The sequence below is a fragment of the Thiomonas sp. UBA7699 genome (assembly GCF_002482605.1).
Lineage (GTDB): Bacteria > Pseudomonadota > Gammaproteobacteria > Burkholderiales > Burkholderiaceae_C > Thiomonas > Thiomonas arsenitoxydans.
Genome location: NZ_DLGH01000029.1, coordinates 1 through 57,107 on the forward strand (window position 1 = coordinate 1; position 57,107 = coordinate 57,107).

The following is a 57,107-nucleotide window of genomic DNA, read 5'->3' on the forward strand; positions in this document are numbered from 1 at the left end:
GGCCTCGCCCGGCTCGGCGGAGGCTTCGCCCCGGCGGCGCGCTCCGCCGCCGCTCGCCGCCTTGCGCATGGCGCGGTAAGCCATCAAACCGAGAATCAGGGCGATGACGTAGGGCACGGCCTGCCGCACGCCGTCCCAGACCCAAGCCTGGCGCCACAAGGGCAACTGCTTCTCGGCCTCTTTCTGCGCGGCGGTAAAGGGCATGTTGACAATGCTCACCGTGTCGCCGCGCTTGGCATCGAAACCGATGGCGTTTTCCACCAGCTGCTTCATTTGCCCCAACTGCGCCGGGTTCAGCGGCACGGGCTTGCCGCCCTTGGCCTGATCGTTCACCAGTACGGAAACCGACAACCGCTTGACCGAGCCGACCGGCTGCTGGGTATGGCTGACCGTTTTGTCGAGGTCGTAATTGCTCGTGGCCGACGAGCTGGCCGCCGTGGGTGCCAGCGTCTTGAGGCTGGGCGTGATCTGAGTGAGTTGCTGAGGCGTGAGCGGCGCGGAAGCCGTGCCCATGACAAAAGGAGCGGTGACCCCGCCCGGCGGCTGGTTGCTCAGCGCGCCGGGCACACCGGCGGGCAGCGTGCCGCCGCCGCTGGAATTGGTGCTTTGCTGCTGCTGGCTGAGCAAATGGCCCTGGCCGTAAACCACCGAGCTGGATTCAGTCTTGGCGAAATCGATGTCGGCCGACACCGCCACGCGTACCCCCTCGTTGCCCACCAGAGGCGCGAGCAGCGCTTCGATCTGCTTGCGATATTGCTGCTCGATGGTGTTGCGATACATCAGCTGGTCGGGCTGTATGCCGCTGTCGGCCCGCTGCCCGGAGGTGAGCAGATTGCCGTCCTGATCGACCACGCTGACGTTTTTATCCCCCAGCCCCGCCACGGCGGACGACACCAGATGCACGATGCCCGCCACCTGCGCGCCGCTGAGCACCCGGCCCGGATAGAGCTTGAGCAGCACCGAGGCTGAGGGCTTCTCGGCCTCGCTCAGGAACACCGAGGGTTTGGGAATGGCCAGATGCACCGTGGCCGATTGCACCGCCGAAAGCGATTCGATGGTGCGCCCCAGAGAACCCTCCAGCGCCCGCTGGTAATTCACGCGCTCGACAAACTGGCTGGTGCCCATCGGCTCGTGGTCGAGCACCTCGAAGCCCACGCCCGCACCTTTGGGCAGACCGCTGGCCGCGAGTTTCATGCGGGTGGCGTACACCTGCGCCGAGGGCACTTCGATCACCGCGCCGCCGCCGGTGATGCGGTAGGGAATGTTGAGCTTCTGCAGCTCGCCAATGACCGCGCCGCCATCGCGCTCGGAAAGATTGGTGTAGAGCACCTGATAGTCGAGCCGGCTCGTCCACATCAGGGTGACGATAACCAGCGCGATCAGCGCCGCCAGACCCGCCAGCCAGGTGAAGCGCTGGTTCATATTCATCTGGCGGAAGGCGCCCAAAGGGTCTTGCAGCGCGGCGGCGGTGGTCGTGGCCATGAGGGGGCGTCAGGAGATGAGCGTCAAAAAAAAGTCATTCGGGGAAACGGCGTGGTGCGATGGGGCGATCAGGCCTGAATGTTCATGATGTCCTGATAGGCGGACACGAGTTTATTGCGCACCTGCAGCACCGCCTGAAACGACAGGCTGGCCTTTTGCGAGGCGAGCATCACATCACTCAGACTCACATCGCCCGTGCCCGAAACGAACTGCTGCTGCAGGGCGTTGGCGTGCTGCAACTCGCCGCTCACCCCATCGATGGCGCTCTTGAGCGTGGCGGCGAAGTCGGATTGTTGCGAGGCCGCGGTGGCGCCCAGCGCGGCTGCCGCGTTGCCGCCCACCGCGTCGGCGGGCCGCGCTTGCGCCTGCGCGGTGAGGCTGCGCATCTGGGCAAGCACGCTTTGCATGGGATCGATCTGCATGAGGCCTCCGGCAATTTTTCGTCGATTCAACCGGGATAAAACCGGTGTTTTGCCCTTTTCAAGCAAAACACGTTCCAGCTATGGCTGGTTCAAGGCGCGTCGGGCTGGTCCGGCAGTTCCAGCCCGGCTTCGCGCAGCTTTTGCAGTTTGTGGCGCAGGGTTCGCGGGCTGATGCCCAAACGCTCTGCGGCCCGCTGCTTCGAGCCCTGGCAGTGCTGCAGCGCGTCGGCGATGAGCTGGCGTTCATTCAACGCCAACTCGCTGCCGAGATCGCCCGCAAAGGGCTGCGGCGTAAGCGCTTGCGGCGTGAGCTGCGGCTGCGCAGGCGCCGAAGCGCGCTGAAGGCTTTCGGCGGCGGGAGGCGGAAACAGCAGATCGGCCGCTGAAATCACCCCGCTTTGGCTCAGAATGGTCGCGCGCTGCATCACGTTGTCGAGCTCGCGCACATTGCCGGGCCAGCGGTGCGCCAGCAAGGCCTGCTGCGCTGAAGGATCGAGCCGGGGCGATGGCGTCATGCCAAACTGCGCCGCGTGGCGTACCAGCATGGCCTTGGCCAGCGGCAAAATGTCGTCGCGGCGCTCGCGCAGCGGCGGAATCTGCACCGGAAACACATTCAGCCGGTAATACACGTCTTCGCGCAACACGCCTTGCTGCACCGCTTGCTGCAGATCGCGGTTGCTGGTAGCCACCAGTCGCACGTCGAGCGCGATGCGTTTGCGCCCGCCCAGGCGCTCGATTTCGCGCTCCTGCAGCACGCGCAGCAGCTTGGCTTGAAGCGCCGGGGCCATTTCCGTCACTTCGTCGAGCAGCAGCGTGCCGCCCTGCGCCTGCTCGAATTTGCCCGGCGCCGACTGCCCGGCCCCGGTAAAAGCACCTTTCTCGAAGCCGAACAGCGTGGCTTCGAGCAGGGTTTCAGGAATGGCGGCGCAGTTGATTGCGATGAACGGTCCCGCCGAGCGCGGCGATTGCGCGTGCACATAGCGCGCCATGACTTCCTTGCCCACGCCGCTTTCCCCCAGCAGCATGACGGTGACATCGGTCTGCGCGGCGCGACGGACAATGGTCAGAATCTGCTGCATCGCGGCAGACTCGGCGATCAGGCCGCTGGCGGGTCCGGGCGCCGATGTTGTCTTTGTCGAGGCCGCGGTCGGCGCCGGGCTTGCGACCGGGTTTGAAGCCGCGGCAGCCTTGGTTTTCGGCGGGGTCAGCGCCGTCGCCGAAGGCACGAACTGACGAATCTTGGACAGCGCCTGCGAAAGATCGAGGGGCGCGTTCAGATAGTCCGCCGCGCCGCTTTGCAGCGCCTGCACGGCCGCCTGCACCGAGGCATGCCGCGCCACCATCAGCACCGGCAACGTGGGATGCAGGCCGTGCAGCCGCGCCAGCACCCGTGCCGCATCGATGCCCACCCCTTCGCCATCGCAAAACACCAAATCGGGCGACCAGCCCTGCTCGACCGCTTTCAGGGCGGTGTCTTCCGCAGTATGCAGCGCGGCCACGCAACCCGCGCCCTGCAATTCGTCGCAAAGACGCTGGCCACGCGCGGCGTCGTGGTCGATCAGCAAAATTCGCGGGGAAGTCATCGGGAAGGGTCGAAATCAGGCAGAGAAGAAACAAGAGGGCATGCAGCCCGGCAGCAAGTTAGCAAAACCAAGGCCTGAGACGTGACGATTTTCCGTCACCCGCACTCGCAACAGCGGCAAGCTGCGAATTTACTCGCGCGACTCGGCGCCCAGGCCGTATTTGCGGATTTTCTCCACCAGCGTGGTGCGGCGCAGGCCGAGATGCTGCGCGGCATGCGCGATCACATGGCGGCTGCGCTGTAGCGCCTGTTCGATCAGGCTGCGTTCGATCTGCTCCAGATAGGCGCGCAGGTCCATGCCTTCTTCGGGCAGAACCGGCTGCAGGGCGGGCTCGGTCATGGCCTGCATCAGCGCTTGCAGCCCCTCTTGCTCGTCGTCTTCGGCGGCGGTGTTCGCTGCCAGTTGGGGCAAAGCCGCCTCGGTCACGCTTAAATCTCGTCCAAGATCGCGCGCCAGATCGCCGCCGGCGCGCAGCTTGGGCGGCAGGTCGGCCAGACGCACGATGGAACCGGAATGCAGGATGAGCAGCCGCTCCATCAGGTTCTGCAATTCGCGCACATTGCCGGGCCAGCGATAACTCAGCAGGGCCTGCTGCACGCCGTCGCCAAAACGCACCCGCCCCAGCCCCTGCGCCTCGAGGCGTTGCAAGGCGTGTTCGGCCAGCAGCAAAATGTCTTCGCCGCGCTGGCGCAGCGGCGGCACCTGCACCGGAAACACGTTGAGGCGGTAGTAAAGATCTTCGCGAAACCGGCCCAACCCGATCTGCTGCTCCAGATCGCGGTGCGTTGCCGCCACGATGCGCGACTGCGCGCTCAGCACTTCGTTGCCCCCGACACGCTCGAAGCACTTTTCCTGCAGCACCCGCAGAATCTTGACCTGCAGCGGCGGGCTCATCTCGGCGATTTCGTCGAGAAACAAGGTGCCGCGCCCGGCCAGTTCAAACCGGCCCTTACGCGCATTGAGCGCCCCGGTGAACGCGCCCCGTTCATGGCCGAACAGCTCGCTCTCCATGAGTTCACCAGGAATCGCGCCGCAATTCACCGCCACGAAAGGCCGGGCCGCGCGCGGCGACTGCAAATGCACGGTGCGCGCCACCAACTCTTTGCCCGTGCCCGATTCGCCGAGCACCAGCACCGTGCTGTCGGTCTGCGCCACACGGCGAACCTGCTCGCGCAAAGTGCGCATCGGCGGGCTCTCGCCCAGCAGCAGATCGGGGCTGTCGGCAGTCAGGAGATGGGGTGCGCGGTCGTCAAGCATGGCGACATTCTCGCAGCCCCGCGAATGAGGGGTGCATCAACCTAGCTTGCGCAAAATGCCTTCCACCCCGGTGAGCTTGTGCAAAGGGGCTTTTGCATCACGCGCCGATGCTGCATTTTTATAGGGGCCGACGTAGAACAGATGCAGCCCGCGCACTTGCTGTGCGGCCACGCAAACCTGGGTGTAGCCCGCGCGGTGCAGCTTGCTGGCAAGACGGTCAATGCTCTGCTGCTTGCCAAACGCGCCCACCTGCACATACCAGCCCGCAGTGCGGCAAACCCCCACCGCCCCAACGCGCTTCGGCTTCGCCGCGGCCGCAGCAGCACGCGCTGGCTCGGTACGGGCTTGAACCGCGGGCTTGTGTTGCGCGAGCTTATGTTGCGCAGATTTTGGCTTGGCGATGGGATTAGCGACGGGCTTGCTCGGGGCTGCGGCAGTGACCGCTGAACTCGCAGCCTCGACAACGGAGGTTGGCGCCGGGGTCGGTGCCGAAGCGGTTTGGGTTGGCGCTGCAGCGGATGCCACCCTTGCGGCCTGAGACGCCGTCTCCGCAGCCGTCTTTGGCGCGCTGGCCGCAGACAGCGCGTCCATCGCGGCGGCCGCGGCCCGTTCCTGCTGCGCCGTGCTCATCGCGGGCTTGGGCGCGGCTGCCGCCACCGCGGAAGCCGCCCGCGCCGCCCTATTGGAAGCGCTGGACGCGGGATGAATGACCGTGCTCTCGGTGCCTGGCCTGGGCTTGCGCAGGCCGACCACTGCCCAGACGATGAGGCCCAGCAAGATGAGAACGCCGAGTACCAGAATGCTGCGATTGAGCCAGCGCAGACGGTTTTTCAGGGGTTGGAGATCGTCGTTCAAGAGTGCTTTCCGGGGCTGGGCGGCGTGACGGACGGCGTGGCGGGCGGCATAACGGGCGACGCAACGGGCGACGCAACATCGGGCGTCGCGGCGCGCGCTTCGGCAGGGTTGAGGGGCGTATCGGTCACGGTCGCATTGCTGAGGGGAGACACGATCACCACGCTCACACGGCGGTTGGCCGCGCGACCTTTGGCGGTGTCGTTGGATTCGACCGGATGATATTGACCATACCCCGCAGCGACAAGCTGTTCGGGTTTCACCCCCTGCTCGATGAACATTTCCACCACCGACACCGCCCGCGCCGCAGACAGCGCCCAGTTCGACGGGAATTGCGCGGTATGGATCGGCGTGGTGTCGGTAAAACCGTTGACCTGAATCGGGTAGGCCACCCCCTGCAGCACCCCGGCGATCTGGTTGAGCAGGTCTTGCGCCTGCGGGGTGAGCGCCGCCTGACCCGAAGCGAACAACACGGTGTCATGGATGTCGATCACCACACCCAGCGGGGTCATGCGCACCCGCACATCGCCCTTGCGAATGGCGCTGGCCAGCAGCGTTTGAATCTTCTCGGCTACGCCCTGCAACGTCTTTTGCACTTCCTTGGCCCCCGGCCCGCCTCGGCCTGGCTCGATGATCTCGGGCTTTTGCGGTTTGGGAATGGGCGGCAGATCGATGGCCGAGGGCATACTGTTGAACGGCTGGCCTACCTGCACCGGGTTGGGCGTGGTGGGCTGGCCGGTGAAGGCGGCGATCATGGTCTGCGACAAGACCTTGTACTTGCCTTCGTTGAGCGAGGAGATCGAATACATCACCACGAAAAATGCAAACAGCAGGGTGATGAAGTCGGCATACGACACCAGCCAGCGCTCGTGGTTTTCGTGTTCTTCGTGGGCTTTTTTACGGGCCATGACTCAATTCGTTCGAGGTCTCTACGCCAGAAAGGCGGCTCAAGCGCCCTGCCGCTTCCGCGCCACCTGGCGGCGATGGTGACGGAAGATCAGCCGGTCGAGATCGTTTTGCACCTGCTGATCGAGCGGATCGAGCTCCAGGGTGTGCCAGAACTGGCCGCGATCGGGACGTTGTTCGGTCATCAGGCCGGAAAGCACCAACGGCAAAGCAATGCGATGCCGCAGGTAGATGCGCGCCCACAGACGCCGCCCGACTTCGAGCGGCTGCTCGCTGGCCCAGCGCAGTTTGCGCGAAGACAGCGCGCAGGGCCGCTCCGGCGGCAGATTGCCCAGCCCGCGCAGCGCCGCGCTGGCCATCAGCAGCAAAAGATCGACGCGGCGCTCCAGATTTTGGATGGGATCGGCGCGGCCATGTTCGCTGTCGTGCGACACGGTGGGTTCGTCGAGCATGAGCAGGGCGCGCAGCAGGGTGTTGTTGTCCGCCATGACCTCTGCGCGGGCCTGTGGCGGATTGAGTTCATCCACCCAGTCCAGCGGAAACACGCCATCGAGCTGCACCGCTGCCACAGCGCCGTGCAGCGCGTCGGGGTGGCTGGCGAAAAACCGGGAGTCGGGAAAATCTGCAGATTCGGTGGACTGGGACATGGCGCTCTCCTTCAAAATCAAAGGCATTGTCCCATTGCAGCAAAAGGCGGGCCAGCGCGTGCGCCCACGGCGCCGGTTCAGGCCGCGGCCTGCTCCATGCCCTGATGCCAGGAGTCGCGCAGCGACGTGACCACGATGCGGCAGTCTTCGATGGCCTGCAGGTCGTCGAAGATGTTGGCCTGTGCCAGACGGGCCAGCAGGTAGGTATAGATGCGCTCCAGGCGTTCGGCCACCGGCTGTTCGGCAAGCTGCGGGCCCTCTTGCGTACCATCAGGCAGCACGGCCAGCAGGTGCTCAACCAGTTGGTAAGCGCGCCCGAGCGATTGCCCCTTGAGCGGCAAATCCTTGCCGTCCGGGTTGCGCAGCGCGGCCTCTGCCCGCCGCAGGTATTCGAGAATGCCGTCCAGCCCGAGGGCGTAGAGCTTGTCTCCGGCGATGCCCTGATTTTCTACCTGGCGATAGGCGCGCATGGCAAAGGCGGCTGCACTCATGAAACTCTCCTAATGGGGCGACGATCAGCCGCCGGTCGAACTGGAACTGGAGCTGGAACTGCTGCTCGACGGATTAAAGAACGCGGTGAGGTATTGCCCCACCGATTGCAACTGCGCGACTTGCGTCTGCATGGCGTTGAACTGCTGCTGCAGCAATGCGGTCTGTGAGGCCGCGCTGTTTTGCAACTGGGTGATCTGCTGATTGATGCCCGTGATGGTGTTGTTCAGCCCGCTGGTCGCGGCCGAGACAAACCCGCTCTGGGTATTGAGCGCTTGGGTCAGAATGGCATTCATCTGCTGATAAATGCCCTGGCTGACCGTGACCGAGCCCAGGCTGCCTGTGGCCTGCCCGCTGATGTTGAGCTGCAGGCCCAAAGCCGCGCCCGGCCCCGTGACGGTGAGCTGCTGCCCTGCCCCGGTTCCGGTCTGACCGTTGATCGACCCGACCACATCCGTGCCCTTGGCCATCAGCAGCGTGGTGCCGATGCCGGTGCTCCCGGCGGAAGCGGGCTGCGTGGACACCACGGAAAAATTCTGCGCACTGCCATAGTCGGCCGACTGGAACTCCAGCGTGCCGTTGTTGTTGATCGCCGAAACGCCGCTCAAACCCTGCTGGCTCAGCGTGGCGTTGATGGTGGCGACGATAGTGTCGATAGTGGAACCCGAGGCCAGTTGCACCGACACACTGGTCGCGCCCGAGCCGATGACCAGCGTTTCCGCGCTGGTGATGCCGCCGCTGGCGATGGGGTTGGACGCCGTCTCGCTGGCCTGCGTGGCGCCAGAAGTGACATTGACCGCATAAGTACCCGGCTGGGTGTTGTTGCCCGCGCCGACATACTGCACATTGGCATTGGTGGCCGTGCCGACCTGTCCGAACAAACCGGCCACGGCGTTGTAGTTGCTCTGCAGCGCCGAGCTGAGTTTGCCGCTGTCGAGCGCCAGGGTGCCATCTTGCGCAAGGCTGATGCCCACCGCGCCGAGCGAGGTGTAGGCGCTGCCCGGCGTGGTACCGATGCCCTGTCCGCTGATGAGGTTAAGCAGTTGGGTGCGCAGGGTCTGAATTCCGGCGTTGCCGATGAGCGGGCCGCTCTGCCCCGACGATCCGCTGGACGTCGTGCCGCCATTGAACGCGGTGAGCTGGTTCAGCGTGCCCATGGTGGTATTGAAAGCCGTGACGAAACTCTGCACCGAGGTCACGAAGGCGCTGGTGTCGTTCGACACGGTGAGGGTGGTCGAGCCGCTGGCTTCGAGCAGGTTCAGGCTTACCCCCGGAATCGCCCCACTGACCGTGTTGGTCGCGCTGGTCACCGCCAGCCCGTTGATGCTCACCGAGGCGTTACGGGCCGTCTGGCTGTCCGTCATGCCGCCCGAGGCGCTGGCGCTGTAGCTCAAACTGCCCAGCGAACCCGTAGCGCCGCTGGTGCTCACGGTGAAGGCGTTGGCCGCGCCGGTGTTGTTGCCCGTCATCGTCAGCCGGTAGCCGGTGCCGTCGTAAATGACCGCCGCGTTCACCCCGCTGTTCGACTGGTTGATCGCCGCGGCAATGCCGTTGAGCGAATTGTTGGTGCCGTCGATATTGATATTGGTGACCGAGCCGCTGCCCACCTGAATCTGCAACGTGCCCGTACCGACCGCCGTGTTGGTCGCCGAGGCGAAATCGCCGGAGTAGATGCTTTGCGTCTGCGCCAGCACGATATTGCTCAACGAATACGTGCCCAGCGGCGCGTTGGAGCTGGCCGTACCCGACACCGCGCTGGAGTTGCTCAGACTGACCGAGCGGTTGTTCAGGCTGGTGATGTTTTGCAGCCCCGCCACGGTCGATTGCAGGCTGGACAGGCTGCTCTGCACCGAACCCCAGGCGCTCAGTGTGGACTGGTACGACTGTTCCTGGTTCTGCAGCAGCGTGATGGGCTGCTGATACGCCGCCGACAGCGACGTGATCAACGACTGCACGTTGATTCCGCTGACCAGACCTGAAATGGATACCGACGACATACTGCGCTCCGATTGCGTTACCGCTTGACCAATTTAACGACACACCCCAGCCGAACTGTAGGGCCAAAGAATCGATCCGCGTCAGGCTTTTTCCTGCAACAGACTGCCGGGCGACATCGGCTGGTCCGGGCTCTGCGCCGCGGCCTTCACCACCTGCTGCGAGGGCACGTAGTAGCGCACGAAGACCTGCTGGGTCTGTTTGTCTTTCAGCTCCACCAGCAACTGACCGGGGTGACCGCCATTCGGGTCGAGCCCGGCCGTCAGCGCCACGGAAGGCGCTTGCTGGCTGACCTGTTTTTGCAAAGTGTCAGCCGCCTGCGCCAAAGTGGCGGGCGGCAAACTATTGGGTGCTGCACCTAGCAAAACCCCTGCGGCCGCAGTGCTTGCAGTCGGTCCGGCTGGCACAAAGCTTGGCGCCGAACCCGGAGCTGGCGCAGACGCTGTTGGTGCTGTTGGCACGCCAGTCTGTAACTTGCCGGGCGAAGAAAAATTCACGGCATTTTGAACGTCCATGATGCCTCCATTCAGGCCAATGAAACCAAGACAAAAAGCATGAAGCAGATGGCAAAACCCCCGGGACGCCTCGCAGCGGCCCGGGGAAACCCCCTGGAGAAACGATCAAGCTCGATTACGGCAGGAGCTTGAGGTAACTCTGTTGCAGCGAGTTCGCCTGCGCCAGGGTCGAAATGCCCGCTTGCTGCAGGATCTGGTACTTGGACAACTGCGTGGTCGCCTGGGCGATGTTGGCATCCTGCACCACAGACTGGGCCGCCTGCAGATTGGTCGCGGTGGTCTGCGAGTTCTGCACCGAAGCCTGAATCCGGTTCTGGATCGCGCCCAGCGCGCCGCCTTGCTGGTTCAGTGCGTTGATGGCGCTGTCAATGATGGAGATGGCCTGGTTGGAACCTTCCACCGTGGACACATTGACCGTCGACGCAGCTTGCAACTTGCTGATGCTGTCCAAACCAATGTTCGAGCCGTTAGCCAGGGAGTAGCCCTGGGTGGACTGCAGTTGTACAAAACCCTGAACCAAGGCGGTTCCGGCTCCGCTGGTGATGGCAAGCCCCGACGTCCCTGCGGTGAGAGAACCGCTGCCGCCGAAGCCCGATACCAGGATGTTCTCGCCCTGGTTCTGGCTCAGCACCAGTTGGTTGCTGGAGTTGACGCTAGCGGTCACGCCGGTCTGCGCCGTGCTGTTGTTGACAGCGGCTACCAGACCGCTCAGACCCGTGGGATCCGTGCTGGTGACGTTGGCGGAAATGTTGACCGTGTTGGTCGGGCTACCCGAGGTGCCGTTGCTCAGCGAGAAGGTGTACGACCCCGTAGTGACGGTAAACGCCACGCTGGTGTTGGCCGTTGCCGTGACGCCGGTCTGCTGGGTGATAGCGTTGAACGACGCGGCAATATTGGCGGCCGATTCGTCCGCTGTTACCGCCACGCCGCTGGCGCCGGCAGAGCCAGAAATCGACACCGTGCCCGAAGTGAAGTTGCCCGCTCCGGTGCTGATGGTGTAGGCCGAGCCGTAGCCATTATTGGTCACCGAGCCGTTGGCGCCGGAATAGACCGTGCCGCTGGTGCCGACCGTATTGACCCCAACCGCATTGGCCTGCGAGTTGGCGATGGACACGTTGATGACCTGATTGGCATTGGCACCCACCTGGAACTGCTGGCCACTGAAGGAGCCGTCGAGGATGTTCTGGCCGTTGAACTGGGTTTGCGTGGAGATGGTCTGCACCTGCGCCAGCAACTGCGACACCACGCCTTGCAGCGAAGCGCGGTCGGAGGAGGTGTTGGAGCCGTTGGCCGATTGAACCGCGATGGTGCGGATCTGTTGCAGCAGGTTGGTTTCGTTTTGCAGCGCGCCGGTAGCGGTCTGCACCAGCGAAACGGCTTGGTTGCCGTTGGACACAGCTTGGTTCAGCCCGTTGATCTGGGTTTGAAAGCGCTGCGAAATGGCGTAGCCCGCCGGGTTGTCCGCAGGCCCGTTGATCTGCTTGCCAGTGGACAGTTGCTGAATGTAGGTGCTGAGACTGCTGGAGGTGCTGCCGAGCGCGTTGAGCGTGTTCAGCGCGTTGACGTTGGTGTTGATGATGCCGGAAATGGCCATGATGGAGCTCCTTTGCTATGGGGAAATCCGGCATCCGTGCCGAATACGGACAACCCTGTCCGCACTCCTCTTAACGGCACGCTCCAACAGCGCTTTAGGATTTTTTTTGCTCCGCCCGCTCCGCAACGGCACGCAGGCGCTGCAGCAGCGGGGCCAGGGCATCGGCTGGCGACGGGTCATGCTCCGCTGTTGGCGCGGGCCGCTCGGCTGACTCCGCCACCGGGCCGGGTTCCGCACTGGGCTGAACAACGGCCCCGAGCAAGGCGTCGAGATCGGCTTCGGTCTGTTCGAGCAGTTCGGCAGCGGCCGGGCTGGCGGCCAGATGCGAGAGTTGCAGCCGCAGGTTCAGCCCCAGCAGGGCCAGCGCCTCGGCCGTTTGCGCGAGTTGTTCGGCGCCGCGCTTGTGCTCAGCCTCGGCTTGCGCCAGTTTTTCGGCGCGGGCGGCGGCGTGCGTCTGGGCGGTCGCCTCGCGCTGGGCGGCCGCGCCGATCTGGGCCTCGACCTCGGCAGCAAGACGGCTGGCCAGCGAACTCAGTTCCGCCCAGGCGGCTTGCTGCTGTTCGCGCTGTTCCCGCGCGACGTTCTCCATCGCCTCACGCGGGTCGGGCAAAGCCGCTGCAATGGCCTCGGCTTTGGCTGCCGCTACTGCACGGGCCGCGTCCTGCGCCTGCTGTCTGATCTGAGCCAATTCGGCCTGCGCTTGAGCCGCCTGCCGCTGCCAGGCGCTGCTTTGCGCCCGCTCGGCTTCGAGCGCCGACTGCAGAGCGGAGATCTGGGCGGCGGTTTGCGCTGCGATTTTGGCCTTCTCTCGGGCGGCGTCTTCCGCGGGCTGACGCGCCGCAGCGGCCCCGTCGATCAACGGCTGCCAGAAGGCGGCCAGGGACGATTTGAGCGGCGCCTGCGCATCGGGCGCGGCGACCGCTTCGCGCAAGACTTGCTGCACCTGCAGCAAATCCAGACGAAAAGACAGACCGAGATAGAACGCCAGCAGCACGAGCAGAGCCGCCCCCGCGCCCCAGACGGTGAGCAGCAGCGCGGGTTCGGCGTGAAGACTTGCGGCAACCACCAGCGCAGCGCCCCAGATCAGCGCGAACAGGCCCAGCAGCAGCAGGCTGCGTTGCGGCGTGCGCTTCATGGTTGTGCTCCCCCGGCGTTCCAGCAGGCCTGCCACAGCGCGGCTACGTCGAACACGGCGATGGGTTCGGCCCAGGGCGCCTGCGGAATGGAAGGCTCAACGAGTGAAGGCGCCCCTGCGTGCAACAGCCCTCGAATGGCGTTCCAGGGCGGCCGCAGCCCGGACTGCACGGGCGCCCAGTGCCGGGTGAGCGTGGTGGCGGACAGCCGCAGCAGCCCGCCGACGTCATCCACCGCGAGCACACCGGCCTGCTGCGCCTGACTCCAAACCAGAAACCGTGCATCGCCCCGAGACAAACTCGGGCGGCGCAGCAGACAGGCGCCCAGATCGAGCACCAGCAGCGGCCGTCCCTGCCAGGCCATCAGGCCCGCGCAATGCGGGTGGCGCTGCGCCAGCGGCAGCGCCAGCAGTTGCGGCGAGCGCAAAATCTGGCGCACCGGAGCCGCGTCCAGCGCATGAAGTTGATCGCCCACGCGGAACTGCAGCCAGGAGATCGTGCCGGTCATCGGTCGCTCCCCACGCGCAGGCGCGCTTCGAGCCAGGGCAGATCGAGCAGCAGCACGGGCTGCCCGGTGTCTGACTGCCACGGCGCGCCTTCCCACGCCGCCGCGCGCACGCCGCAGGCCGACTGCACGGACGCGGGCACGGGCCAGAACAGCAGGTCTTGCTGGCGGCCAAGCGCCTGCACCCGCACGGCAAAAGGCGGCTCGCCCGAATCGGGCTGAAGCAACAGCGCTGCGCCGCTGGCCTCGTGCTGCGGCTCGGGCACCTGCCAACAAGCGGTCAGATCGAGCGCGGGCAGTGCCACATCGTCTTGCAATAGCAGAAGCTGCCCGTCCGGGCCGGTCCACTGCGGCGTGCCGGGCTGCAGAACCACAGGCGCCAACGCGACAGGAACCGCGACGACCCACGGGCCGACCACAGCGGTTTGCACGGTGAGCGTCTGCGCCTCGTCCGGCGGAGTTTGCGGGGTCGGCTCTGCGGACGCGATCGGCGCCGGGGCGGGATCAAACACCTGCGGCGGTGCAAAGCGCATCGGCGCGACGGGCTCCGGCTCCGGCTCTGGCTCTGGCTCTGGCTCTGGCTCTGGCTCTGGCTCTGGCTCTGGCTCTGGCTCTGGCTCGGGTTGCGTCTCGCTGCGGGGCTCTGCTTCGGCTGGTGGCTGCAGCGGGGGCGGCTCGGAAGCCGCAGGCGCCGCTGTCGGCTCGGCCTGCTCCGGCAGCAAGTGCTGGCGCAAGCCGTCGATCACCGCCTGCAAGGTTTCCCATTGCAACGCGGCGCCGGATGCGACCAAGGGCAGTTGTTGCAGCAGATCCTGTTCGCCCTGGCGGCAAAGCGCGCTGACGGTCTGAAGCTGCAGAAAGTCGGCGCCGATGCGAATGCCGCGCAAGGCTTCGGCGGCGTTGCCCAGCGACTGCAGCGTGTCCTCGCGCGTGGGCTGCGTTTGCAAGCCGGCGATGAACAGTCGCAAAAATTCCTCCGCATCCACGCGAAAAGCCGCCAGCAACTCCTGCGCGCTGGCTTGGCGCAGGCCGCTGGGCGGACGGGGGCGGGGGGCAGACGCGGACATGGTGACGCTCAATGCGGGGCCCATCTCCACGAAGGAGGCACGGCGCACCCGGTCGCGACCGACGATCTGAACGGCGATTTCATGCGCAATGGCCGCGTTCGAGGCGCACCTGATCGCGCCCTTCGGCCTTGGCGTGGTACAGCGCCGCATCGGCGCAGCGCAGCGTTTGCGCAATCGCGCGCTCGTTCAGCGCGGCCACGCCGGCGGAGAAGCGGATGTGCAGGCCGCCGGTCTGGGTCTGCACCAGCGGGCGCTGCACGATGGTCTGCCGCATGCGGTCGATGATTCTCCCCGCCTGCGCCACGGTGGCGCCGGGCAGCACCAGCACGAACTCCTCGCCGCCATAGCGATAAACGCCGTCGTAGGGACGCAGCGCCCCGCGCAGCAGGCGGGCGAATGCGGCGAGCACGCGGTCGCCCGCCTGATGGCCGTGTTGGTCATTGACGCTCTTGAAGTGGTCGATATCGAGCATCACCACCGAGCACATGCGGCCCTGGCGCAGGACCAGCGACTGTTCGCCCTGCAGGCGCTGCTGCAGCGCGGCGCGGCCCGGCAGGCCGGTCAGCGGGTCTTGCGCCGCACGCTGGGCGGCGAACACCACCTCCAGATCGGCAAAGCCCTGCAGGGTGTCGAGGCCGAGGTCGATCAGCCGATCCCAGGTTTGTACCGCCCGGACATGCTGCTTGTCGGAGGCGGCCAGTGCGCTAATCAAGACACCAAGCTCAGCCAGACGCTGCTGCTGCGCATCATGCAGCGGCAGCAACTCGGCGGCATCTGGCCCACTGCGGTCGATGGCCCGGTCAAGCTGGTGTTCGATGGCCGCTCGCGGCAGCGCGGCCACAGCGCCGGGGTTTTTGCCATAGCCGCCCTGGCGCAGGCAGCGCTGAAACCAGGTGGCGTAGATCTGCCGCGCCAGTCGCAGGGCCGAAGTCTCCGCCGCCGGTCCAGCCTCGGGCTCTACGGAGCCCGCTTCGATCGGACCACCTTCGAGCACACTCCAAGTCGTCGCGGACGGCTGTTTGGGTTCGGCGCTGGGCAATAAAGCAAGGGCACGCATGGGAATCTCCATCAAAGGGTGATTCCTGATTAGCAAACCCGGTGCCAGTCGATTGCATGCCTTTTAAGGGGGTAGATGACCTATTTTTGGCGTCACTCAGCACTTCCGGGGCTGCAATCAACCCTTTCCGCTCAGCGCATCCACCGTAAGACGGTTTTTTGACGCCCGCAAAAGTCGGCTATTGCAGCGGTACGACGACTTGCCCTTGCGCATCCACAATGCCGCTGACCACCCGGCCCGACTGCACATTGCGCACCAGCACAGATTGCCCCACGCGGCCGTCCGCCATCGCCTGCCCCAGCGCCACCAGACGCACACCCATACCCTGCGCGATCAGGCTGACCGACTGGCCGTAGTGAACAAGCTGAGGGCCGGTGAGCATGCTCTGCACCAGCGGCTGGCCCGCCGCCACGCTGTAGCGCAGCACCTGCCCGACCAGCGCCTGCGCGTCGGTCACCGCACCGGGGGGCAGCCGGGCGGCGTCGCGCTCGACCGTGGTGAGATCGGCCGCAGTGAGCACATGCCCGGCCTGCAGCGCGCGCGCCACCACCACCACCCCCTGCGGCCGGTCCACCCGCACCGGCAGGTAGAGCGACCAGACCGAGGGCGCGGTGCAGCGCACCTCCACGGTTTGCGCGCCGTAGGGGTTGGCGTTGCCGAAATACGCCGTGTGCAGATCGGCGCACTGCGGAAAGCGCAGCCCCGGCGCTGGCCCCTGAACATCGATCTTCACCTTTTCCCCGCCCGCAGGCAGCCCCGCGCGCACGAACGCCTCTACCGCCGCGCGGATAGTGGCCGGGCTTTCGGCTGCGGGCACGGCCCAGGCGAATGTCGCTACGCCTAGGCTGGCATTGACGACCCACGCGAGCGCGAGCAGACGCAGGCCAGAGAACAAATAAAGACGGATGGGCATGGAGCAGGATGTCGCCGGGTAGTAGGTTTGCCGTAGGTTTGCCTTTCTCCTGACGCAAAGTCTGTACCAGCCGGAACCCTGAGCAAGACGCCCGTCGCTTGCCGTCCCAAGCTCTAGAGCGGCAAGGTCTTGCCGCTTTCTCCGTGCCGATTGCCGCTTGCGACGCCTCGCCCCCGCAGTTCCCGTCTAGCCGCGCCTGGCATGGAATCTGCAGTTAAAGCGCCACTCACTACCCGATCCACGACCATGACTTCCGCCCTCGACCGTGAATTCGCCCCGCTGCAAACCGCACTGAACCTGCGGGCGCAGCGGCAGCAATTGCTCTCGGCCAATATCGCCAATGCGAACACGCCCGGCTACAAGGCGGTGGATGTCGATTTTTCCGCCGCGTTCAAAGCCGCTTTATCCGGGCAGCAAACCGGCGGCCTGCCGCTCAAGACCGAGAACGCCAGGCAACTCGCGGGCAACGTCGCCCCGGCCGGATCGAATTTCATCGCCTACCAGGCCGGCAACAACGTGAGCCTGAACGGCAACTCGGTAGACATGAACCGCGAGCAGGCCGCGTTCCAGAAAAACAGCATTCAGTACGAAGCCGATCTCACCTTCCTCACCGGCAAGATCAAAACCCTGACCTCAGCCATCACCGGCAACTAAGCGGCGCATTCACCATGTCCCTGTTCTCCGCCCTCGATGTGGCCAATTCCGGCCTGACGGCTGAAAGCTACCGCCTCAACGTGGTGGCCAGCAATCTGGCCAATGCCAACTCCGCCGTCAGCTCCAACGGCCAGCCCTACCGCGCCCGCGAAGTGGTGTTTGCCGCGCAGCCGTTGTCCGGCCCCGGCGTGCCCGCTGGCGTCAACGGCGTGCAGGTGGCTGGCGTGGTGGAAAAACCCGGCCCGCTCAAGCTCGTCTATGAACCCGGCAACCCGCTGGCCAACAAAGACGGATACGTGAGCTATCCCAACGTCAATCCCGTCGATGAAATGGTCAACATGATTTCCGCCTCGCGCGCCTATCAGGCCGACGTGAACGTGATGACCACCACCAAAAACCTGCTGTTGAAAACCCTCACGCTGGGCCAGTGAATTGTCCAGAATGCCCCGCCACTGACTGAAAGACCCCTGCCATGAGCACCTCTCCCATCAGCTCCAATTCCTTCCTGTCCTCGCTGCAGACGAGCAGCAGCAGCGGCACCTCGGGCAGCGCCGCCAGCGGCCTGAGCGGACTGAACAATGTCAACACCTTCTACACCCTGCTGGTGACTCAGCTCACCAACCAGGACCCGATGAACCCGATGAGCAACACCGATCTGTCGGCGCAGCTCGCGCAGTTCAGCACGGCCAGCGGCATTCAAAGCATGCAGCAGTCGATGGCCACTCTCACCGCCCAGCTCGCGCAGACGCAAGGGCTGCAGGCCGCCAATCTGGTGGGGCAGACCGTCGTGTTCGACAACAACAGCCTCAGCCTGCCCAGCAGCGGCGGCACGGCCGGGGGCTTCACCCTGGCTTCGGCCGCGCAGAACGTGCAGGTGCAGGTGCTCAACAGCACGGGTCAGACCATCGACACGCTGCAACTCGGCGCCCTGCCCACCGGCGTGCAAACCTTCAACTGGGACGGATCGACCAGCGGCGGCCAGCAGGCCCCTGCGGGCAACTACACCTTCAACGTCAGCGCCACGGACGGCACCGGCCAGCCGGTTGCGGCCGTGCCTTTCGGCACGGGCAAGGTGCAATCGGTCTATCTCAACGGCAGCAATGGCCCCGCACTCCAGATGGAGGGGCAGAGCAGCACCGTGCCGCTGTCGAGCATTGTGGGCGTGATGTAGTCGCCTGCTAAGACAGCCGAGTTTTCCCGCAGCGTTTGCCCGAAGCACCCAACACCACACCGCCTTCAGACCACACCATTTTTCGGAGGATTTCATGAGCACCTTCCAAACCGCCTTGTCCGGCCTGCAAGCCGCCTCCACCGACCTGCAGGTGATGGGCAACAACATCGCTAACGCCAACACGGTGGGCTTCAAGAGCTCGAACGCCCAGTTCGCCGACAGCTACGCCGCAGCCATCGCTGGCACCTCGCCGCAGAATGGGCAGGTGGGCATCGGCACCTCGGTAGCCACGGTGGCGCAACAGTTCTCGCAGGGCAATATCCAATCCACGAGCAACCCGCTCGATGTGGCCATCAACGGCAGCGGCTTTTTCCAGTTCAACTACAACGGCGCTACGGTGTATGGTCGCAACGGCCAGTTCCAGCTCGACCAGAACGGCTACATCGTCGATGCTGCGGGTGGCCAGCTCATCGGCACGCCCGCGGTCAGCGGGGTGCTCACCGGTGGCTCCGGCCCGCTGCAAATCACCGCCACCACCCTGGCGCCGCAAGCCACGACCAGCGGTACGCTGGGTCTGAACCTCAATGCCTCGGTGACGCCGATCCCCAGCGGCACCGCTTTCAGCACCAGCGACCCCACCAGCTACAACTACTCGACCACCAGCACGGTGTACGACAGCTTGGGCACCTCGCATCTGCTGACCACCTACTACGCTCTGCCTTCCGGCGGCGCCACGGCCAGTGGACAGGCTTGGAATGTGTATTACTCGGTGGACGGCACCACGGCCGCCGGCGGCATCACCAGCGGCGGCCCCTCCACCATCCAATTCACCCCCACCGGAGCGATCAGCGGCACGGCCACGCTGACGGCCTCCGGCCTCACCTGGGCAGACGGCGCCTCAACTTCCAACATCACCCTCAACTTCGCCGGCTCGACCAATTACAACGCCACCTCGGTGGTGAACTCGCTCACCACCGATGGTTCGTCGGTCGGCCAGCTCAGCAATCTGTCGATCGATCCCAGCGGCGTAGTGTTCGGCCGCTACACCAACGGCCAATCGGCCAAGCTCGGGCTCATCACCCTCACCAACTTCAAGGCGCCGCAGGGCCTGCAGCGCCTGGGCAACAATTACTTCGTGCCCACCTATGCCTCGGGCCAGCCGCTCACCGGGCAGCCGGGCGGCGGCGGGCTGGGCGTGCTGCAGTCCAGCGCGGTGGAGCAGTCCAACGTCGATTTATCGTCGCAACTGGTCAATCTGATCGTCGCGCAGCAGGCTTATCAGGCCAATGCGCAGACCATCAAGACACAGAACCAGGTGGTCCAGACTTTGCTTAGCCTGTAATAAAACAGCTCGCCTCCATCATGGATACCTTGTGGATTGCCGCCACCGGCGCCCGCGCCGTCCTGCGTCAGCAAGCGGTGACGACCAACAATCTCGCCAACGTGAACACCACCGGCTACCGCGGCGAGCAGGCGCAGTTCCGCGCCTTGCCGGTCTACGGCAACGCCCTGCCCACCAGCGCCTACACCACGGTGCAAGGCAACAGCGCGAACCTGCAGGAAGGGCCGATCAACCATACCGGCCGCAATCTCGACGTGGCGATTCGCGGCTCGGGCTGGATCGCGGTGCAGGCTCCCAATGGCGACACCGCCTATACCCGCAACGGCGATCTGCAAGTGAACGCCAGCGGCATTCTGTCCACCAGCGATGGCCGTCCGGTGCTGGGACAGAGCGGCGCGCCGATTTCCGTGCCGCCGCTGGAGTCGGTGCAGATCGGCGCCGACGGCACCATCTCCGGCGTGCCGGTGGGCAGCCAGCCCAACGCGCTGGTCGTGGTCAATCGCATTCAGCTCGTCAACCCGCCGCCCGCGCAGATGCAACGCGGCGCCGACGGCCTGTTCCGCGATACCCAGGGCCCGGCGCCGGCCGACGGCAATGTGCAGCTGGCCGTGGGCGCGTTAGAGGGCAGCAACGTCAACCCGGTGCAGGCCATGATCCAGATTCTCGACAACACCCGCGCGTTCGAAATGCAGACCAAGCTGATGCAGACCGTCGATCAGAACCATCAGGCCGCCACGCAATTGCTCAACGTGAGCTGACCCGCCACGCCACGCCCGCCCCCACAACGCCATTAGAGAAACCGCCATGATCCGCTCGCTCTACGTTGCAAAAACCGGCCTCGAAGCCGAACAAACCCGCATGGACGTGATCGCCAACAATCTGGCGAACGTCAACACCAGCGGCTTCAAAGGATCGCGCGCCGTGTTTCAAGACCTGCTCTATCAAAACCTCACCCAGCCGGGTGCGCAGTCGTCGCAGAGCACGCAATATCCCAGCGGTCTGCAACTGGGCACCGGCGTGCGCCCGGTATCCACCGAGCGGCTGATGACGCAGGGCAACCTCACGCAGACCGGCAATTCGCTCGATGTCGCCATCAACGGCCAGGGCTTTTTTCAGGTGCTCGAACCCAATGGCACCATCGCCTACACCCGCGACGGCACCTTTCAGCTCAACAACCAGGGGCAGCTCGTCACCGCCAACGGCTATCTGGTGCAGCCCACCGTCACCATTCCGGCCAGCGCACAAAGCGTGACCATCGGCAACGACGGCACCGTGTCCGTCACCCTGCCGGGACAGGCAGCGCCGCAGCAGGTGGGCGCGCTGCAACTGGCCAGCTTCGTCAACCCCACCGGGCTGCAGAGCATTGGCGACAACCTCTATCTGCAAACCGGCTCCAGCGGCGCGCCCAACACCGGCCAGCCCACGCTCAACGGATTGGGCTCGGTGCAGCAGGGCTATCTGGAGTCGTCCAACGTCAACGTGGTGGCTGAACTGGTCGACATGATCTCGACCCAGCGCGCTTACGAAGTCAACAGCAAGGCGGTGACGGCTTCCGACCAGATGCTGCAATACGTCAACAACAATCTGTGATGACCGCGATGTCTTTCCTGCGCTCTGACTCTCACCGTCTGCGCCTGTTGCTGGCCGCGACGTTCGCCCTGCTGCTGGGCGCCTGCGCCACGGCGCCGCAGCATCTCAGCAGCGGTTCGCTCAAGCCCCTGCCCATTCCGGCCGAACCGGAGTCGATGAATGCGCACACGCCCAACGGCGCCATCTGGCAGCCGGGCACCAATGTCTCGCTGTTCGAAGACAGCCGGGCGCACCGCGTGGGCGACCTCATTACCGTGCTGATCCAGGAAAACGCCAACGCCACCAAATCGACCAACACCACGGTGAACAAGTCCGACGACGTGAGCGCGGGGCTGTCGAGCTTTTTCGGCAAACCCTTCACCGTGGGCGGCTACTCGCCGTCGATGGGGCTGACCTCATCCACCAAGTTCGGCGGCAACGGCGCTACCTCGCAGAGCAATACTTTCACCACCACCTTGCAAGCCACCGTGGTGCAGGTGATGAGCAACGGCAATATGCAAATCTCCGGGCAGAAGGAAGTCATGCTCAATGGCGGGCATGAATACATCCGCGTGGCCGGTGTGGTGCGCGCGGCCGATGTCAGCCCGCAAAACACCGTGCTGAGTACGCAGATTGCCAACGCTCGCGTGGAATACAGCGGCACCGGCGATGTGTACGCCGCCGCCAAGGTGCCCTGGCTGGCGAGCTTCTTCCTCTCGTTGTGGCCGTTCTGAACTGGGTGACGACATGCCGACCGAATCACTGCGCACCCCCCTCCCAACCTCCCTCACGGCGTGGGGGAGGAGTCATGGCTTCCTCCCCGCTCGCGGGGAGGGCCGGGGTGGGGAGCATGCCATTTATCGCCACTTGCTCGCCTGGCTGGCGGCGCTCTGTCTGCTCTGCGCCGCGGCGTTGCCCGCGCACGCCGCCGCCATTCGCGACCTCACCAGCGTGCAGGGGGTGCGGGTGAACCAGCTCGTCGGCTACGGCCTGGTGGTCGGCCTCGGCGGCACCGGCGACCAGGCCACGCAGGTGCCCTACACCACCCAATCGTTGCTCTCCATGTTTCAGCGACTGGGCATCAATCTGCCGCCCGGCGTAGCCTCCAACCTGCAACCGAAAGACGTGGCCGCGGTGATGATCACCGCCAACCTGCCGCCGTTTTCGCAGCCCGGCCAGCAGATCAACGTGACCGTCTCGGCGGTAGGCAATGCCTCCAGCCTGGCCGGTGGCACCCTGCTGATGACCCCGCTCAAAGGCGCTGACGGCCAGACCTACGCCGTGGCCCAGGGCAGTGTGGTCGTCAGCGGCTTTGGCGCCGCTTCGGGGGGCAACAGCACCCAGGTCAACTTTCTCACCGCGGGCATGATCGCCAACGGCGCCACGGTCGAACGCGCCGTGGCGAACAACTTCGATAAGGCGGGCCCGATCACCCTTGCGCTCAACTCCCCCAGCTTCGGCACCGCCAGCCGTGTGGCCGATTCCATCAACCAGCGTTTCGGCGCGGGCACGGCCACGGCGCTCAACGCCGGGGTCATTCAGGTGAATGCGCCGCTGACCGCGGGCGACCGCACCGCCTTTCTCGGCCAGGTCGAAGCGCTGGACGTCTCTCCCGAATCGCCGCCGGCCAAAGTGGTGATCGACGCCCGCAGCGGCACCGTGGTGTTGGGGCAGAACGTCACCCTGGGCGCCTGCGCGGTGGCGCACGGCAATCTGTCGGTCACCATCAACACGCAGTACGAAGTCAGCCAGCCCAACCCGCTCGGCGCGGGGCAGACCGCCGTCGTCCCCAAAACCGATGTGAAAGCCAAGGCGGACAAGGCCAATCTGCTCATGTTCAAGCCCGGCGTCACGCTCGAAGCGGTGGTGCGCGCACTCAACGCCGTGGGCGCGGCGCCCAACGACCTCATCGCCATTCTGCAGGCCATGAAGGCGGCGGGTGCGCTGCACGCCCAGCTCGAAGTGATTTGAGCGAGTCGAGAGCCCATCCGCCATGACCACGCCACCCAGCCCGCCCCTGTCCCCGCTGCCGCCCAGCGGCGCGGCGGCGTCCAACAGTCTGTCGTTCCAGGGGCTGAACCAGCTCAAGGCTGCCGCCAATGCCGACCCGCGCAGCCCGCAGGCGATCAAGGCCGTGGCGCAGCAATTCGAAGCGCTGCTGATGCAGCAAATGCTCAGCGCCATGAACGCCACCAGCCTGGGGCCGGACTTGCTGGGCGACACCGCGGGGCCGATGTTCAAGTCGATGTTCACCCAGCAACTCGCCACCACCCTCAGCCAGGGGCAAGGCATGGGGCTGGCTACTTATATCGCCCGCGAACTGTCTACCCGGTATGGACTCAACCCCGGGCTCAACCCAGCCTCGTCTAAGCAGCCTTCGGGCACGCCCGCCTCACCCGCTGACAGCGGATCGATCGCCGCACATGCGGTGAACACACAGGCCAGTGCGCTTCCGCTGACCAGCGCGGCAGCAGCCTTGCCCGTGCAGTCGCTCGCCACCTACCGTCAGAACGCCCTGCCGGTGCAGCCGCTCAACCCGACGCTCGGCACCTCGCCCACCGCGCCCAGCTCGTCCGCCAAAAACGCCACCCCGCCGCTCGAACAGGCCAAGTCGTTCATCGCCAGCATTCTGCCCAGCGTGCAGACCGCAGCCAAACAGCTGGGCGTCACGCCCGTAGCCATTCTGGCGCAGGCCGCGCTCGAAACCGGCTGGGGGCAGCACGCACCGGGCAACAATGTGTTTGGCGTCAAGGCGGGCAGCGGCTGGACCGGCGGTACCGTGCAGACACTCACCCGCGAATTTCAGAATGGCGTGGCGTCGGTGGGCACGGCCGCCTTCCGCGCTTACCAGAACGTAGCCGACAGTGTGGACAACTACGCCGCCCTGCTCTCCCGTCCGCGTTACCAGTCGGCCCGTGGTCAGGGCAACGATATTTCGGCGTTCGCCAACGCGCTGCAGCGCAGCGGCTACGCCACCGATCCCGACTACGCCGCCAAGCTGGTGGCCATCGCCCGCAGCCCGCGCATGCAGCTGGCGCTGCAGCAACTTGGGGTAGATTCAGGGCCGGATTCAAGTTCTGCAGCGCAGTGACGTTATCTCTCATACTCCCTGCGCCCTTACTCCCTGCGCCCGCATCCGCCGCCATGTCCCAGCTCCAGCCCCCTCAAGACGAACGCCAGCTCGTCGCTGCGCTCACCGAAGTGCTGCGCCAGCAGCGTCAGGCGCTGGTGAATACCGGCAGCGAAGGCGCCGCTCCCGTGACCCCCATCTGGCAACCGCTGCTCCAGGCGCTCGAAGGCTTTGCGCAGCGCCGCCGCTCGGGCGACCCCGTGCTCGACCACAGCCCCGAGATCACCGCCGAAGTCACCGCCCTGCGCGACGAAACCCTGGCGCTGCAGCACACCCTCACCGTCTGGAGCGCCGCGCTGCAGCAGGCCATCACCCAATCGCAGCGGCAAGCCGCCGAACCCACTTACGGGCCGGCAAGCGGCGTGGCCAAGGGGTATGGCCAGACGCAAGGCCAATCTTTAGGGAGGGGATGAGATGTCGGGCATCAGCGGGCTTCTCAACAATGCCCTCACCGGCTTGCAGGCGGCGCAGTCTGCGCTGCAGGTCACGGGCAACAATATCGCCAACGTCAACACGCCCGGCTACAGCCGCGAAACGGCGGTGCAGAGCACCCTCACGCCCAGCCTGTACGGCGGGCAATATCTGGGCAACGGCACGCAGATCGACGCCGTCACCCGCAGCTACAACAGCTATCTGCAGTCGCAGGTTTGGAGCACGGCGGCCACCGCCAGCGGCGCAAACACCCTCAACACCCAGATCCAGCCCATCGCCAATCTGATCGCCGGCGCCGACTCGGGTCTGAGCACCTCGATCAACCAGTTTTTCGCCAGCGGCGTGGCGCAGGTCGCGGCCAACCCGGCCGATATCCCGTCTCGGCAAAGCCTCATCAGCCAGTCGCAGTCGCTGGCCCAGACCATTCAGACTTCGGCGCAGCAACTGCAAAGCGCTGCCAATGGCGTCAACCAGCAACTCGGCCAAAGCGTGACCGCCATCAACAGCCTCACGCAGCAGATCGCCCAGCTCAACGTTCAGATCAATACCCTCTCGGGCACCGGCAGCACGCCCAACTCGCTGCTCGACCAGCGCGATCAGCTCATCACCCAGTTATCGGGCCAGGTGGGCGTGACCGTGCTGCCGCAAGACGGCAATCAGGTCAACGTGTTCACCGGCAACGGCCAGGTGCTGGTGGCCGGTGCGCAATCGTTCGACCTGAAAACCACGCCCAGTGCCTTCGACCCGTCGCAGCTTGAAGTGGCCTACGCCTCCAATGGCGCGGTGCTGTCGCAGGGCCTGCAAGGCGGCACGCTGGGTGGGCTGCTGCAGTTCCGCAGCCAGGTGCTGCAGCCCGCGCAGAATGCGCTCGGTCGCATCGCCGACGGTCTGGCTTCGGCCATGAACAGCCAGCAGGCACAGGGGCTCGATCTCAACGGCCAGTTCGGGGCGGCCCTATTTCAGGCCGGGCCGGTGCAGGTGCTCGCCAGCTCGGCCAATACCGGCAATGCCGTCATCAGCGGCAGCGTGGTCGATGCCAATGCGCTCACCACCGCCGACTACCGGTTGAACTACGACGGCAGCAACTGGTCGGTCACCAACCTTGCTACGGGGCAGCCCGTCAGCGGGGCGACAGTGGGCGCCTCGGGCAGCGCCACCGTGCTGAGCTTCGACGGCGTGCAGGTCAACGTCAGCGGGGCGCAGGCGGGCAACAGCTTTGAGGTGCAGCCCACGCGCTACGGGGCGCTCAACTTTCAGTCCGTCCTCACCAACCCCACGCAAATCGCCGCAGCCTCGCCCTATGTTTCCAGCGCGGGGCAGATGCTATCGGGCGGCCTGGTCAACACCAATCTGGGCAACCTCACCCTGTCGGCCGGGCAATACAGCGCCACTAGCGGCGCCGGCGCCTTGGTCATTTCGGGCGCGAGCGTGCCGACCCCCCTGCAGGTCACGCTCACCAGTGGCGGCACCAGCGGCGCCGTGGGCTTTCAGGTCACGCAATCCGGCTCGGCCACCGTGCTGGCCAGCGGCAGCCTGAGCCTGGGCGGCAGCGGGCAGGTGCTGTCCATCCCTTACGCCAACAACCCGCCGGGCGGCTACTGGAACGTCACCCTCGCCGGCAGCACCGCCGTCTCGGGCGACGCCTTTACCCTAAGCCCGGCCAGTGGTGGCAACGGCGGCAATGCGCAGGCCATGGCCGCGCTGCAAACCGCCAAAACGCTCGAAGGCGGCAGCACCTCGCTCGAAGGCGCTTATTCGCAGCTCGTCAGCCAGGTCGCCACGCAGGGCAACCAGGCGCAGAGCGCACTGAGCGCGGCCAGCGCCGTCGCCGCCCAGGCGTCAGCCGCGCAGCAGTCGGTCTCGGGTGTGAATCTCGACGAAGAAGCGACCAACCTCATTCAGTATCAGCAGGCGTATCAGGCCGCGGCCAAGGCCATTCAGGTGGGCAACAGCCTGTTCACCTCGCTATTGCAGGCCGTGCAGTAAAAAGGAAGGGCATCGCCATGCGCATCAGCACCTCTCAGTTCTACGCCGCCAGTCTCACCGGCATCCTCAATCAGCAGAACACGCTGGGCACCCTGAGCCAGCAACTCTCCACCGGCAGCACCCTGGTCAACCCCTCAGACCAGCCGGTCGCCGCGGCGCAGAACGTCGCCCTCACCGGGCAGATCAACCGCCTGGCCGGCTACGCGCAAAACGGACAGAACGCGCAAAACTCGCTGCAACTCGAAAGCGCTACGTTGCAAAGCGTCACCACTCTGGTCAGCCAGGCGCGGCAACTCGCGGTGCAGATGAATAACGGCACCGTCAGCTCGCAAGACCTGCAAAACGCCGCGGCCACCATGCAAGGCTATGTGCAGCAACTCGCGCAATACGCCAACACCCAAGACGGCCAGGGCAACTATCTTTTCGCCGGCAGCAAGAGCGGCGCCCAGCCCTTCGTCATTCAGGCGGATGGCAGCGTGCAATACCAGGGCGATGGTGGGCAGAACCAGCTCGCGCTCGGCCCCAATCTGAACACCGCCATCGGCGACCCCGGCAACGCGCTGTTCATGAATGCACGCGCGGGCAACGGCACCTTCAGCGTGAACGCCGCTAGCAGCAACACCGGCGGCGCCACCGCCGGGCCCGGCACCGTCAACAACACCGCCCTTGCCCAGCAAACCCTGCAGGTCGACGGCACGCAGTACCAGATCAGTTTCAGCGGCAGCGGTGGGTCGATGACCTACTCGGTGGCCAGCGGCACCGGCGGCGCGTTCTCCGCCAGCCCGGTCGCCAGCGGCAGCTTCACTCCCGGCATGAGTATCAGCCTGCCCCCCGGCAACACCCCGGCCATCACCGTGCCCATCGTCGGCACCCCGGCGTCGGGCGACAGTTTCACTATCGGCGCTGCCGCGCCGCAAAGCCTGTTCCAGACTTTTCAGTCGCTGGCGCAGGCCTTCTCGGCTTCGGCGCAAACCTCCGGCTCGAACGCTTTGCGCGCACAGTCCATCAGCAACGCCCTGGCCAGCCTCGACCAAAACCAGACCAACCTGCTCAGCGCCCAAGCCAGCATCGGCAGCCGCCTGCAGCAAGTCCAGGCCGTGCAGACGCAAAACTCCAGCCTCACCCTGCAACTGCAAACCCAGCAAACCCAGCTCACCAGCATCAACTACCCGCAGGTCATCACCGAGTACCAGTCCAGCCTCACCGCCCTGCAGGCCGCGCAAAAGGCGTTTACGCAGGTACAGGGGTTGAGCTTGTTCCAGTATCTCTAATTCAGAGGACTACATTTGAAAGCCAATCGCTCCTACGGCTTTGATCCGCTGCTTGACCAGCGGCAACTGTTCTCCCGCGCGAGGCTGCGGGAATTCAGTCAGGATCGGATCGAACTTTGCACCGCCCGCTTCGACATGCTGCTGATCAACGGAGTAGCGCAACCTCACGTTGACCTGTACTTCCACCTTCCGGAATCCGGCCGTCTGGTTCCTGCGCTGGCATTGCCGATCCATGCTGCGGCGGCCCGAATGACTTGGCCCGATTGCTTTGCCGACTGGCCCGACGTACTGCTCAGACGCACTACGACGGAGGTGATCAGGCTCTGCAAAAGTAATCCGCAACTAGGACAGATTGTTGCTACAGACGCATTCCAAGAGGTATTCGGCGGTACAGTCGAGCAGATGCTTGATGGCCGGTCGATCCCGGGGATGGAGAACTACTGGACCACGGCACAGGTACTCAACCGCTACCAATGGGTCGAAAGCCTCATCGCTAAAGGCCGCGTCCTCGAAGTCGCCACAGGCCCCGGATACGGCGCAGCATGGCTGCTTGAACGCCGTCCCGGGGTCGCCGACTATCTCGGCGTCGACCTCGATTCCCTGGCCATCAACCTAGCACGCCGCCTCAACGCGCCGGGACGGGGACGTTTCCATCTAGGCCCGCTAGAAGATTTGCAGGAAACGGGCTTCGATTGGGTGCTCTCACTTGAAACCATTGAGCACACTGGCGATCCAGAAGAATTCCTTGTAGCGCTCAAGCGAAAGCTGGCGCCGGGTGGGCGTATGTTGTTGTCACTGCCCTGCGAACGCTGGCACGGCTTCCACCTCAACCGCCATCATTGGAGCGCATGGAATTACCGCCGCATCCGCGACTTCCTGCAGCCCCATTTCGGTCGGATCGGCTACTGGCGCCAGGGGCGGCCGCTGTTCCAGGAAAATGCCCTGGACGACACGGGGCGGATCACCCCGCTGGAGCAGATCGATCCGGATCGGGACGAAGACTATCTGATGCTCCTGGAGGAACCGCGCGAAGCTCCAAAGCGTCCTCGCGTCGTCGTGCAGCGGCGCTACGCCCGTGGCGACGTGCTCCAGACGACGCCGATCATCCGTGCCGTGCGCGAACGACTGCCGCATCACACGCTGGTCGTTTCGACCGATATAGACGAGGTCTTTGCGGGCAACCCACACGTCGACCTGCTGATGGCCACCTCGTCCGGATTCCGCCCGCGGCCCGACGACCTGGTGATCGACCTTGACGCGGCTTACGAACGTCGGCCGAAGCAGCACATCCTTGTTGCTTATGCCGAGGCGGCCGACGTCGCACTGCCGGATCCGTCGCTCGAACTCCATCTCGATCGGCGCGACTACCAGACTGTCGGCGGACTGCTGGCATCGGCAGGCGAGTCCTGGCAAACGGTGTCCCGCATTGCTGCTGTGCACATGGGCGCCACGCCCGACCGATCGTGGCCTGCCGCGCACTGGCAGACGCTGATCGCCGCGCTGCAGGCCGACCCACGCCTTGGCGTGATCGCGGTCGGTGCCGGCGCGGACTTCCAGCCGCCCGCAGCCGAGCGCATTCTCAATTTGATCAACCGCCTCGATTTGCGCGAAACCGCCGCTGCGATCGCGGTTGCCGACCTGTTGATCGGTCCCGATTCGGCTTTGCTCCACGTCGCCGCTGCTGTCGGCACTCCCGCCGTCGGTCTCTATGGCATGGCCGATCCGAAGTACCGTGTCCCATTCGGTGCAGAACAGACCGCGCTGCGCTCGCCGGTGGAATGCGTCGGCTGCCTGCACGATCTGCCGGCGCCCAACACCAATCCGCGGTGCAAGTTTGGAAAATCTTTCTGTATGGAGGCAATCAGCCCATCGCGGGTCGTCGCTGCGGTAATCGAGCAACTCGATCGCCGGGCTGCGGATGCGTGGCGCACCCGCCTGCGTCTGGGCGGATGCAGGGAATTGCCCGCAAAATCGAAATCGCCACGCTGGTCCGAAGCGTCGGGTAGCGCATTCCCGGCTGGAGAAATCAACGGCGCCGCCACGCAATCAGTCGCCAACATAGCAGCACCTTCGGCACCACCTCCCCCGCCTACCCCTTGGCTCCCCGCGGGCCGCTGGCTGCCAACAGAAAAGACCTGGATAGACGAAACCCTTGCGGAGTGGGGACGCTCCAATACGGCTGTCCCAGCGATCGCCCTCGCGTTGCTGCCGCATCCGAAACTTGCAGCACAGCCCACTTCCGACAGCCTTAAGGCGCAATTGTTCGGCGGCAAGCTGCTGCCGGTCCAGACGCAGCCCGACACAACCAAGTTGATCGCGCAATCCAACCAGGCGCTGCAAGACAACGACGCCGACTGGCTCGGCCTGATCGACGCGGGCGACCAGCTCGCGCCGGATGCGCTGTTCCGCATCGCGCATGCCGTGCGCGAGCATCCGCAGTGGCAGATCGTCTACACCGACGAAGACCAGATCACCGCCGATGGTCAGCACACCAACCCGCATTGCAAGCCCGACTTCAATCTCGACTATCTGCGCAGCCTGCCCTATGTCGGCGGGCTGCTGTTGATTCGGCGCGATCTGTTCGAGGCGCTTGGCGGCTTCGACCCGCAGGCCGAAGGCGCGGAAGACTACGACCTGATGCTGCGGGCGTGGGAGCATCTGCAGCGCACGGGCGCAGGAGAAGCGGCCGTCGGCCATGTGCCCGAGGTGCTCTATCACCGCCTTCAGGGTTCGGGGCATACGCACAAGTCGGTGCCCGAAATTCTGCAAGCCGGGCACTCGGCGCTGCAGCGCCATTTCGAGCGTCTGGGCATTGCGGCGCAGGTGCAGCCGGGGCCATTTCCGCCCTCGTTCCGCGTGCGCTGGCCGCTGCCCGAGGCGCGGCCGCTGGTGTCCATCCTCATTCCCACGCGCGACCAGTTGCCGCTGTTGCAGCGCTGCGTGGAGTCGGTGATCGAAAAAACCAAGTACCCGGCTTACGAAATTCTCATCATCGACAATGACAGCCAGACGGCTGAGGCGCGCAACTATCTGGCAGCGATCGAAGCCAAGGAGGCCGAACTCGGCGGTCGCCTGCGCGTGGTGCGCCAGCCCGGCCCGTTCAACTTCTCGGCGATGAACAACGCGGCTGCCCGCGCCGCGCGCGGCGACTATCTGCTGCTGCTCAACAACGACACCGCTGCGCTGCACGACGACTGGCTCGACGAAATGATGGGCCACGCCGTTCGGCCCGATGTGGGTATCGTCGGCGCCAAGCTGCTCTACCCCGATGGCAAGATTCAGCATGCCGGGGTCATTCTCGGTCTGCGCGGCCCAGCGGAGCATCCCTTCATCGGCCGCCCGCCCGAAGACCGCGGCTACTTCGGCCGTGCCCAGCTCACGCAAGATCTCTCGGCCGTCACCGGCGCCTGCCTGCTGGTGCGCAAAAGCGTTTACGAGCAGGTAGGCGGTCTGGACGAACAGGCTTTCAAGGTGTCTTACAACGACATCGATCTGTGTTTGAAAGTGCGCGAGGCGGGCCTGCGCATCGTGTTCACGCCCTACGCGCTGCTGATGCACGAAGGCTCGGCCAGCCAGAAGAGCGGCACCGAGACCCAGCCTGACAACGCCAAGCTCAAACGCTTCGCCGCCGAAAAAGACGCCATGTATGCCAAGTGGCTACCGCAGCTCGCGTTCGACCCCGCCTACAACCGCCACCTGAGCTTGGCCAGCACCGACTTTCTGCTCGACGATCAGCCCTGCCTGAGCTGGGACCCAGACTGGCGGCCCCGTCCGCGTGTGCTGGTGCATTCGGCCGACCGCGAAGGCTGCGGCGAGTACCGCATCATTGCGCCCATGCGCGCGCTCAACCGCGCCGGGCTCACCCAGGGCTGGGAGACCATGCGCCTGTTCGAGCCCGCCGAAATGGAACGCATGCAGCCCGACAGTCTGGTGGTGCAGCGCCAGATGGAGTGGCCGCAGATCGAGGCGCTGGAGCGCCACGCCCGTACCTCCAAGGCGTTTCGCGTGTTCGAGATCGACGACCTCATCACCAATCTGCCGCACAAAAGCGTGCACAAAAGCACCATCCACAAAGACATCGCCAAGCGCTTTCGCAAAGCCGCCGGGCTGTGCAACCGGCTGGTGGTAGCCACCGAACCGCTGGCCAAGGCTTATGCCCATTTCACCGACGAAGTCGTGGTGCAGCCTAATTACCTCGAAGCCGCGCGCTGGGGTCATTTGCAACCGGCGCGTGCCGAGCGCAGCAAACCCCGCGTGGGCTGGGCCGGGGGCGTGGGCCATACCGGCGATCTCGAACTGATTGCCGATCTGGTGCGCGATACGGCCAGTGAAGTCGATTGGGTGTTTTTCGGCCTGTGCCCTGAAGCCCTCAAACCGCTGGTCAAGGAGTTTCACCCCGGCGTGCCGCTCGATCAATATGCCGCCAAGCTGGCCGTGCTCGATCTCGACCTGGCCGTCGCCCCGCTGGAAGACAACGCCTTCAACGAAGCCAAGAGCCATCTGCGCCTGCTGGAATACGGCATCCTCGGCTACCCGGTCATCTGCTCCGATCTCACGCCGTATCAGGGCGATTTTCCCGTCACCCGCGTGGCCAACCGCTACCGCGATTGGACGCGCGCGCTGCGCGAAGCCGTCTCCGACCGCGCCGCGCTACGCGCCCAGGGCGACGCGCTACGCGCCAAGGTGCTGGCCGACTGGATGATGGAAGACCATCTCGACACCTGGCTGAAAGCCTGGCTGCGCTGATGTCACGCTGAGTGCGCAACGAAGCGAGGCTGTTTTTACGCAACACGGCGGGCCAGCGCTAGGTCAACGCCTTTGGGCCGCTGCTAGGATCAACGCAACGATCGAGACTCCATTTCCCGTTCCCATGAACAGCCCCCTCACCTCGCCAGACACCGACACGCCCGAAGCACAGGGCGCGGTCATGCAAGCGCACATCGCGCGCCAACCCATCGTCGACCGCAAACAGCAGATCGTCGGCTACGAGTTGTTCGCGCGCGAAAGCGGCACGGCCGAACACGCGCCCACCGAGCACAGCGCCGAGAGCGATAGCGTGCTGCTGTTCAACGCCCTGTCCAACATCGGCGCCGAGAGGCTGTTCGGCGAAAAACTCGCCTTCATCAACTGCGTGGTCGAAGACCTCAAAGCCGAACATCTCGACATCGTTTTTCCAGATCGCATCGTGCTCGAAGTGCCGCGCATCTATGGCGACGACCCCACCGGCATCGCCGAGGTCGCCGCCCAGCTCAAACCGCTGCGCGAACGCGGGTTTCATCTTGCGGCCGGCCCCTTCTCCGCCGCCTCGCTGTATGCCGCCTGGCTGCCGCTTCTCAGCTACATCAAGGCGGATGTTCAGAGCCTTTCGGCCAACGTGGCCGTGGCCCTGCAGCGCAAGGCCGAAAGCCAGCGCAATGTGCGTCTGGTGGCCGAACGCGTGGAAACGCCCGAGCAGTTCAAGACCTATTTCGACGCCGGTTTTCACTTCTTTCAGGGCTATTACTTCGCCCGGCCGCAGACCATCAGCGCAAAAGTCATCAACCCGGCGCACGCCAATGTGCTGCAACTGATGAATCTGGTCATGCGGCAAGCCGAATTGAACGAAATCGAGCAGGTGCTCAAGCGCGACCCGGCGCTGTCCTTCAAGCTGCTGCGCTACATCAACTCCTCGGGTTTCGGGCTGATGTCCGAAGTCACCTCGTTCCGCCATGCCGCCGCCATTCTCGGCTACAAGAAGCTGTTCCGCTGGCTCGCACTGCTGCTCGCCACCGTGCCCGGCAATGCCGCTTCTCCGGCCATCGCGCGCACCGCCATCACCCGCGGCCGCATGATGGAGCTGTTGGCCAAGGGCACGCTCTCCGACGAAGATGCCGATAACGCCTTCGTGGTGGGCATCTTCTCCATGCTCGACGTCATGCTCGGCGTGCCGATGGAAAAGGCGCTGTCCGAAATCACCCTGTCCGAGCCCATCGTCATGGCCTTGAAAGACAACACCGGCATTTTCGGCAGCTATCTGCAGCTCACCCGCGCCGTCGAGCAACGCGATTTCGACAACATCGACTTCCTCGCCATGGCGCTGGGCATTCAGAGCTGGCGCGTCAGTTCCGTTCATCTGGCCGCGCTCGCCTGGGTGGAAGAGCTGGGCATCTGACAAGGCTCTCCATGAAAGAGGTCACCGCCAAATTGTTCCGCGAGGAATATCAGGTCAACTCCGAGCAGAAGGCCGATCATGTGCTGCACAAAATCATCGAGCGCCACGAGCCGCTGGCCGTGCTGCCGCATGATCGCGCCGAGGAATTCAGCTCGGCCCTGCTGGTGGTCAACCGTCCCAAGCACTGGCTGATCATCGATGAACTCACCCCCGACGGCGGCAACCGCCGACTGGAAAATGGCGCGCCGTTTTTCACCATCGGGCGGTATGAAGGCGTGTTCGTCGGCTTTCAGTCCAAGCTGATCGAGCGCATCGATTACGAGGGTTATGGCGCGCTGCGCATCGCCTACCCCGATCTCATCTATTACCTGCAGCGACGCAATTTTTTCCGCGTGACCGTCGCACCGGGCGATCTGAGTACGGTGGACCTTCAGCGCCGCGGCGCCAAACCGCTCTACGGCCAATGCCACGACCTGAGCGTCAACGGCATGCGTCTGCTGGTGCCCTCGGCACTCGACTACGCCTTGACCACGGGCGAATACATCCCCATGGTGCGCTTCAGTCTGGAAGATGTTGAGCTGGCGGTCGAAGCGGAGGTGCGTTTTGTCGGGGCATTGCGAGACACCAAAACCCGGCAGCCCATGCGCCCGCTCGGCATTCAGTTTCTGAACATGGCCCCGGCCTTCGAGCAGCGCCTGCAACAGTACGTGCAGCGGCGCGACCGCGAACTGCTGAGAGACGCTCGGCGCTGAACCGGTCGGCTGCCCGGCCGCCCTTGCTGCTAACCCGGCTACTGAGGATTCAGCACCAGCAGTCGCGACATCAGCCCTGGCGGCGCGAGCACTTCGGTCAGGGGCGCGAAAACACCATCGCCCTCCACCTCGGAAGCCTCGACGATGTGCTGTTCGAACTGCCCCAACTGCGCGTCAAACACCAAGGGCGCCTGTCCGTGTGCGCGCAGCGGCTGCCCACTCTGCGTGGGCAGAAGCACCATCACCATGGGCAGGGATTGCGCGTCGATCCGCGCATAGCGCAAACCAAAATGCGCGGCCGGCGCGAGCAAAAAGCTCACCCCCGCATCGTCGATCGACTGCAGCCACAAGAAGGGCCGCTCGGTTTGCACGCCGATGAGCGCAAAGCGCTGCAGGGTCTCGAATCCCGGCAGCGGCGACGACACCGTCCAGATTTGATGTTGCCCAACGGGAAGCAAGCCAAAGCGCGTGGCCACTTCCATGGCGTTGCTCGGCGCTGTGCCAACTTGCGCAAGCGCGCTCGTCGTAACGGATTCTGGCTGGGCTAGGCTCAACTCGACTCTCCATGAGGGGGCAGGTCAACCGGGGCGTCAACCGACCCAGAAACCCATTGCGCCAGAGACAGCCCTTGCGGCGCCACCGCAGCCTGGTTGCCTTGACTGATCTGGGCATAGAGTTCTTCGCGCAGAATGCGCAAGTCAAGCGGGCCCTCAATGCCGAGGCGAACCTTGCCGGGCGCGGACTGCAGCACGACCAGGCGGATGTTGTCCCCGATGCGGATGGCTTCACCGGGGCGGCGCGTCAGAATGAGCATGCATCGAGCCCGGCGGGTCGGTTGTCAGGCGCTGACTTGCAGGCGAACCGGGCCGCTGCCGGGTCGGCCCTGGCCGTGAGCGCCATAGAGATCGACGCCTTCAGCGTTGCCGCGCAAAATTTGCAAGGCCCCTTCGGTGCTGCGCATCAGCGCCGAGATCATGGCGCCGTTGCGCTGATTGCCCTCGGCGATGCTGCGCGCCAGGGTTTGGACCGCGCTCCACAAGGGGGGAGCGGATGTAGCGCCTGCTTCGGTCTGCGCGCCAAACTGCACGATGCGTTCGCGCTCCAGCGCGTCGATCTCGGCCAGCAGGCTGTTTTTACGCTCGGTCAGCGCGGGCAGCTGATCTGTGGCGGCGCGCAGCAGGCAGGCGTGCTCTTCAATCAGTAAGCGGTCGAAAGCCTGCAACTTGTCGAGTTGCAGGCGAAGCAGAGAATCGACCGACTGCGGCATGGCGGGGTCAGATCAGTTGGAAACAGGCTTGGTCGCGCCGATCAAGGCCTGGCTGTCCTGCAACAGACCACTGGCGATGCGCTGCGGATTGACCACGTATTGACCGCTGCGGATAGAGTTTTGCAGTTCGCTGATGCGCGCGTCGCTGGCCGGAGGCGTGGCGCCCTGCGTGCTGGCAAGGTTGAGCATTTGCCCTGCACCCGAGATGGAAACCTGTTCGGTGGCCGCCGCGCCCGCCGGATTAACCGCCGGATTGGCAACCGAGCCGACAACCGAGCCCGCGCGCCGCGAGGCCGCAGCCGAGCCGCTGGCGGCGGTCGAGGCGCTGGATAGGGGGGAATTCTGGATGGGAATCATGGTGGCATTCTCTCCTGTTGGAGTGCTCAACGTCACGCTTTTGCCGGACTTTAGGGCAAGTGTGACTTTTTTGGCAATTCCCGCCGAATGCCCCCCTTATCGCCCCAGTTCGGCGCGCACCAGCAGGTCGAGCTGCCGACGCATGTCTTGCTGCGCGCGGGCGAATGCCGGCGTCTCCAGCCCCTCGCTCAGGGCGCTGATGAGGCGCTGGTAGGCCAGGTGCAGCGGCCCGCCCTCCAGCCCCTCCACCTCGATGTAATGGTGCAACGCGGTGGCGGCGCGTGCCGCGAGCGGCAGCGCGTCGGGCCAGGGCGTCATATAGGCCAGCCGCTGCTCCCACAACAGATGAGCCGCGTAGATGCCCAGGGCCGTGCGGGGATGATCGCGGTTGATCGTCAGATGAAATCCGCGCACCCAGTCCACCACCGCGTCGGCGGGCATGGGGCGAGCCAGCCCGTAGCCCTGCCCGGCGTCGGCCTGCAGAATGATGGCCGCCTCCACCAGCCCGGCCGACTCCAGCCCTTCGACCACGACGGTGCTGCCCAGATCGTGCGCCAGCCGGGTGAGATGCTGGATGAAATCGAGCGCCCGGCGCGGCGCCTTGCCCAGCCCGCCCAGCAGGCCCTGGTCGATCTTCACCTCGTCGAACGGAAAGCTGTCGAGCCGCAGCAGCGAGCTGTAGCCTGAGCCGAGATCGTCTTCGGCCAGACGCACGCCGGTGGCACGAAACCGCGCCAAGAGCGCGTCGCGCCGCTCCGAAATGTCGAGATCGCTGCTTTCCAGCAATTCCAGGGTGAGGCGGCGCGGATCGAGCGCATGGCTGCGCAGCAGTTGCTCCGCCCGCTCCACATAACGCGGATCGCTCAGCGCCACGGGTGGCATGTTCACCGACACATCGAGATCGATACCCTGCTGCGCCCAGCGCTGCCGGGCATGCAAGGCCTGCTCCAGGCCCAGACTGAACAAGCGCCACATATCGAGCGCGCCCAGCACAGGCAGAAACTCACCCGGCGCGATCAGCTCGCCGCCATCGCGCCGCTGCAGCCGCGCGAGCGCCTCGAATTTCTCGGGCCGACCCGTCTTGAGGTTGACCACGGGCTGATACCGCATCTGCAGGCCCGAATGATCGAGCAGATCGACATAGAATTGCCGCCGCGCGTAAGGCACCACGCCCGAAGGACTGTGCGCATAACGGGCAAACGCCAAGCCCAGCACCTTTTGCAGATGCTCGACGAACACCCGGCGCGTCGAACTGGTGAAAAAGCCGGGATAGCTGCTGTAAAGATCCATCAGCGCAATGGGCTGGCCTGAGGCGTCGAGAATGGGAATGGACACGGCGCTGCGCACTCCCAGCTCGTCCGCCACATCCTTCCAGGGCAGGATCGCCGGATCGCAGGCATACGACGCGGTGTATTGCACCTCGCGGCTGCGCCAGGCGCGGCCCGAGACGCCCAAGCCTTCCGCCGCATCGCCGCGCACCGTGGTGAACGCGGCTTCGCCCGAGTCGATGCGGTCGAGGTAGAGCGACTTGAAGCGGCTGCCGAAGGCGTGTTCGAACTGCACCACGCCTGCCGCATCGGGCCGCCCAATCGTGCCCGCCAGCACACCCTCGATGTTTTCCAGCGCGCCGAGCACGGCGCGCAACAGATCGCTGAGGGTGTGCGCCGTGAGAATGGCCGCGTCGATGCGAACCAGCGCCGCGTCGAACTGCCGGACGATGTCTTCATGCCCCTCGATCTGCCACTGCAACTCATCCTGCAGTCGGGTGATGAAGTAGCGCAGCAAAGCCGCCCGCTCCGACGGCTCGACCCACGCCGCAAAGTGACCGATCAGCAAGCGGGTGTATAGCCCGTAAGCCTCGACCAGCCACGACGCATCGAGCCCGATGAGCGCGTGCACTCGCCCCACATGCCGCGCCACCCGCACCGAAGCTTCGCTGCTGCCGACAAACAGACTGCGCAGATGGCGCTCCTGGTTGCTGCGCAGGCGCGAAAACTCGGTCTCCGACAACAACTTGAGCACGCGCGAAAACCGGGTCTGCTTGAGCAGCTCGTCGTAGAACTGCCGGATGAAAGCCTCGACCACCCCATTGAGATCGGGCTGCACTGCCGCCAGCAGCGCACGCAAGGCCGCCTGCTGCTCGGCGGGCGCTGGCGGCTCGGCTGAGATATTCAATTTTTCAAACATGGGGCGCCATGCTATTGATCGATGCCAAGGGCAGGCAAGCGAAACATTCGATCCTGTTGACCTGAAACAAGTCCGCCTCGATTTCCATTGCCGCGCCGCCAAAGCGATTCAAGTTCCCGCCCCGCGTGCCGTTACTTCAAACGCAAGACAAAACCATTACGAGGCCCACCTTGAAATTCCTGGTTGTTGACGACTTTCCCACCATGCGCCGCATCGTGCGCGGCCTGCTGATGCAGACCGGCTATGTGACCGGCAATATCGACGAGGCGGAAAACGGCGAAGAAGCCTGGCGTCGGCTGCAGGCCGGCGGTATCGAGTTCGTCGTCACCGACTGGAATATGCCGGTGATGCAGGGCATCGACCTGCTCAAACACATCCGCGCCAGCGACAACCCCGCCATCCGCAGCCTGCCGGTGCTCATGGTCACGGCCGAAGCCAAGAAAGAAAACATCATCGCCGCCGCGCAGGCGGGGGTGAACGGCTACATCGTCAAGCCCTTCACCGCACAGACGCTCAAAGAAAAGCTCGACGCCATCATGGCGCGCCTCAACGCGGCGGCGGGAGCGGCCCAATGAGTCTCGACCACGCCGCCACCGCGCAGACGCCGCAGCCCGCGGCCGCTTCCAGCGCCCTGCACAAGCTCACCGAGGCCGACGCCCTGTTGCATGAAGGCGTGCGCCGCATCATGGCAGCCTCCAGCGATCTGCCCGAGGCCAGCCATCCGCTCGAAGAAGCGCTGCGCCTGACCGAAACCCAGGCCATGTCCACGCTCGAAGCGGTGGAAAACGGTTTCACCGAAATCGCCGCCATCCGCGCCACGCATGGCGGTTTCATCGACGAGCGCCTCGACCGCCTGGAACAACAGTTCCACACCATTCTCGCCAGCCAGCAGGGGCAGGATCTCGCCGGGCAGCGGTTGAAAAAAACCATCCATCTGCTGCAGGCGGTGGAGCAGCGCATCCGTGCCGCCGTCGAGCAACTCGGCCCGTACCTTCAACCCGCGGCCACTCCCGAGGCTTCGGCCCCGGCGGCCGACAGCGCCGCGCCGCTCAACGGAGTTCCCACCTACGCCGGACCCTCCTTTGCCCAGGATGACGTGGACGCCCTGCTGCGCGACCTCGGCATCTGAAACCTTCCGCCCCACCATCATGGACAACGACATCCTGCTGGAATTTCTCGCCGAATCGCGCGAGCTGCTGAGCCAGGCCCAAGACCAGTTACTGCGGCTGGAATCCCAGCCCGACGACAGCGAAGCGCTCAGCGCCATCTTCCGCGCCTTCCACACCCTCAAGGGCGGCGCCGGTTTTCTCGAAGCGCAGAACATGGTGGACTGGTGCCACCACCTCGAAGACCTGTTCGACAAAATGCGCAGCGGCAAGCTGCGCGCCACCGCGCCGATGATCGACGCCATCCTGCGTGCCACCGACGTCATCACCTCCATGCTCGACGGCATGGCTCGCGGCGAAAATCCCCCCCCCGGCCCGGCCGCATTGGGCGCAGACATCCAGGCTTTCGCCCGCGGCGAAACGCCCGCGCTGCCTGAAGTGGCCAAGGATGCAACCAATAAAGCGGCCAAGTCGCCTCCCCCCGCCGAGGTCGTGCGCGAAGGCCTCTGGGTCACGCAGACCGAACGCGACAGCGGCAGCACCGGGCTGTTTGCCGAACGCCGCACCGCCGACGCCGAGCCCACTTCCCCCGCCTCCGCAAACGGCGACTCCATCACCCAAGACGAATTCGAGCGCGTGCTCGACGACCTCTATGGCGCAGGCCAGGCGCCGGGCGCGGCACCTGCTGGCGCCGTTGCGACACCGGCCAGCCATACCGCTGACGAGATCACCCAGGACGAATTCGAGCGCGTGCTCGACCAGATTCACGGCGCAGGTCACGCCCCAGGCCAGGCCAGCGCGCCAGCGCCCGAAGTTGCGCAAAAATCCGAGCAAAAAGCCGCGCAAAAAACCGAGCCCGCCGCACCAGCGGCACGCTCGGCCAACGGCAGCGCCACCGAAGAAACCTCCATCCGCGTCGATTCCACCCGCCTCGACCAGGCGATGAACCAGGTCGGCGAACTCGTGCTGCTGCGCAACCGACTCAGCGCCGCCGTGGCCCGCATGGCGCAGGAAGACGAAGCCCTGGCCCGGCTGGCGCGCGAAACCGATCTCGCCGTCAACGACCTGCAAAACACCGTCATGCGCCTGCGCATGCAGCCGTGCAAACGCCTGTTCCAAAGCCTGCCCCGGGTGGTGCGCGACGCCTCGCGCAGCCTGGGTAAAAAGGTGCGGCTGGACATCGAGGGCGAAGACGTGGAAATCGACAAGACCGTGGTCGATGCGCTCTCCGGCCCGCTCATTCACCTGGTGCGCAACGCGCTCGACCACGGCATCGAAGAGCCTGAGGTACGCCGTCAGGCCGGCAAGCCCGAGGAGGCCGTGCTGCGCGTGCTCGCCCGCCATCTCGGCGACAAGGTGCAGATTCAGGTGGGCGACGATGGTCGCGGCATGAATGCACAAAAAATCATGCAGCACGCCATTTCCAAAGGCGTCATTACCGCGCAGGAAGCCGCGCGACTGTCTGAGCGCGAGATGCTCGAACTCATCTTTCTGCCCGGCTTCTCCACCAAAGAGCAGGTCAGCGAACTCTCCGGCCGCGGCGTCGGCATGGATGTGGTGCGCTCCACCGTCGCCTCGCTGCGCGGCCGCATCGACATCGACACCACGCTGGGCAAGGGCAGCACCCTCACGCTGGAGTTGCCGCTCACCATGGCCGTGCTGCCGGTGCTGTATTTCCGCCTGCGGCGGGAAACCTACGCCCTGCCGGTGGCGGCCATAGAAAACCTGCTCGCCATCGACCCCGAGCAGGTGCACTCCATCTCCGGTCGGCTGATGGTGCAGGTCGATGGCAACCGCGTCGTGCCCTACATCGATCTCGGCCAACTGCTGCAAGACCGCCCGATCGAGCTGCTCAAAGACCAGAGCGAAGGCATTCTCATCGAGCAGGGGCTGCTGGTGGTTTCCGAGGCCATGGGCACCGAAGACTCGGTGGTCAAACCGCTGGACATCTCCACCAACGACACCCTCTACCAAGGCGCCACCATCTCGGGCAACGGCGAGGTGGTGCTCATTCTCGACGGCGCCGCGCTGGCCCGGGTGCAACGCAAGAGCTGACCCATCATGGACGACCAATCTCTCGACACCCTGCGCCGCGACTTCATCGCCGTGGCTGATGCCACCTACGCCTTTCAGGGGGCTCTGAAAAAACGCCTGCGCGAAATCGACCGCAAAGCGCTCAACGCCCAGGTGCTGGTCAAGCGCCACGGCAAGGAACTCGCCGGCTACGGCGTGGTGGCGCAGGCTTTCCGCGAAGGCGCGCAGGCCATGCAGACCTCCGCCGAACAGGTGCAAAAGCTCATCAACCCGTTGATGCTGCACTTCATGGAAACCCTGCGCGATGCGCAGCAGATGGAAAGTCTGCGCAACATTCACAACGCCGCCACCGCGCATTGCCCCTCACTGGCCGAGCGCATGCGCCAGCACGCCGACATGCAGGATCGCCACGCCGCTGGCAGCCGCCGCGCCGGTCTGGCGCTCAACTCGGCGCTCGACCGCTTTCAGTCCGTCATAGCCGAGCTCGACTATGTGGTGGTCAATGGCCGCATCGAAGCGGCGTTGAAAGGCACGGTCAGCGCGCCGCTGGCGCAGGTTTCGCTGGAAATGGATCGGTCTGTGAGCGGCGTGCAGGAATTGCTGCGCACCTATCGCGAACAAATTGAAAGGATCATCGAATGAAATCGCTGCAATTTTTCAGCCAGGGTAACCACCACTGGAACATCATCTACGACCAGGACGAGCGCCGCGTCATCGACTCCAACGTCTACGCCTTGAGCGTGGACGACCAAACCCTCATCCTCGATCCGGGCGGATTCGAGATCTTCCCGCAGGTGTTCAGCGCCCTGGTCGAAGTGGCCCCTCCCGGCTCGCTCAAAGCCGCCTTCGTCAGCCATCAAGACCCCGACATCGCCTCCAGCCTGCCGCTGTGGAACGCCTGCAGCCCGACCATCGCCTGGTATGTGCCCAAGCTGTGGAGCGGCTTCATCCGCCATTACGGCGCGCTCGACGCCGATCTGCGCGACATTCCCGATGAAGGCGGCGAAATGACTCTGGGCTCCGCCCGGCTGCAGTTCGTCCCTGCGCATTACCTGCACTCTTCGGCGAACTTCCACGTCTATGACGCCTTCGCCAAAGTGCTGTTCTGCGGCGATGTGGGCGCGGCGCTGCTGCCCGCCGGTCATGCGCCCTTCGTCGATCGCCGCAACATCGAATCACCCGCCGCGTTCGACGAGCACATCAAGTCCGCCGAGTATTTCCATAAACGCTGGATGCCGTCGATGGCCGCCAAGCGTAATTGGTGCGAGCGTGTCTCGAAAATGGACATCGATTTTCTCGCCCCGCAGCATGGCGCCATTTATACCGGCCAGAACGTCAAGCGCTTCATTGACTGGTTCGACGCGCTCAAGGTCGGCTCGGCCATCGAGTAAGCCCGCCCCCCATCTCACCCTAATCTCTCTCGTCACCATCATGGACGCCACCGCCCTCCACTATCTGCAACAAGCTCTGGAACCGCTCGACAGCCTGGAAATGCTGGCCGAGGCCGACGCCGCCATGGAAAACCCCGTGTTCTACATGAACCGCACCGCGCGCGAAACCATGGAGCGGTTTCACACCACTCTCAACGGAGCCCTGCGCGGCGCCGACGTGCGCAACGCCCTGCACCATTCCATTCACCAGTTCCACAAAGACCCGGAGCGCATCCGCGCCATCCTGCGGCGTCTGGCCGACGGCAGCCTGGACAAGCATGTGCAGGAGATGGCCGTGGGCAAAGTGGTGTTCTCGCTGGTGTTCGTTGCGGTGCGCAATCCGGAAGGCCAGGTCATCGCCTTTCACGCCAGCTGGCGTGATGTGTCGCATCTCAAAGACGTCAGCGCTGTGAGCGACCGGCTCAAGGAAGTGGTCAGCACCCTCAACGGCGCGGCCGGAGACATCGGCCAGTCCATGACCTCGGTGGATACCGCCATTGGCAATGTGGGCCGCGCCATCAACGGCAACGGCGCCGCAGTCGCGCACCTGCAAGAACAGGTCAACGCCATCAGCGCCATCGTGCGCAATATCCGCGAAATCTCTTACCAGACCAATCTGCTCGCGCTCAACGCCGCCATCGAGGCCGCCAGAGCCGGCGAGCATGGCCGCGGCTTTGCCGTGGTCGCCGACGAAGTGCGCAATCTGGCGCGCCGGGTACAGGTCGCCACCGCCGAGGTGGAGGAAAACACCACCGCCATCGGGCAGCAGGCCCACGACATCGCCACCACCAGCGCCAATTCGGGCAAGGAGCTCGATCTGGTGCAGTCGGTCGTGGTGCGCATGAACAATCAGGTCAGCAATATGCAGACCAGCGCCACGCGCATGATGCTGCAGTCGTCGCAGGAAGATCACAAAGACTTTGTCAATCACATTCTGGCCGAAGCCTCGAAAGACAAACAGGCCCAGCTGCCCACGGAAGTCACCGACCACCACAACTGCCGCCTGGGCAAGTGGTATGACAGCCAGGGCGTGGCGACTTTTGGCGGCCTCTCCGCCTTCCGCGCGCTCGAAGCGCCGCATGCGCAGATTCACGCCACCGCGAAGCAACTGCTCGAAGCGGTGCACGGCGGTCAGCGCGATCAGGTGGCGCGCTTATCCAGCTCACTCAGCGATCAAGAAGATCTGATCATCGACCGCCTGCAAGCGCTCAGCGATGCCATCGAGAGCCAGAGCAAGGTCGGCTGAAGCCCTGCCCGACCCGACAACCGGAGACAGTCAGTGGAACCCGACAGCCCCGACATGGCAACCATCGTGGATGCGGACGCATCCTCCCCCTCCCAACCTCCCCCACTGAGTGGAGGAGGAGGCAACCAGGCTCCCTCTCCACAGGGTGGGGATGGTTGGGGTGGGGAGGGTGGCCGTGAGAAAAAACAAACGTCAGTCAACACCGGAGCTCAAGTCCCCCCCGGCGGGCTGCTTGAGCGCGTGCGCGAAGACCGCGAACGGGTGCTGCAAGCCGTGCTCGATTTGCTCAGCGGCAAGGGCGAAGCCGCGCTGCGCGACATCGATCTGATCGACGCCGACGATTGGGCGCGCAAGCTCGGCGGCGTGCGGCAGATGTTGCTGCACGGCGTGGACGCGCTGCGCACCACCACCCAGTCGCTCGCGTTCGCAGAAAGCCGCACCGCCGGTTTCGATCACGACATCCACGGCCTGTCGCAGCGGGTGGGCGATATGGCGGCGCGGCTGCAAGGCGCAGCCCTGCAAACCCACACCGCGCAAACCCAGCTCGACGATTTGCGCAGCCGGGTCGACGCCACCACTGAATCGGTCGAGCACAGTGAAAAATCCATTTCCACCACGCTTGAAGAAGTGGCCGATGTGTCGCGTTTCATTTCCAACACCGAAGCCAAGCTCACCGGCTTTGTCGATGCCGTGCGCTCAGTCGAGACGCTCACTGCGGGCATCAGCGAAATCGCCTCGCAGACCAATCTGCTGGCGCTCAACGCCGCCATCGAGGCCGCCAGAGCTGGCGAACACGGGCGCGGCTTTGCCGTGGTCGCCGACGAGGTGCGCAATCTGGCGCGCAAAACCGCCCGCATCACCCATGAAATCGAAGACCTCACCCACAATCTGCGCGACCAGTCGTCCGATGTCGGGGTGGATATGGCTCGCTCGGTGCAACGGGTGCAGCGTGTCGGCGCCTTGGTCACCAACACCGGCGAAACGCTGGTTGAGGTCAAGAGCATGCTCGGCAAGGTACGCACCGTCACGACCGAGCAGACCGCTCTGATGCGCCAACTGGTCAGCGACGCCGACCGCCAGCGCCTGGATGCCGAACAGGCCGCCGAGCTGATGCAACTGCTGGTCAAGCGCTTCGAGGCCATGATGACCCTCATCCGCACCTCACGCGAACAGCTCAAGACCGGCGTCACCGCAGTGTCGAAGTGGCTTGACCCCGCCGTCACCCTGCGCGTCTCGCTGGCCATGCACTACCAGTGGATCGGCCAGTTGCTCACCGCGGCGCAGAAGCAAGAGAAGATCGACATGGATGTGTCGAACTTCCACGGCTGCTTCTTCGGCAAGTGGTACTACGGCGCGGGGGCCAGCTACTTTGGCAGCGACGCGGGCTTTGTCGGCGTCGATTCCGTTCACGAGGACGTGCACCGCACCGGCCAGGCACTGGTCGAAGCCATCCGCACCGACAACACCGCCCGCACCACCGAGCTGGCCACCCGGCTGGAAGCCTTGAGCGACACCATCACCGACCGTCTGGAAGCGCTGATGCGCCAGATTCCCTGATTCATTCATTGCAGCCCACAGGACCCCACCATGAATTCCAACGTCTTGCAAGAAGTCGACGAGCGTTCCAACCTCGCTGGCACCAATAAATTCGAACTGCTGCTGTTTCGCCTTGGCGAAGAGCCGCAATCGTCGCGGCGCGAGCTGTTCGGCATCAATGTGTTCAAGGTGCGCGAGGCGCTGGTGATGCCCCAGGTCACCGTCATGCCCGGTGCACCCAAGCATGTGCTGGGCGTGGCCAATATCCGCGGGCAGATCATCCCCGTCATCGACCTGCCGGCCGTGGTCGGCTGCGTGCCCAAGACCGGGCTGAACATTCTGGTGGTCACCGAGTACGAGCGCTCGGTGCAGGGTTTCGCGGTGGAAGAGGTTGAAGAAATCGTGCGGCTGGAATGGAGCAAGGTGCTGTCGGCCGAGGCCAATGCCGTAGGCGGCATGGTCACCAGCATCGCCCGCCTGGAAGACGATCAGACCACCCGGCTGGCGCTGGTGCTCGATGTGGAAAAGGTGCTGCGCGACGTGCTGCCCTCACGCGTGCATGAGGTGAAAGACACCCACAATATGGGCCCGGCGCTGGGGCTGAAGCCCGGCGCGGTCATTCTCACGGCTGACGACTCCTATGTGGCCCGTGCGCAGATCGAGAAGGCCTTGCAGGCACTGCACGCGCCCTTCGTCAGCACCAAAACCGGCAAGGAAGCCTGGGAGCGCCTGCAAACCCTGGCGAACGAGGCGCGCGCCGAGGGCAAGCGCATCGAAGACAAGGTGCAACTCGTGCTCACCGACCTGGAAATGCCCGAGATGGACGGCTTCACCCTCACCCGCCACATCAAGCAGGACGAGCGCTTCAAGAACATTCCGGTGGTCATCCACTCCTCGCTGTCGGGCTCGGCCAATGAGGACCATGCCCGCAGCGTGGGCGCCGATGCCTATGTGGCGAAGTTCGTCGCCGACGAATTGGCGCAGACCATTCGCAAGGCGATTGCCGCGCACGCCTGAACGCCATCATTTTTTCATTCAAGCGGATTGACCGATGGATACCACGCCCACCCCATCCCCAGCAGAAACCAGCAGCAGCTCCCCGGCGGAATTTCTGCAGCACTTGCTCACCCAGCGCCCGGTGGACCTGCGGCAAGCGGCGCCCCAAGGCTGCGGCGTGGGCCTGGACGAATTCCTCGCCCTGGTCACGCATCTGGTCGATACCACCACGCACAACGCCACCGGGGTGGCCTACGGCATTGCGCGCATCAGCTTCGAAGCGCGCACCGCTACGCAGGACGCGCAAAGGCATGCGAAGGAGCAGACCGAGCGCATCGGCGCCATGGGCGAAAGCCTGGAAACCTTCATCCGCGGCATCGTCGGGGTGCAGGGCCAGACCGAGGCGTTGCGGGCCGATTCGCAAAGTATCACCCTGCTCAGCACGCGCGGCGCGCGCGAGGCGCATGAGGCCAATGCGGTGTTCGAGCAACTGGCGCAGACCACGAGCCAGAACCAGACCGAAATTCAGGCGCTCGGCAAAGGCTTTGCGCAAGTCACCGCGGTCACGCAGGTCATCAAGGACATCGCGCAAAAAACCAGCCTGCTGGCGCTCAACGCCAATATCGAAGCCGCCCGCGTGGGCGAGGCTGGACGCGGCTTTGCCGTGGTGGCCGAAGAAATCCGCAAGCTGGCGATGAACACGCAGCAATCGGTGCAGAGCATCGCCACCTTCGCCGCCGAAGTCAGCCGCAGCCTGCAGGTGGTCACGCAATCGACCAGGCAGTTCGCCGCGCAGATGGACAACGGCAAAGCGCTGGCCACAGCCATGTCGGCCAATTTCCAGGACATCGCCCGCAACATTGAGGCGATGAATTCCGGCGTGAACAAGGTTTACACCCAACTCGGTCACGAGGTGGACGCCGTGCGCACCATTAGCGGCCAGTTCGCCGCACTGTCCAGCACGGTACAGGCCAGCGCCAACCAGACCATTGCCACCAGTGAGCGCATCGCCGACGAAGTGCAGCAGTCGCTCAACGCCAGCCAGACCTTGTTCGAAGCGGCCACGCAATTCGTCACCGCCTCGAAAACCAGCCAGGTGATGCGCGACCTCGACGCCGTTTGCAAAGAGATCGAGACCGCACTCGCTCAGGCGCTGGCCAGCGGCGCGCTCACCGAGCAGGCGCTGTGGGACGAACAGTACGAGCCGGTGCCCGGAACCAAGCCGCAGAAATTCCGCACCCGCTTCACCGAGTTCATCAAAAGCCGCATCCAGCCCATCGAGGACGCCTGGCTGGGCAAGAGCGAGCAATACCGCTTTGCGCTGCTGGTGGACCGCAACGGCTACGCCGCGGCGCACAACAGCGTGTTCGATCGCCCGCTGACTGGCGACTACGCCACCGATCTGGCGGGTAACCGCTCCATGCGACTGTTCAACGATCCGGTGGGTCTGGCCGCCGCGCAAAACACCAATCCCTATCTGCTGCAGGTCTATGCCCGCGATACCGGCGAGATCATGCAGGAGCTGTCGCGCCCGGTGAGCGTGGGCGGCCGTCATTGGGGCGCCGTGCGGCTGGCGTTCGTTTGAAGTCTGTCATCTGACCCTTCCTGCGCTTTGTCATTTTTTACACCGTTGCCGATCATTCCGCAGACAGTCTGGATGATGCCTGCCCGCGAGGTGTTGTAATGCCGGGCTGTATTTTTCGATTCATGGCATGCCTCACAACATCCGTTTCCAGACCGACCGACGCCGCATCCTGATTGCGGTGCTCATTGCCAATTTATTGCTGGCTGCGGCCGTTGGCGTGGTGCTCTGGGTGAGCTGGGATCGCAACCGCAACGGCATCGAGCAGATTCTGCAAAGCGAGGCCGCGTTCTGGGCCGACGCGATGAATCAGCGCTACGACCAGCTTCAGGCCACTTGCACCGTGGCGCAGCGGCAGCTTCACGACAACCCCGATCTGCTGCAGCAGCCGGGGCCGTGGCTGAGCGAAATGAACGCGCTGATGCCTTTCATCGACGGCGTTTCCCTGGTCGCGCCGACCGGCGATGTGCTGGCGCTTGCACCGAGTCGCGCAATCCCGCCGCAGGCGCGTGCGGCCATTTCCGCGTCGCCGGGGTTTGCTCAGACCTTGTCCACACCGGGGCGGATTCGCATTGGGCTGCCGCAGCCCGATCCGCTGGCACCAGAGCAGCGCATCACCCCGGCCCGCTGCGCGCTGACCTTGCACAAAGGCGCGCCTCGTCCCGAGGTCATGCTGATTTTCGACGTGGGCCTGCAGCGAGCGCTGCAAAATCTGCAGCACACTTTGTCGAGTTTCAACGGCAAGGGCCGCTGGGTGCCGGCGGTGGGCCTGTTGCGCAGTGACGGCTATTTACTCGCGCGGCTGCCTGCGCCGCTGCCGCAAATCCAGCCCTCGCTCAAGAATGCACCCGCGCGCGGGGTGCTCGCACGCGAAATTGCCGCGCATCCCGAGCAAACGCACGGGGTTTTCCTCGGGCCGGTGCAGGCGGCGGGCGGCGCTCAGCTCCTGGGCGCGTGGCAACGCCTGGGGGCGCATTCGGTCGTCGCCTTCACCAGCCTGCCGGCCAGCGCGCTCACCGCGCTGTGGTGGCGTCAGACCTGGCCGATGCTGACGGGCTGGGCGATGTTGCTGCTGATGCAACTGCTCGGCGGCTTGCTGATCAACCGCAGTCTGGAGCGCCAGCACCGGCTGGCGCAGATCAATGCCGCATTGGCGCAGGCCAGCCAGGTCGTGGCCGAAGCCCCGGATGAGGCCACGCTGTTCCAGCACATTTGCGACATCAGCGCCGACGCCGGAGGCATGCAACTGGTCTGGATCGGTCAGCCCGATGTCGGCGGGCAGGCCAAGGTGCTCGCTGCCGCTGGAAAGACCGCCTATCTCGACGGAATGCCGCTGTCCATCCATGCCGATCAGATCAGCGGCCAGGGGCCGTTTGGCAAGGTTTGGCGCGACGCTGCGCCCCTTTATGTGCAAGGCAAAGACTCCGCCCAACTGCTGGTGCCGTGGGCGGGGCGCATGAAGCAGTTCGGCCTGCGCACCATGGCCGCCTTGCCGGTGCTGCGGCAGGACCGGCTCTACGCGGTGTTCAGCATTTACCGCGACAGCCGCGCGCGCATCACCCGAGACCAACGCAATCTGCTCGAAGAACTCGCGCGCAGCCTGGGCCGCGGACTCGATCGTCTGCAACTGGCCGAGGCCGAACGCAAAGAGCGCGAGAGCCGCCAGCGCCAGCAGGAACTGGTGCGCGGAGTGATGGCGCAGATCGACATTTTGATCAGCGCGCGCAACGACGCCGAAGTGCTGGAGAGCGCCTGCACCCGCCTGCTCGAAACCGGCTTGTTCGCCGCCGTATGGGTCGCCCAGCCCGATGTGCACGAGCGCGTGCGCCCGCTCGCTGCCGGGGGGAATGCGCTGGACACGCTGTCCGCCCAATCGCCGCCGCTCTTGGTCAGCTCCACCCAAACCCACGCCCTGGCCCGCGCCTGGCACACCTCGGAAGAATCGCAAGAGACCGACCCGCACTCGCCCCTGCTGCAACCCTGGGCCGAGTACGCCCTGCCGGGCTGGCAACCGCTTGCCCTGGCCTTGCCGCTGCGCCGCAACGGCGGGCGCTGGGCGGCGCTGGTGCTGGTGCTGTTCAACGGCGACGATCTGGACGAAGGCCTGCACGGCCTGTTGCGCCGGGTGGGCAAACTGATCGAGCAGGCGCTGGGCGAAATCGACCTCAAGGCCGATCTGGAAGCCGAGCAGGCGCAGCAACGCCACCTCGCCCGCCACGACGCCCTGACCGGCCTGCCCAACCGCCTCGCCCTCGAACACCACCTGCCGCTGGCCATGGCCCGGGCCCGCCGCCACAAAAATTTGCTGGTCGTGGGCGTGATGGATCTCGATGATTTCAAGCCGGTCAACGACACCCACGGCCACGCCGCGGGCGACCAGCTTCTGCGTCAATTGGGCGAGCGCCTCAGGGCCGCCGTGCGCGAGACCGATCTGGTCGCGCGGCTGGGCGGCGACGAGTTCGTGCTGGTGCTCGAAGGCGTGGCGCAGGCCAGCGATCTGCCCATCGTGCTCGACCGCATTCACGGCGCCGTCGAAACGCCGTTCGACCTCGGCGACGGCGTGCTGGCCAAGGTGGGCATGAGCCTGGGCGTGACGCTTTACCCGGCCGACGAGGCGCAGGCCGAGGTGCTGCTGCGCCACGCCGATGCCGCGCTTTACGCCAGCAAGGCGCACAAGGCCGACCGCACCAGTTGGTGGCAGGTCTGGGGCGATGGCCTGGAGCAGGCCGCCGACAAACCCGCCGACTTGCCCATTCATGTCGATCCCTACGGCGAAACCGCCCACCGCCTGCTCGGCCTGATTGGCGAGCTGCTGGAGCGCAACGCCGAGGCCTTCGTCGAGCGCTTCTATTCCACCCTGGGCCAAGACCCGGAATCGGCCGCGCTGCTCGCCGCCCTCTCTGCGGAGGAGGCCGCCCATTTGCGCAGCCGGCAGCATGCCCGCTTGCTGCAAATCCTTCGCCCTGATCTATCGGCCGAAACCCATCAGGAACAAGCGCGGCACACCGGCGCGATTCACGCGCTGGTGGGAGTCAGCACCGGGGCGCTGGTCAACAGTTTTGGCTGGTATCTGCAAAGCCTGCACAACTTGCTGGGCGAAGCCCCGGTACGCAGCGCCGATCGCGCCCTGCTGGCTCAGGTCACCACCGCGCGCATGCAGCGCGAGCTGCAATGGCAAAGCGATGGGGCGCAGGCGCAGCGCGAGCAATATCAGCAGATGCTGTTCGGGCTGGAGCAGATGCAGCCCGAACTGACCCAATGGGCCGATCTGGCTCACACCGTGCTCGAATCAGTCACCGCCCTGCCCGGCATGGCGGCCACGGTGATCTACAAGCCCGACGCGCAGGGGCACTTCATCCCCGAGTTCACCGCGGGGGCGTTTGACGAATACTGGCAGGCGCTCGATGCGGTGGCCATGGCCAATCTCGACATCGACCCGCATAGCCCCTTCGGCCTCACCCCGCACCCGCGCTGCTGGCGCAGCGAGCAGATCGAAACCAACGCCAGCTATGTCACCGATCCGCGCATGGCGCCCTGGCGTGCGGTGGCGCACAGCGTCGGCGTGCGCAGTTCGGCCGCGGTGCCGGTGAAAGACAGCCGCGGTCGCATGCTCGCCGTCATGGGTCTGTACGGACGTTACCCCGGCCAGTTCGAAACGCAGAGCATGCACAGCTTCCTGCGCGGCATCGAACAACTCTTCGAACGCGGGCTTTACGGCCTGATGACCCGGCGCGAATCCGCCCCCATGCCCCTGCAGGACCGCCGCGCCTGGCGCCACCGCCTGTTCAGCGGCGGTCTGGAAATGCACTATCAGCCCCTGGTCGATCTGCACACGGGTGAGCCCACCGCCATGGAAGCGCTGGCCCGGTTGCGGCTCGAAGACGGGCGGCTGATCGGCCCCGGCCAGTTCCTGCCCTCGTTTGGCGCCTCCGAGCTCACCCGCCTGTTCACCCTCGGGCTGGAGCAGGCGCTGAACCAGCTAGCCCAATGGGATGCCGCGGGTCAGCGCCTCGATCTTTCCATCAACCTGCCGCTCGAAGTCTTGCTCATGCCCGAATGCGCCCGCTGGGTGGCCGACGCGCTGCGTGCCCGGCACATCGCGCCTGATCGGCTGCGGCTGGAAATTCTGGAAGACGCCGACTTCCAGAACGACGCCGAGCGCGACCGCGCGGTGCGCAGCCTGGCCGCCACCGGCGCGCGGCTGGTGATGGACGATCTGGGCAGCGGCTACAGCAGTCTGCTACGGCTGCGCACCCTACCCTTCCACACGGTGAAAATCGACCAGGGCCTGGTGCGGCAGATTCCCTCCGAAGCGCAAACCGAGGCAGACGGCATGATCGGCTTCATCGGCGCCCTGGTCCACATGACCCAGGCGCTCGGCCTAAAAGTGGTGGTCGAAGGCCTGGAAACCCCGGCGCTGGTGGAGGTGGCTGCGGTATTGGGCGCTGATTATGGTCAGGGTTACGCCCTGGCGCGGCCGATGGCCGCGGCCGACGTGCCCGCCTGGCTGCAAACCTTCCGCTGGCTCACCCAGGCCTCGTCACCCCAAACCCGCCTGGGCCAGCGCGCGCAGCAATGGGTGCGGGAAAATGCGGAACGCAACCGGGCCGACTGAAGTCGGCCCGCCCGCGCCAGAATGGCCGCTTGAAAAAATCGCCCAAAGCCGTCGAAAATCCGTCTTAATTTGTACGGCACATTGCCGTATTATTGAGCTAGAGGACAAATTCATGCCCGCTGCAATTTCTACTGCCCGTCTCGAAGCCCGAATCAGCACCGATCTGCATGCGATGCTCAAGCGCGCCGCCGAGCTTCAGGGGCGCACCATGACCGATTTCGTGGTGTCCGCCGTGCAGGACGCCGCGCAGCGCGCCATCGAACAAGCCGAAGTCATCCGTCTGTCTCTGGCCGATCAGGAATGTTTTGCGCAAGCGCTGCTGTCGCCACCCAAACCAGCCCCCGCCTTGGAGCGCGCTTTTAGCCGCCGCAGCAAGCTCTTGCGCGCTGAATGAGCGGCGCCCCGTTCCAGCTTGCGCCGCTCGATGCCGGGCATGATCGCGTCACCTTCAATAGTGATTCGGAGCCGCTGAACCGCTACCTGCGCGAACAAGTCACCCAGGACATTCGTCGCCGCATCGCTGCCTGTTTCGTGGCGCTGGCTGACGGGCAGCGCATCGCGGGCTACTACACCTTGGCCTCGGCAAGCCTGCTGCTGGCCGATCTTCCGGCGGGCACCGGCAAGAAGCTGCCGCGCTATCCCACCGTGCCTGCCGTTCGTATGGGCCGCTTGGCAATCGATCAGGCATTCAAGGGACAAGGTCTTGGCGGTGCGCTGTTGGCTGATGCGCTCGACCGCGCCGCCCGTTCGGAGATTGCCGCCTTTGCCCTGATGGTGGACGCCAAGGACGAGGCGGCAGCGGCTTTCTACCGGCATCACGGCTTCATCGCTTTGCCAGACTCGCCGCTGACCCTGTTCTTGCCGCTGGCGACCGTCCAGCGCTTTTGAAACGCGCCCCGACGTAATTTGCATTGCATTTTGTGAGGCGACGCCAGCGAGGCCAAAAACTTATCCGCGAAGCGCGAAGAATCGCAGCGCGCTCTTGGGCAGGCTGCCACCGGCCTTGGCACCATCGCAGGGCACGGCGAATTCCACCCGTTTGCGCCCCGCCTGCTTGGCCTGCAGCAGTGCGGCGTCCACGCGCTGATAGATCGCGGGGAAGTCTTCATCCGGGCACAGTTCGGCCACCCCGGCGCTGAAACTCAGGGGAATGCGCCGCCCCGCGCTGTCCTGCACCAGAGTCTGATCGCTGAACGCAACCAGCAGCCGCTGCACCACGACGAGCGACTGCTGCACCGGCGTGTCGGGCAGGAGGAGCATGAACTCCTCGCCCCCCATGCGCGCCACGCGGTCGCTGGGCCGGATCAGCCGTTTGGCCTGCGCCACCAGCGCCTTGAGCACGGCGTCGCCAGTATCGTGGCCGTGGGTGTCGTTCACCGCCTTGAAGTGATCGAGATCGAGCAGCGCCAGGGTGAGCGGCTGGCCCTGACGCACCACGCGCGACTGCATACGGGTGAACTCGGCGTCCAGCCCGCGGCGGTTGAGCGCGCCGGTGAGCGGGTCTTCCTGCAATTGCTGGCTGACCTGTTCCAGTTCGCCTTCGAGCGAGCGGATGCGCTCTTGCGCCGCCTGCGCCTGGCGCTGCGCCTCGGCCAGATGCACGCCGAGTTCGCCGCTGCGCTGTTGCATATTGCGGCTGTCGTCGAGCACATCCTGCACCAGATCGCGGATTTCGTCCCACTCGCGGCTGCTCTGCAATTGCTCCAGCCGGGCTTCCATGCGCTGGTTGTATTCGCCGCCCTCGGCGGCGTAGTCGCCCAGCTTGCGCACCAACAGATCGATCAGCGCCTTGGCGGTGTGATGCGCGTCGTCTTCGCTCTTGCGCAGCACGCTGTGGCGCACCAGCAAATCGCGCACGGCGTTCTGCGCCGATTCGATGCGCTCGGGGACCAGCGGCGCCTGCAATTGCTCGCGAATCGCCGTGGCCTGCACGCCTACCCAGGCCTGCGGCACCAGATCGCCGAGATGATCGAGCAACAGCCGCGCGAGTTCAATCAAGCCGTTGCGCACCGCGTCTTCGGTGGTTTGCTCGCGGTCGATGGCCAGCCAGACTTCGCGCGCCTGCGTGCCCAGGTCGGCCGCCTGTTCGGCATTTTCCGCCGCCGCCATCAGCTCACGCAGCAGACGCTGCGCGGTGTCGTGCGCGCAAAAGGGGCGCACGCCAAATTTGAGGGTTTGCAGCCAAAGCTCGCGCCATTCGCTGCCTGCACGGCTCAAAGCGTCGTCGCGGGTTTCAATGGGGGTGGACGCGCTCTGACTGCCGCTGCGCGCGGGCAGCGCACTCCAGCGCTCTAGCAGTTGCTCCAACTCGCGCCACTGGGCCTGCGGCGTAGGCAAGGCGACGAGGCGGTCGAGTTGCTGGCGTTTTTGCAACTGGGTCAGCCCGCTTTGCGAGCGCTCCCATTGCTCCAGCAGCCGGGGCAGCGCACGGCCCCAATCCGGGCTTTCCGGCGAAGGCTCTGCGGACGGAAGCGCTGCGCCATTTTGCAGACCTTCAAAAACGCGGCGGTAGTTGTCCGGGGTGGGCTGCAGCTTGAGTTCGAGCAAGCGCTTGAGGGTGGCGCGCGCCTGGTCGGAAATGGTGGGCATGTGAATCCGGGTGAATGTGGTTTGGTTTGGTTTGGTTTGAATTGAATCGTATTGCAGCCGACTCAAGGCAAATGTAAATCCGGTGAGTCTTTGGGCTCGCCGCCCGCTTCCAGCCGCCAGAGCCAGGCGAGCAACTCCGCCACGGCGGTGTAGAGCGCCGGGGGAATTTGCGTGTCGAGATCGACCGCCATGAGCAGTTGCACCAACTGTGGCGACTCGTGCACATACACCCCCGCCTCCTTCGCACGATTGATGATGGCTTCGGCCACCAGACCCTGCCCCTTGGCGACGACTTCCGGCGCGCCCGCGGCATCGGCGTCATAACGCAGGGCGACGGCCTGCCGCAGTTCAGCGCGCTGCGGCGGCTTGGTTGGCCGCTCGGCACTCATTCGGTAGCTCCATCAGCAAACGAGCCAAGCTGCACGCCACCGATCTCCAGCCCGGCTGACTGCAGCGCCGCGCGCAATTGGGGCAGCGCCGCGTCGATGCGCTCCTGCGCCTGCGGGCTGCGCCGCAGCAGCAGATCGACGCGGTTGCCGTTGAGCTGCAGACGCGCCTGCACCGGGCCCAGCTGCGGCAGTTCAAGTTCGACCTGGGTGCTCCATGAGCGCTCGGCGGCCGCACCCTGACGACGGCTGCTGTCTTCGGGGTCGGGCCGCAGACTCCAGCGCGCGGTCTGACCGGGCCACAACAGCCCTTCCCAGACGATCTGCCCCTGCATCAGCGTCTGCAACTGCTGCTGCACCACCCCATGCAATTCAGCGGGCAGGCGTGCGGCCAATGCGGCCGGATCGCTCGCCGTCTGCGGCCCCGCCTGAACGGTCTGGTAAGCCGCCAGGGCCGCATGGCGCGGGGTGGGTGCAGTCTGTGTGAAGGGTATCGCCGCCGACGCTGGACTGGGCTGGGCGCTGGCCTCATGCCCCGCCTGGGCGGTGGATGCAGAAGAAGACGAAGGCGTTGCCGTGGCGGTTTGCAGCAAGGGCGAGAGCTTGCCCTGCGGCTGCGTCAGCAAGGTCGACAGGGGCTGCTGCCCCTGCGCCCAGGCGCCCAGATGGCTTTCGTAAAACAGGCCGCTGTTGCTCAGCGCGCTGGCCAGCAGTTGCGCGGCCTGCTGGGGCGGCTGGGCGGGGTTGGACCAGACCGGCGCGGCTGCGGCCGTCGCGGCGCGGGCGTCCGCGCCAAGGACGCTGGCATTCGCGCTGGCGCCCGCGGCGGTGTTCGCAGCAGAAGCGCTCGCAGACGCCTGCAGTTGTTGCAGCAGACCGAGCAACTGCCCCGGGCCGGACA

General features: G+C 65.2%; 52 protein-coding genes and 1 pseudogene (1 of these 53 running past the window's edge). 28 read left to right on the plus strand and 25 right to left on the minus strand.

All coding sequences use genetic code 11. From position 1 onward, the window contains the following. The 16 genes from fliF to flgA form a co-directional block, all read right to left on the minus strand. Positions 1-1,482, minus strand: a 1,482-nt coding sequence (gene fliF, locus B3H47_RS12855) for a flagellar basal-body MS-ring/collar protein FliF (protein WP_286987398.1), incomplete at its 3' end; no start/stop codon positions are given. 68 nt (positions 1,483-1,550) lie between these two features. Further along, positions 1,551-1,904 (minus strand): flagellar hook-basal body complex protein FliE, encoded by a 354-nt coding sequence (gene fliE, locus B3H47_RS12860; protein ID WP_013105555.1) that lies wholly within the window; start codon positions 1,902-1,904, stop codon positions 1,551-1,553. Positions 1,905-1,993: 89 nt separating this feature from the next. Beyond that, complete coding sequence (locus B3H47_RS12865; protein ID WP_286987400.1) at positions 1,994-3,487, minus strand: sigma-54-dependent transcriptional regulator; 1,494 nt, start codon at positions 3,485-3,487, stop codon at positions 1,994-1,996. Between the two features lie 129 nt (positions 3,488-3,616). Then, positions 3,617-4,744 (minus strand): sigma-54 interaction domain-containing protein, encoded by a 1,128-nt coding sequence (locus B3H47_RS12870; RefSeq protein WP_286987401.1) that lies wholly within the window; start codon positions 4,742-4,744, stop codon positions 3,617-3,619. A 36-nt stretch (positions 4,745-4,780) separates the two neighbouring features. Then, positions 4,781-5,599 (minus strand): SPOR domain-containing protein, encoded by an 819-nt coding sequence (locus B3H47_RS12875; protein WP_286987402.1) that lies wholly within the window; start codon positions 5,597-5,599, stop codon positions 4,781-4,783. Next, complete coding sequence (gene motD / locus B3H47_RS12880) at positions 5,596-6,504, minus strand: flagellar motor protein MotD (protein WP_286987403.1); 909 nt, start codon at positions 6,502-6,504, stop codon at positions 5,596-5,598. The genes B3H47_RS12875 and motD overlap by 4 nt, the downstream gene beginning before the upstream one ends. A gap of 39 nt (positions 6,505-6,543) precedes the next feature. Further along, the gene (locus tag B3H47_RS12885; protein WP_286987404.1) at positions 6,544-7,149 is read right to left on the minus strand and encodes a PilZ domain-containing protein; all 606 of its coding nucleotides are present in this window, start codon (positions 7,147-7,149) and stop codon (positions 6,544-6,546) included. A 77-nt stretch (positions 7,150-7,226) separates the two neighbouring features. Beyond that, on the minus strand, positions 7,227-7,640 hold the full coding sequence (gene fliS, locus B3H47_RS12890) for a flagellar export chaperone FliS (protein ID WP_286987406.1): 414 nt from the start codon (positions 7,638-7,640) through the stop codon (positions 7,227-7,229). 24 nt (positions 7,641-7,664) lie between these two features. Beyond that, positions 7,665-9,635, minus strand: coding sequence for a flagellar filament capping protein FliD (gene fliD, locus B3H47_RS12895; RefSeq protein ID WP_286987407.1), 1,971 nt, complete (start codon positions 9,633-9,635; stop codon positions 7,665-7,667). Positions 9,636-9,716: 81 nt separating this feature from the next. Continuing rightward, positions 9,717-9,974, minus strand: coding sequence for a hypothetical protein (locus B3H47_RS12900; RefSeq protein WP_232054157.1), 258 nt, complete (start codon positions 9,972-9,974; stop codon positions 9,717-9,719). 289 nt (positions 9,975-10,263) lie between these two features. Next, positions 10,264-11,742, minus strand: coding sequence for a flagellin (locus tag B3H47_RS12905; RefSeq protein ID WP_286987408.1), 1,479 nt, complete (start codon positions 11,740-11,742; stop codon positions 10,264-10,266). Positions 11,743-11,836: 94 nt separating this feature from the next. Next, positions 11,837-12,877 carry a chemotaxis protein gene (locus B3H47_RS12910; protein ID WP_286987409.1) on the minus strand — a complete coding sequence of 347 codons (1,041 nt, stop codon included), beginning with the start codon at positions 12,875-12,877 and terminating at the stop codon, positions 11,837-11,839. Further along, positions 12,874-13,383, minus strand: a complete 510-nt coding sequence (locus B3H47_RS12915; protein ID WP_286987411.1) for a chemotaxis protein CheW — start codon at positions 13,381-13,383, stop codon at positions 12,874-12,876. The genes B3H47_RS12910 and B3H47_RS12915 overlap by 4 nt, the downstream gene beginning before the upstream one ends. Then, a complete protein-coding gene (locus B3H47_RS12920) occupies positions 13,380-14,447 on the minus strand; it encodes a histidine kinase (RefSeq protein WP_286987413.1) in 1,068 nt (355 codons plus the stop codon). The genes B3H47_RS12915 and B3H47_RS12920 overlap by 4 nt, the downstream gene beginning before the upstream one ends. A gap of 79 nt (positions 14,448-14,526) precedes the next feature. Then, positions 14,527-15,504: a GGDEF domain-containing protein gene (locus B3H47_RS12925; RefSeq protein WP_286987415.1), complete on the minus strand. Its 978-nt coding sequence runs from the start codon at positions 15,502-15,504 to the stop codon at positions 14,527-14,529. A gap of 178 nt (positions 15,505-15,682) precedes the next feature. Further along, the gene (flgA, locus tag B3H47_RS12930) at positions 15,683-16,417 is read right to left on the minus strand and encodes a flagellar basal body P-ring formation chaperone FlgA (protein ID WP_286987417.1); all 735 of its coding nucleotides are present in this window, start codon (positions 16,415-16,417) and stop codon (positions 15,683-15,685) included. A gap of 246 nt (positions 16,418-16,663) precedes the next feature. Between flgA and flgB the strand changes: the two genes are divergently transcribed. From flgB to flgL, 12 genes are all read left to right on the plus strand, one after another. Then, positions 16,664-17,071 carry a flagellar basal body rod protein FlgB gene (flgB, locus tag B3H47_RS12935; RefSeq protein ID WP_013105540.1) on the plus strand — a complete coding sequence of 136 codons (408 nt, stop codon included), beginning with the start codon at positions 16,664-16,666 and terminating at the stop codon, positions 17,069-17,071. Positions 17,072-17,085: 14 nt separating this feature from the next. After that, complete coding sequence (gene flgC / locus B3H47_RS12940; protein WP_013105539.1) at positions 17,086-17,502, plus strand: flagellar basal body rod protein FlgC; 417 nt, start codon at positions 17,086-17,088, stop codon at positions 17,500-17,502. A gap of 41 nt (positions 17,503-17,543) precedes the next feature. Continuing rightward, positions 17,544-18,242 (plus strand): flagellar hook assembly protein FlgD, encoded by a 699-nt coding sequence (locus tag B3H47_RS12945; RefSeq protein WP_286987420.1) that lies wholly within the window; start codon positions 17,544-17,546, stop codon positions 18,240-18,242. A gap of 94 nt (positions 18,243-18,336) precedes the next feature. After that, positions 18,337-19,584: a flagellar hook protein FlgE gene (gene flgE, locus B3H47_RS12950; RefSeq protein ID WP_286987421.1), complete on the plus strand. Its 1,248-nt coding sequence runs from the start codon at positions 18,337-18,339 to the stop codon at positions 19,582-19,584. Between the two features lie 20 nt (positions 19,585-19,604). Continuing rightward, positions 19,605-20,342, plus strand: a complete 738-nt coding sequence (flgF, locus tag B3H47_RS12955; RefSeq protein WP_286987423.1) for a flagellar basal-body rod protein FlgF — start codon at positions 19,605-19,607, stop codon at positions 20,340-20,342. Positions 20,343-20,388: 46 nt separating this feature from the next. Then, on the plus strand, positions 20,389-21,174 hold the full coding sequence (gene flgG, locus B3H47_RS12960) for a flagellar basal-body rod protein FlgG (RefSeq protein WP_013122873.1): 786 nt from the start codon (positions 20,389-20,391) through the stop codon (positions 21,172-21,174). A gap of 8 nt (positions 21,175-21,182) precedes the next feature. Continuing rightward, complete coding sequence (locus B3H47_RS12965; protein ID WP_286987425.1) at positions 21,183-21,887, plus strand: flagellar basal body L-ring protein FlgH; 705 nt, start codon at positions 21,183-21,185, stop codon at positions 21,885-21,887. 13 nt (positions 21,888-21,900) lie between these two features. Beyond that, positions 21,901-23,124 (plus strand): flagellar basal body P-ring protein FlgI, encoded by a 1,224-nt coding sequence (locus tag B3H47_RS12970; RefSeq protein WP_286987427.1) that lies wholly within the window; start codon positions 21,901-21,903, stop codon positions 23,122-23,124. A gap of 22 nt (positions 23,125-23,146) precedes the next feature. After that, positions 23,147-24,244: a flagellar assembly peptidoglycan hydrolase FlgJ gene (gene flgJ, locus B3H47_RS12975; protein ID WP_286987429.1), complete on the plus strand. Its 1,098-nt coding sequence runs from the start codon at positions 23,147-23,149 to the stop codon at positions 24,242-24,244. Between the two features lie 53 nt (positions 24,245-24,297). After that, positions 24,298-24,696, plus strand: a complete 399-nt coding sequence (locus B3H47_RS12980; protein ID WP_156052830.1) for a hypothetical protein — start codon at positions 24,298-24,300, stop codon at positions 24,694-24,696. Between the two features lies 1 nt (position 24,697). Beyond that, complete coding sequence (flgK, locus tag B3H47_RS12985) at positions 24,698-26,701, plus strand: flagellar hook-associated protein FlgK (protein ID WP_286987431.1); 2,004 nt, start codon at positions 24,698-24,700, stop codon at positions 26,699-26,701. 17 nt (positions 26,702-26,718) lie between these two features. Further along, the gene (flgL, locus tag B3H47_RS12990) at positions 26,719-27,972 is read left to right on the plus strand and encodes a flagellar hook-associated protein FlgL (RefSeq protein WP_286987434.1); all 1,254 of its coding nucleotides are present in this window, start codon (positions 26,719-26,721) and stop codon (positions 27,970-27,972) included. A 9-nt stretch (positions 27,973-27,981) separates the two neighbouring features. Here the strand turns inward: flgL and B3H47_RS12995 are convergent, their stop codons facing one another. Then, a complete protein-coding gene (locus B3H47_RS12995; protein WP_286987436.1) occupies positions 27,982-28,158 on the minus strand; it encodes a hypothetical protein in 177 nt (58 codons plus the stop codon). Between the two features lie 243 nt (positions 28,159-28,401). Between B3H47_RS12995 and B3H47_RS13000 the strand changes: the two genes are divergently transcribed. From B3H47_RS13000 to B3H47_RS13010, 3 genes are all read left to right on the plus strand, one after another. Beyond that, positions 28,402-32,718 (plus strand): glycosyltransferase, encoded by a 4,317-nt coding sequence (locus B3H47_RS13000; RefSeq protein WP_286987438.1) that lies wholly within the window; start codon positions 28,402-28,404, stop codon positions 32,716-32,718. A gap of 124 nt (positions 32,719-32,842) precedes the next feature. Beyond that, the gene (locus B3H47_RS13005) at positions 32,843-34,123 is read left to right on the plus strand and encodes an EAL and HDOD domain-containing protein (RefSeq protein ID WP_286987440.1); all 1,281 of its coding nucleotides are present in this window, start codon (positions 32,843-32,845) and stop codon (positions 34,121-34,123) included. Positions 34,124-34,134: 11 nt separating this feature from the next. Continuing rightward, complete coding sequence (locus tag B3H47_RS13010) at positions 34,135-34,875, plus strand: flagellar brake protein (RefSeq protein WP_156052835.1); 741 nt, start codon at positions 34,135-34,137, stop codon at positions 34,873-34,875. A 38-nt stretch (positions 34,876-34,913) separates the two neighbouring features. Here the strand turns inward: B3H47_RS13010 and fliW are convergent, their stop codons facing one another. The 5 genes from fliW to B3H47_RS13035 form a co-directional block, all read right to left on the minus strand. After that, positions 34,914-35,357, minus strand: a complete 444-nt coding sequence (gene fliW / locus B3H47_RS13015; RefSeq protein ID WP_286987442.1) for a flagellar assembly protein FliW — start codon at positions 35,355-35,357, stop codon at positions 34,914-34,916. A 68-nt stretch (positions 35,358-35,425) separates the two neighbouring features. Next, positions 35,426-35,689 carry a carbon storage regulator gene (locus B3H47_RS13020; RefSeq protein ID WP_013105524.1) on the minus strand — a complete coding sequence of 88 codons (264 nt, stop codon included), beginning with the start codon at positions 35,687-35,689 and terminating at the stop codon, positions 35,426-35,428. A gap of 24 nt (positions 35,690-35,713) precedes the next feature. Then, the gene (locus B3H47_RS13025; protein WP_286987444.1) at positions 35,714-36,142 is read right to left on the minus strand and encodes a flagella synthesis protein FlgN; all 429 of its coding nucleotides are present in this window, start codon (positions 36,140-36,142) and stop codon (positions 35,714-35,716) included. A gap of 12 nt (positions 36,143-36,154) precedes the next feature. After that, positions 36,155-36,499, minus strand: a complete 345-nt coding sequence (gene flgM, locus B3H47_RS13030) for a flagellar biosynthesis anti-sigma factor FlgM (RefSeq protein ID WP_286987446.1) — start codon at positions 36,497-36,499, stop codon at positions 36,155-36,157. A gap of 96 nt (positions 36,500-36,595) precedes the next feature. Beyond that, positions 36,596-38,686, minus strand: a complete 2,091-nt coding sequence (locus tag B3H47_RS13035; protein ID WP_286987448.1) for an EAL domain-containing protein — start codon at positions 38,684-38,686, stop codon at positions 36,596-36,598. 155 nt (positions 38,687-38,841) lie between these two features. Between B3H47_RS13035 and B3H47_RS13040 the strand changes: the two genes are divergently transcribed. The 13 genes and pseudogenes from B3H47_RS13040 to B3H47_RS13095 all read left to right on the plus strand — a co-directional run bounded on the left by B3H47_RS13040 (position 38,842) and on the right by B3H47_RS13095 (position 54,119). Next, on the plus strand, positions 38,842-39,261 hold the full coding sequence (locus tag B3H47_RS13040) for a chemotaxis response regulator CheY (protein WP_041608586.1): 420 nt from the start codon (positions 38,842-38,844) through the stop codon (positions 39,259-39,261). Then, positions 39,258-39,815: a protein phosphatase CheZ gene (locus B3H47_RS13045; RefSeq protein WP_286987449.1), complete on the plus strand. Its 558-nt coding sequence runs from the start codon at positions 39,258-39,260 to the stop codon at positions 39,813-39,815. The genes B3H47_RS13040 and B3H47_RS13045 overlap by 4 nt, the downstream gene beginning before the upstream one ends. Before the next feature lie 19 nt (positions 39,816-39,834). After that, positions 39,835-41,847 carry a chemotaxis protein CheA gene (locus B3H47_RS13050; RefSeq protein WP_286987451.1) on the plus strand — a complete coding sequence of 671 codons (2,013 nt, stop codon included), beginning with the start codon at positions 39,835-39,837 and terminating at the stop codon, positions 41,845-41,847. Positions 41,848-41,853: 6 nt separating this feature from the next. Next, positions 41,854-42,468, plus strand: a complete 615-nt coding sequence (locus B3H47_RS13055) for a chemotaxis protein (protein ID WP_286987452.1) — start codon at positions 41,854-41,856, stop codon at positions 42,466-42,468. Beyond that, positions 42,465-43,217 carry an MBL fold metallo-hydrolase gene (locus B3H47_RS13060; RefSeq protein WP_286987454.1) on the plus strand — a complete coding sequence of 251 codons (753 nt, stop codon included), beginning with the start codon at positions 42,465-42,467 and terminating at the stop codon, positions 43,215-43,217. The genes B3H47_RS13055 and B3H47_RS13060 overlap by 4 nt, the downstream gene beginning before the upstream one ends. Before the next feature lie 514 nt (positions 43,218-43,731). After that, positions 43,732-44,076: pseudogene (locus B3H47_RS15345) on the plus strand (methyl-accepting chemotaxis protein); the annotation flags it as partial. Positions 44,077-44,142: 66 nt separating this feature from the next. Next, positions 44,143-44,502, plus strand: a complete 360-nt coding sequence (locus B3H47_RS15350; RefSeq protein WP_414718245.1) for a CZB domain-containing protein — start codon at positions 44,143-44,145, stop codon at positions 44,500-44,502. 240 nt (positions 44,503-44,742) lie between these two features. Then, positions 44,743-46,059 carry a methyl-accepting chemotaxis protein gene (locus B3H47_RS13070; RefSeq protein WP_286987458.1) on the plus strand — a complete coding sequence of 439 codons (1,317 nt, stop codon included), beginning with the start codon at positions 44,743-44,745 and terminating at the stop codon, positions 46,057-46,059. Between the two features lie 30 nt (positions 46,060-46,089). After that, on the plus strand, positions 46,090-47,055 hold the full coding sequence (locus B3H47_RS13075) for a chemotaxis protein (protein WP_013105512.1): 966 nt from the start codon (positions 46,090-46,092) through the stop codon (positions 47,053-47,055). A 34-nt stretch (positions 47,056-47,089) separates the two neighbouring features. Continuing rightward, positions 47,090-48,619, plus strand: coding sequence for a methyl-accepting chemotaxis protein (locus B3H47_RS13080; protein WP_286987460.1), 1,530 nt, complete (start codon positions 47,090-47,092; stop codon positions 48,617-48,619). 127 nt (positions 48,620-48,746) lie between these two features. Continuing rightward, the gene (locus B3H47_RS13085) at positions 48,747-53,231 is read left to right on the plus strand and encodes an EAL domain-containing protein (RefSeq protein ID WP_286987462.1); all 4,485 of its coding nucleotides are present in this window, start codon (positions 48,747-48,749) and stop codon (positions 53,229-53,231) included. Between the two features lie 112 nt (positions 53,232-53,343). Continuing rightward, the gene (locus B3H47_RS13090) at positions 53,344-53,625 is read left to right on the plus strand and encodes a DUF1778 domain-containing protein (RefSeq protein ID WP_013105509.1); all 282 of its coding nucleotides are present in this window, start codon (positions 53,344-53,346) and stop codon (positions 53,623-53,625) included. Next, positions 53,622-54,119 (plus strand): GNAT family N-acetyltransferase, encoded by a 498-nt coding sequence (locus tag B3H47_RS13095; RefSeq protein ID WP_286987464.1) that lies wholly within the window; start codon positions 53,622-53,624, stop codon positions 54,117-54,119. Before B3H47_RS13090 ends, B3H47_RS13095 begins: the two co-directional genes overlap by 4 nt. Positions 54,120-54,179: 60 nt before the next feature. On the opposite strand, the gene B3H47_RS13100 is transcribed toward B3H47_RS13095, so the two are convergent. From B3H47_RS13100 to B3H47_RS13110, 3 genes are all read right to left on the minus strand, one after another. Then, positions 54,180-55,820: a GGDEF domain-containing protein gene (locus tag B3H47_RS13100; protein ID WP_286987465.1), complete on the minus strand. Its 1,641-nt coding sequence runs from the start codon at positions 55,818-55,820 to the stop codon at positions 54,180-54,182. Between the two features lie 62 nt (positions 55,821-55,882). After that, positions 55,883-56,209: an EscU/YscU/HrcU family type III secretion system export apparatus switch protein gene (locus tag B3H47_RS13105; protein ID WP_013122846.1), complete on the minus strand. Its 327-nt coding sequence runs from the start codon at positions 56,207-56,209 to the stop codon at positions 55,883-55,885. After that, positions 56,206-57,107: the 3' portion of a flagellar hook-length control protein FliK gene (locus B3H47_RS13110; protein WP_286987467.1), read on the minus strand. 361 nt of this gene lie beyond the right edge of the window; 902 of the gene's 1,263 nt are visible here — the last part of the coding sequence; its start codon lies off the right edge, out of view; it ends in the stop codon at positions 56,206-56,208. Before B3H47_RS13110 ends, B3H47_RS13105 begins: the two co-directional genes overlap by 4 nt.

Bases quoted from the DNA above. Each gene is read 5' to 3' on its own strand.
- fliE (WP_013105555.1), bottom strand. From the start codon at position 1,904: ATGCAGATCGATCCCATGCAAAGCGTGCTTGCCCAGATGCGCAGCCTC.
- B3H47_RS12865 (WP_286987400.1), bottom strand. From the start codon at position 3,487: ATGACTTCCCCGCGAATTTTGCTGATCGACCACGACGCCGCGCGTGGC.
- B3H47_RS12870 (WP_286987401.1), bottom strand. From the start codon at position 4,744: ATGCTTGACGACCGCGCACCCCATCTCCTGACTGCCGACAGCCCCGAT.
- motD (WP_286987403.1), bottom strand. From the start codon at position 6,504: ATGGCCCGTAAAAAAGCCCACGAAGAACACGAAAACCACGAGCGCTGG.
- B3H47_RS12885 (WP_286987404.1), bottom strand. From the start codon at position 7,149: ATGTCCCAGTCCACCGAATCTGCAGATTTTCCCGACTCCCGGTTTTTC.
- fliS (WP_286987406.1), bottom strand. From the start codon at position 7,640: ATGAGTGCAGCCGCCTTTGCCATGCGCGCCTATCGCCAGGTAGAAAAT.
- fliD (WP_286987407.1), bottom strand. From the start codon at position 9,635: ATGTCGTCGGTATCCATTTCAGGTCTGGTCAGCGGAATCAACGTGCAG.
- B3H47_RS12905 (WP_286987408.1), bottom strand. From the start codon at position 11,742: ATGGCCATTTCCGGCATCATCAACACCAACGTCAACGCGCTGAACACG.
- B3H47_RS12910 (WP_286987409.1), bottom strand. From the start codon at position 12,877: ATGAAGCGCACGCCGCAACGCAGCCTGCTGCTGCTGGGCCTGTTCGCG.
- B3H47_RS12915 (WP_286987411.1), bottom strand. From the start codon at position 13,383: ATGACCGGCACGATCTCCTGGCTGCAGTTCCGCGTGGGCGATCAACTT.
- B3H47_RS12920 (WP_286987413.1), bottom strand. From the start codon at position 14,447: ATGTCCGCGTCTGCCCCCCGCCCCCGTCCGCCCAGCGGCCTGCGCCAA.
- B3H47_RS12925 (WP_286987415.1), bottom strand. From the start codon at position 15,504: ATGCGTGCCCTTGCTTTATTGCCCAGCGCCGAACCCAAACAGCCGTCC.
- flgA (WP_286987417.1), bottom strand. From the start codon at position 16,417: ATGCCCATCCGTCTTTATTTGTTCTCTGGCCTGCGTCTGCTCGCGCTC.
- flgB (WP_013105540.1), top strand. From the start codon at position 16,664: ATGACTTCCGCCCTCGACCGTGAATTCGCCCCGCTGCAAACCGCACTG.
- flgC (WP_013105539.1), top strand. From the start codon at position 17,086: ATGTCCCTGTTCTCCGCCCTCGATGTGGCCAATTCCGGCCTGACGGCT.
- B3H47_RS12945 (WP_286987420.1), top strand. From the start codon at position 17,544: ATGAGCACCTCTCCCATCAGCTCCAATTCCTTCCTGTCCTCGCTGCAG.
- flgE (WP_286987421.1), top strand. From the start codon at position 18,337: ATGAGCACCTTCCAAACCGCCTTGTCCGGCCTGCAAGCCGCCTCCACC.
- flgF (WP_286987423.1), top strand. From the start codon at position 19,605: ATGGATACCTTGTGGATTGCCGCCACCGGCGCCCGCGCCGTCCTGCGT.
- flgG (WP_013122873.1), top strand. From the start codon at position 20,389: ATGATCCGCTCGCTCTACGTTGCAAAAACCGGCCTCGAAGCCGAACAA.
- B3H47_RS12965 (WP_286987425.1), top strand. From the start codon at position 21,183: ATGTCTTTCCTGCGCTCTGACTCTCACCGTCTGCGCCTGTTGCTGGCC.
- B3H47_RS12970 (WP_286987427.1), top strand. From the start codon at position 21,901: ATGCCGACCGAATCACTGCGCACCCCCCTCCCAACCTCCCTCACGGCG.
- flgJ (WP_286987429.1), top strand. From the start codon at position 23,147: ATGACCACGCCACCCAGCCCGCCCCTGTCCCCGCTGCCGCCCAGCGGC.
- B3H47_RS12980 (WP_156052830.1), top strand. From the start codon at position 24,298: ATGTCCCAGCTCCAGCCCCCTCAAGACGAACGCCAGCTCGTCGCTGCG.
- flgK (WP_286987431.1), top strand. From the start codon at position 24,698: ATGTCGGGCATCAGCGGGCTTCTCAACAATGCCCTCACCGGCTTGCAG.
- flgL (WP_286987434.1), top strand. From the start codon at position 26,719: ATGCGCATCAGCACCTCTCAGTTCTACGCCGCCAGTCTCACCGGCATC.
- B3H47_RS13000 (WP_286987438.1), top strand. From the start codon at position 28,402: ATGGAGAACTACTGGACCACGGCACAGGTACTCAACCGCTACCAATGG.
- B3H47_RS13005 (WP_286987440.1), top strand. From the start codon at position 32,843: ATGAACAGCCCCCTCACCTCGCCAGACACCGACACGCCCGAAGCACAG.
- B3H47_RS13010 (WP_156052835.1), top strand. From the start codon at position 34,135: ATGAAAGAGGTCACCGCCAAATTGTTCCGCGAGGAATATCAGGTCAAC.
- fliW (WP_286987442.1), bottom strand. From the start codon at position 35,357: ATGGAAGTGGCCACGCGCTTTGGCTTGCTTCCCGTTGGGCAACATCAA.
- B3H47_RS13020 (WP_013105524.1), bottom strand. From the start codon at position 35,689: ATGCTCATTCTGACGCGCCGCCCCGGTGAAGCCATCCGCATCGGGGAC.
- B3H47_RS13025 (WP_286987444.1), bottom strand. From the start codon at position 36,142: ATGCCGCAGTCGGTCGATTCTCTGCTTCGCCTGCAACTCGACAAGTTG.
- flgM (WP_286987446.1), bottom strand. From the start codon at position 36,499: ATGATTCCCATCCAGAATTCCCCCCTATCCAGCGCCTCGACCGCCGCC.
- B3H47_RS13035 (WP_286987448.1), bottom strand. From the start codon at position 38,686: ATGTTTGAAAAATTGAATATCTCAGCCGAGCCGCCAGCGCCCGCCGAG.
- B3H47_RS13045 (WP_286987449.1), top strand. From the start codon at position 39,258: ATGAGTCTCGACCACGCCGCCACCGCGCAGACGCCGCAGCCCGCGGCC.
- B3H47_RS13050 (WP_286987451.1), top strand. From the start codon at position 39,835: ATGGACAACGACATCCTGCTGGAATTTCTCGCCGAATCGCGCGAGCTG.
- B3H47_RS13055 (WP_286987452.1), top strand. From the start codon at position 41,854: ATGGACGACCAATCTCTCGACACCCTGCGCCGCGACTTCATCGCCGTG.
- B3H47_RS13060 (WP_286987454.1), top strand. From the start codon at position 42,465: ATGAAATCGCTGCAATTTTTCAGCCAGGGTAACCACCACTGGAACATC.
- B3H47_RS15350 (WP_414718245.1), top strand. From the start codon at position 44,143: ATGCTGCAGTCGTCGCAGGAAGATCACAAAGACTTTGTCAATCACATT.
- B3H47_RS13075 (WP_013105512.1), top strand. From the start codon at position 46,090: ATGAATTCCAACGTCTTGCAAGAAGTCGACGAGCGTTCCAACCTCGCT.
- B3H47_RS13080 (WP_286987460.1), top strand. From the start codon at position 47,090: ATGGATACCACGCCCACCCCATCCCCAGCAGAAACCAGCAGCAGCTCC.
- B3H47_RS13085 (WP_286987462.1), top strand. From the start codon at position 48,747: ATGCCTCACAACATCCGTTTCCAGACCGACCGACGCCGCATCCTGATT.
- B3H47_RS13090 (WP_013105509.1), top strand. From the start codon at position 53,344: ATGCCCGCTGCAATTTCTACTGCCCGTCTCGAAGCCCGAATCAGCACC.
- B3H47_RS13095 (WP_286987464.1), top strand. From the start codon at position 53,622: ATGAGCGGCGCCCCGTTCCAGCTTGCGCCGCTCGATGCCGGGCATGAT.
- B3H47_RS13100 (WP_286987465.1), bottom strand. From the start codon at position 55,820: ATGCCCACCATTTCCGACCAGGCGCGCGCCACCCTCAAGCGCTTGCTC.
- B3H47_RS13105 (WP_013122846.1), bottom strand. From the start codon at position 56,209: ATGAGTGCCGAGCGGCCAACCAAGCCGCCGCAGCGCGCTGAACTGCGG.